Annotated in this window: 44 protein-coding genes (2 of these 44 running past the window's edge); 24 read left to right on the top strand and 20 right to left on the bottom strand. The window is 57.2% G+C overall.

Annotated elements, in window-relative coordinates:
* Positions 1-242: the 5' portion of a CcdC family protein gene (locus GSQ80_RS22135; RefSeq protein WP_254059858.1), read on the bottom strand. Its footprint begins 250 nt before the window's first position; 242 of the gene's 492 nt are visible here — the first part of the coding sequence; its start codon is at positions 240-242; its stop codon lies off the left edge, out of view.
* A 413-nt stretch (positions 243-655) separates the two neighbouring features.
* On the opposite strand from GSQ80_RS22135, the gene GSQ80_RS23565 reads away from it, so the two are divergent.
* Complete coding sequence (locus GSQ80_RS23565) at positions 656-1,126, top strand: DUF305 domain-containing protein (RefSeq protein WP_254059857.1); 471 nt, start codon at positions 656-658, stop codon at positions 1,124-1,126.
* Positions 1,123-3,099, top strand: a complete 1,977-nt coding sequence (locus GSQ80_RS22125; RefSeq protein ID WP_158789793.1) for an LVIVD repeat-containing protein — start codon at positions 1,123-1,125, stop codon at positions 3,097-3,099. Before GSQ80_RS23565 ends, GSQ80_RS22125 begins: the two co-directional genes overlap by 4 nt.
* 141 nt (positions 3,100-3,240) lie before the next feature.
* Here the strand turns inward: GSQ80_RS22125 and GSQ80_RS22120 are convergent, their stop codons facing one another.
* Together GSQ80_RS22120 and GSQ80_RS22115 are read right to left on the bottom strand one after the other, a co-directional pair.
* Positions 3,241-4,602, bottom strand: a complete 1,362-nt coding sequence (locus GSQ80_RS22120; protein WP_158789792.1) for a hypothetical protein — start codon at positions 4,600-4,602, stop codon at positions 3,241-3,243.
* A gap of 279 nt (positions 4,603-4,881) precedes the next feature.
* A complete protein-coding gene (locus GSQ80_RS22115; protein WP_158789791.1) occupies positions 4,882-6,474 on the bottom strand; it encodes a DHA2 family efflux MFS transporter permease subunit in 1,593 nt (530 codons plus the stop codon).
* 752 nt (positions 6,475-7,226) lie between these two features.
* Here GSQ80_RS22115 and GSQ80_RS22110 point away from each other — a divergent pair.
* Positions 7,227-7,850, top strand: a complete 624-nt coding sequence (locus tag GSQ80_RS22110; protein WP_158789790.1) for a TetR/AcrR family transcriptional regulator — start codon at positions 7,227-7,229, stop codon at positions 7,848-7,850.
* A 247-nt stretch (positions 7,851-8,097) separates the two neighbouring features.
* On the opposite strand, the gene GSQ80_RS22105 is transcribed toward GSQ80_RS22110, so the two are convergent.
* The 5 genes from GSQ80_RS22105 to GSQ80_RS22085 form a co-directional block, all read right to left on the bottom strand.
* Positions 8,098-10,248 carry an acetylxylan esterase gene (locus tag GSQ80_RS22105; RefSeq protein WP_158789789.1) on the bottom strand — a complete coding sequence of 717 codons (2,151 nt, stop codon included), beginning with the start codon at positions 10,246-10,248 and terminating at the stop codon, positions 8,098-8,100.
* Between the two features lie 74 nt (positions 10,249-10,322).
* A complete protein-coding gene (locus tag GSQ80_RS22100; protein ID WP_254059856.1) occupies positions 10,323-11,708 on the bottom strand; it encodes a glycoside hydrolase family 28 protein in 1,386 nt (461 codons plus the stop codon).
* A 108-nt stretch (positions 11,709-11,816) separates the two neighbouring features.
* Complete coding sequence (locus tag GSQ80_RS22095; RefSeq protein ID WP_158789787.1) at positions 11,817-13,760, bottom strand: glycoside hydrolase family 88 protein; 1,944 nt, start codon at positions 13,758-13,760, stop codon at positions 11,817-11,819.
* A 109-nt stretch (positions 13,761-13,869) separates the two neighbouring features.
* Positions 13,870-17,721: a TonB-dependent receptor gene (locus GSQ80_RS22090; RefSeq protein WP_158789786.1), complete on the bottom strand. Its 3,852-nt coding sequence runs from the start codon at positions 17,719-17,721 to the stop codon at positions 13,870-13,872.
* Between the two features lie 282 nt (positions 17,722-18,003).
* Positions 18,004-19,023, bottom strand: a complete 1,020-nt coding sequence (locus GSQ80_RS22085; RefSeq protein ID WP_158789785.1) for a LacI family DNA-binding transcriptional regulator — start codon at positions 19,021-19,023, stop codon at positions 18,004-18,006.
* 293 nt (positions 19,024-19,316) lie between these two features.
* Here GSQ80_RS22085 and GSQ80_RS22080 point away from each other — a divergent pair, with 293 nt between their 5' ends.
* From GSQ80_RS22080 to GSQ80_RS22065, 4 genes are all read left to right on the top strand, one after another.
* Entirely contained in the window at positions 19,317-20,558 is a 1,242-nt protein-coding gene (locus GSQ80_RS22080; RefSeq protein WP_254059855.1) for a glycoside hydrolase family 28 protein, read from the top strand.
* A gap of 135 nt (positions 20,559-20,693) precedes the next feature.
* Positions 20,694-21,962 (top strand): tagaturonate epimerase family protein, encoded by a 1,269-nt coding sequence (locus GSQ80_RS22075; protein WP_158789784.1) that lies wholly within the window; start codon positions 20,694-20,696, stop codon positions 21,960-21,962.
* Between the two features lie 61 nt (positions 21,963-22,023).
* Positions 22,024-23,154 (top strand): pectinesterase family protein, encoded by a 1,131-nt coding sequence (locus GSQ80_RS22070; RefSeq protein WP_158789783.1) that lies wholly within the window; start codon positions 22,024-22,026, stop codon positions 23,152-23,154.
* A gap of 95 nt (positions 23,155-23,249) precedes the next feature.
* Complete coding sequence (locus GSQ80_RS22065) at positions 23,250-24,668, top strand: glycoside hydrolase family 28 protein (RefSeq protein WP_158789782.1); 1,419 nt, start codon at positions 23,250-23,252, stop codon at positions 24,666-24,668.
* A 96-nt stretch (positions 24,669-24,764) separates the two neighbouring features.
* Here GSQ80_RS22065 and GSQ80_RS22060 read toward each other — a convergent pair whose 3' ends face one another.
* A complete protein-coding gene (locus tag GSQ80_RS22060) occupies positions 24,765-26,378 on the bottom strand; it encodes a TIGR03435 family protein (RefSeq protein WP_158789781.1) in 1,614 nt (537 codons plus the stop codon).
* Between the two features lie 282 nt (positions 26,379-26,660).
* On the opposite strand from GSQ80_RS22060, the gene GSQ80_RS22055 reads away from it, so the two are divergent.
* The 4 genes from GSQ80_RS22055 to GSQ80_RS22040 all read left to right on the top strand — a co-directional run bounded on the left by GSQ80_RS22055 (position 26,661) and on the right by GSQ80_RS22040 (position 33,932).
* Entirely contained in the window at positions 26,661-27,617 is a 957-nt protein-coding gene (locus tag GSQ80_RS22055) for a TIGR03435 family protein (protein ID WP_158789780.1), read from the top strand.
* A 245-nt stretch (positions 27,618-27,862) separates the two neighbouring features.
* Complete coding sequence (locus tag GSQ80_RS22050; protein ID WP_158789779.1) at positions 27,863-28,711, top strand: TIGR03435 family protein; 849 nt, start codon at positions 27,863-27,865, stop codon at positions 28,709-28,711.
* A 59-nt stretch (positions 28,712-28,770) separates the two neighbouring features.
* Positions 28,771-31,818 carry a carboxypeptidase regulatory-like domain-containing protein gene (locus tag GSQ80_RS22045; protein WP_254059854.1) on the top strand — a complete coding sequence of 1,016 codons (3,048 nt, stop codon included), beginning with the start codon at positions 28,771-28,773 and terminating at the stop codon, positions 31,816-31,818.
* Between the two features lie 2 nt (positions 31,819-31,820).
* Positions 31,821-33,932, top strand: a complete 2,112-nt coding sequence (locus tag GSQ80_RS22040) for a VWA domain-containing protein (protein ID WP_158789778.1) — start codon at positions 31,821-31,823, stop codon at positions 33,930-33,932.
* Positions 33,933-33,977: 45 nt separating this feature from the next.
* Here the strand turns inward: GSQ80_RS22040 and GSQ80_RS22035 are convergent, their stop codons facing one another.
* The 3 genes from GSQ80_RS22035 to GSQ80_RS22025 all read right to left on the bottom strand — a co-directional run bounded on the left by GSQ80_RS22035 (position 33,978) and on the right by GSQ80_RS22025 (position 37,812).
* Positions 33,978-35,105, bottom strand: a complete 1,128-nt coding sequence (locus GSQ80_RS22035; protein ID WP_158789777.1) for a TIGR03435 family protein — start codon at positions 35,103-35,105, stop codon at positions 33,978-33,980.
* Positions 35,106-35,946: 841 nt separating this feature from the next.
* A complete protein-coding gene (locus GSQ80_RS22030) occupies positions 35,947-36,417 on the bottom strand; it encodes a GNAT family N-acetyltransferase (RefSeq protein ID WP_158789776.1) in 471 nt (156 codons plus the stop codon).
* A gap of 120 nt (positions 36,418-36,537) precedes the next feature.
* Positions 36,538-37,812, bottom strand: a complete 1,275-nt coding sequence (locus tag GSQ80_RS22025) for a DUF418 domain-containing protein (protein WP_158789775.1) — start codon at positions 37,810-37,812, stop codon at positions 36,538-36,540.
* A 353-nt stretch (positions 37,813-38,165) separates the two neighbouring features.
* Between GSQ80_RS22025 and GSQ80_RS22020 the strand changes: the two genes are divergently transcribed.
* Entirely contained in the window at positions 38,166-39,029 is an 864-nt protein-coding gene (locus GSQ80_RS22020) for an alpha/beta fold hydrolase (RefSeq protein ID WP_158789774.1), read from the top strand.
* Positions 39,030-39,073: 44 nt separating this feature from the next.
* Here the strand turns inward: GSQ80_RS22020 and GSQ80_RS22015 are convergent, their stop codons facing one another.
* The 7 genes from GSQ80_RS22015 to GSQ80_RS21985 all read right to left on the bottom strand — a co-directional run bounded on the left by GSQ80_RS22015 (position 39,074) and on the right by GSQ80_RS21985 (position 45,192).
* Positions 39,074-39,820 carry a TlpA disulfide reductase family protein gene (locus GSQ80_RS22015; protein ID WP_305794655.1) on the bottom strand — a complete coding sequence of 249 codons (747 nt, stop codon included), beginning with the start codon at positions 39,818-39,820 and terminating at the stop codon, positions 39,074-39,076.
* A gap of 83 nt (positions 39,821-39,903) precedes the next feature.
* Complete coding sequence (locus GSQ80_RS22010; RefSeq protein ID WP_158789773.1) at positions 39,904-40,674, bottom strand: anti-sigma factor; 771 nt, start codon at positions 40,672-40,674, stop codon at positions 39,904-39,906.
* Complete coding sequence (locus tag GSQ80_RS22005) at positions 40,671-41,210, bottom strand: sigma-70 family RNA polymerase sigma factor (protein ID WP_158789772.1); 540 nt, start codon at positions 41,208-41,210, stop codon at positions 40,671-40,673. The genes GSQ80_RS22010 and GSQ80_RS22005 overlap by 4 nt, the downstream gene beginning before the upstream one ends.
* Before the next feature lie 331 nt (positions 41,211-41,541).
* A complete protein-coding gene (locus GSQ80_RS22000; RefSeq protein WP_158789771.1) occupies positions 41,542-41,916 on the bottom strand; it encodes a cupin domain-containing protein in 375 nt (124 codons plus the stop codon).
* Positions 41,917-42,075: 159 nt separating this feature from the next.
* Positions 42,076-43,212 (bottom strand): hypothetical protein, encoded by a 1,137-nt coding sequence (locus GSQ80_RS21995; RefSeq protein WP_254059853.1) that lies wholly within the window; start codon positions 43,210-43,212, stop codon positions 42,076-42,078.
* Positions 43,213-43,274: 62 nt separating this feature from the next.
* Complete coding sequence (locus GSQ80_RS21990) at positions 43,275-43,910, bottom strand: hypothetical protein (protein ID WP_216850523.1); 636 nt, start codon at positions 43,908-43,910, stop codon at positions 43,275-43,277.
* A gap of 139 nt (positions 43,911-44,049) precedes the next feature.
* Entirely contained in the window at positions 44,050-45,192 is a 1,143-nt protein-coding gene (locus GSQ80_RS21985; RefSeq protein ID WP_158789770.1) for a LysR family transcriptional regulator, read from the bottom strand.
* Between GSQ80_RS21985 and mdcA the strand changes: the two genes are divergently transcribed.
* From mdcA to mdcH, 9 genes are all read left to right on the top strand, one after another.
* Positions 45,191-46,780, top strand: coding sequence for a malonate decarboxylase subunit alpha (gene mdcA, locus GSQ80_RS21980; RefSeq protein WP_254059852.1), 1,590 nt, complete (start codon positions 45,191-45,193; stop codon positions 46,778-46,780). The two genes, GSQ80_RS21985 and mdcA, sit on opposite strands and share 2 nt — an antisense overlap.
* A 2-nt stretch (positions 46,781-46,782) precedes the next feature.
* A complete protein-coding gene (locus tag GSQ80_RS21975; protein WP_158789768.1) occupies positions 46,783-47,706 on the top strand; it encodes a triphosphoribosyl-dephospho-CoA synthase in 924 nt (307 codons plus the stop codon).
* The gene (locus GSQ80_RS21970; RefSeq protein ID WP_158789767.1) at positions 47,693-47,986 is read left to right on the top strand and encodes a malonate decarboxylase subunit delta; all 294 of its coding nucleotides are present in this window, start codon (positions 47,693-47,695) and stop codon (positions 47,984-47,986) included. Before GSQ80_RS21975 ends, GSQ80_RS21970 begins: the two co-directional genes overlap by 14 nt.
* Positions 47,983-48,858: a biotin-independent malonate decarboxylase subunit beta gene (locus GSQ80_RS21965; protein WP_158789766.1), complete on the top strand. Its 876-nt coding sequence runs from the start codon at positions 47,983-47,985 to the stop codon at positions 48,856-48,858. The genes GSQ80_RS21970 and GSQ80_RS21965 overlap by 4 nt, the downstream gene beginning before the upstream one ends.
* The gene (gene mdcE / locus GSQ80_RS21960) at positions 48,855-49,688 is read left to right on the top strand and encodes a biotin-independent malonate decarboxylase subunit gamma (protein WP_158789765.1); all 834 of its coding nucleotides are present in this window, start codon (positions 48,855-48,857) and stop codon (positions 49,686-49,688) included. Before GSQ80_RS21965 ends, mdcE begins: the two co-directional genes overlap by 4 nt.
* 1 nt (position 49,689) lies before the next feature.
* On the top strand, positions 49,690-50,637 hold the full coding sequence (locus GSQ80_RS21955) for an AEC family transporter (protein ID WP_158789764.1): 948 nt from the start codon (positions 49,690-49,692) through the stop codon (positions 50,635-50,637).
* Between the two features lie 98 nt (positions 50,638-50,735).
* On the top strand, positions 50,736-51,539 hold the full coding sequence (locus GSQ80_RS21950; protein WP_254059851.1) for an alpha/beta hydrolase: 804 nt from the start codon (positions 50,736-50,738) through the stop codon (positions 51,537-51,539).
* Positions 51,540-51,603: 64 nt separating this feature from the next.
* Complete coding sequence (locus GSQ80_RS24035; protein WP_371315757.1) at positions 51,604-52,257, top strand: malonate decarboxylase holo-ACP synthase; 654 nt, start codon at positions 51,604-51,606, stop codon at positions 52,255-52,257.
* A gap of 31 nt (positions 52,258-52,288) precedes the next feature.
* Positions 52,289-53,215: a malonate decarboxylase subunit epsilon gene (mdcH, locus tag GSQ80_RS21940; protein WP_158789762.1), complete on the top strand. Its 927-nt coding sequence runs from the start codon at positions 52,289-52,291 to the stop codon at positions 53,213-53,215.
* 43 nt (positions 53,216-53,258) lie between these two features.
* Here the strand turns inward: mdcH and GSQ80_RS21935 are convergent, their stop codons facing one another.
* A complete protein-coding gene (locus tag GSQ80_RS21935; RefSeq protein ID WP_158789761.1) occupies positions 53,259-56,180 on the bottom strand; it encodes an endo-1,4-beta-xylanase in 2,922 nt (973 codons plus the stop codon).
* A 346-nt stretch (positions 56,181-56,526) separates the two neighbouring features.
* On the opposite strand from GSQ80_RS21935, the gene GSQ80_RS21930 reads away from it, so the two are divergent.
* From GSQ80_RS21930 to GSQ80_RS21920, 3 genes are all read left to right on the top strand, one after another.
* Positions 56,527-56,682 (top strand): hypothetical protein, encoded by a 156-nt coding sequence (locus GSQ80_RS21930; RefSeq protein ID WP_158789760.1) that lies wholly within the window; start codon positions 56,527-56,529, stop codon positions 56,680-56,682.
* A gap of 86 nt (positions 56,683-56,768) precedes the next feature.
* Positions 56,769-57,071, top strand: coding sequence for a hypothetical protein (locus GSQ80_RS21925; RefSeq protein ID WP_158789759.1), 303 nt, complete (start codon positions 56,769-56,771; stop codon positions 57,069-57,071).
* 107 nt (positions 57,072-57,178) lie between these two features.
* Positions 57,179-57,671 carry the start of a GH1 family beta-glucosidase gene (locus tag GSQ80_RS21920; protein WP_158789758.1) on the top strand. The gene runs 956 nt beyond the window's last position, so the window shows 493 of its 1,449 coding nt (coding positions 1-493); its start codon is at positions 57,179-57,181; its stop codon lies off the right edge, out of view.

Below are 57,671 nucleotides of genomic sequence, written 5' to 3'. Positions count from 1 at the left end.
GAAGTCTTCAGCAGCGGATACGCGAGAAGGACTGCGCCGATCAGGAACGCTGCCAGGCCCCACGTCCAGGGAATACGAAACGCCGGGACGATGAACATCGAGAATCCGGTCGCCATACCCAGCGGCGGGATCACAATTTTCTTCAAGGAAACCGCGGTACGGCCCTCGCGAATCCGCCAGACGAGTACAGCAGCCAGTCCTACGAGAGATCCAATGATCGAGATCTTATTCGGATGAAACATCTTCCTCATGATAGCCGGTCGACGGCTGGCCTGATCTGAGAGGCCTAGGATCCACGGAACGCTCTGCACCCAAGCGTAATGACTTCAGCCTGAATCAGGCGCTTTCAGGATGCCTTGAGCAAGCTCACTGTGATACCGTGAAGCGATCGAAGATGCCTGAGTTAGCGCGCACGTTGAAGCGGACCCCTCCAGATTGCAAGCGCAAGCCGCACCCCTTCAGGGCGGCGCGGGTCATTTGCCGCGTATGGGTTGCCGCTGCCCTTGTTTGTTGCGGCTGGACGACGAATGCGCATGCTCAACAAACGAACACAGCTCCGGTCGTCGAGCCCGGCGCACCGGGAACACCAAGCAGGACGCTTCCGGCCTCCACCACAGGTGTTGTTCCACAGGAATCGCACGCCGACATCGAGTTCATGCAGGGCATGATCATGCATCATGCACAAGCCGTCGAGATGACCGCGCTCATCCCGACTCACACGCAGAATCCAGGGATTCGATCCCTCGGCGCGCGTATCAGCCTTTCCCAGTCAGACGAGATGAAGTTCATGAAGCGGTGGTTGGCTGCGCGTGGACAGCCCGAATCGATGGCCATGCCTGGCATGCCGGACATGGACATGAACGGCGATCCGATGCACGCCATGCCAGGCATGCTAACGCCAGAACAAATGGAAGCGTTGCGCCATGCCAGCGGCGCAAAATTCGATTACCTGTTTCTGACGGGTATGATTCAGCACCACAACGGTGCGCTCATCATGGTGAAGGATCTATTCGATCACCCAGGAGCGGGTCAGGACGCGGAGCTGTTTGACTTCGCCACCGATGCAGATAACACACAGCGAGCCGAGATCAAGATTATGCAGAACATGTTGAAGGAGAAACCATGAACCGTTTCCATGCTCCCATCATTCGTTTCGCCGGTGCGATATTTGCATTGGCCCTCCTGTCCGGTGTGCCAAGTGCGTTGCAAGCGCAGACGCCCGCAGCCGAGCCACCCAATCCGTTTGCACCGCCGCCAGCGACGCCGCTGCCCCCGGGAATGACGGGTTCAACCACGAATGATCCTCGCGTGGGATTGAAGCCCGGCTTGTACGACGCTGGCGAGACCGCCATGGGCATGGAGCATGTCGACTTCCTCAAGAAGCCGACCGCCTTTCAGATCAATTCAACCGATGCGAACGATCCCTCGGTGCAGAAGACACTTGGTCTGCTGGGGATTGGCAACAGCGCCAAGATCCCCAAGCCAATGCAACTCGTGATTGCGCAGCTCGCCTTTGCCAACTCGGATTTTGCCTTCCAGGGAAACCACCTGTTCCAGGGCAACTTCTATGGCGTGAATTTTTATGACATCTCGAACCCAGCCAAGGTCTCGCTGATTACCTCGCTGGTTTGCCCGGGCGGGCAGGGCGATGTCTCTGTCTACGGGCATCTCCTTTTTATGTCGGTGGAGATGCCGAACGGGCGGCTGGACTGCGGCACGCAAGGCTTCCCTCCCCCGCCACCACCGCCGCCCGGACATGAGAAGGAGCGTCCAACGCCGGCAGCAAGCCCTGATCGTTTCCGCGGCGTGAGAATTTTCGATATCTCCGACATCAAAAATCCCAAGCAGGTGGGAGCGGTGCAGACCTGCCGCGGCTCGCATACCCATACCCTGGTCGTCGATCCGAACGACAAGGACAACGTCTACATTTACGTTTCGGGAACATCGTTTGTGCGGCAGAAGGAAGAGTTGGAAGGCTGCTCAGGCGAAGCTCCGGATAAAGATCCGAACACATCGCTGTTCCGCATCGACGTGATCAAGGTTCCGCTGGCAGCGCCGCAGGATTCGAAAATCGTATCGAGCCCGCGCGTCTTTATGGATCCACGCAGCGGCGCGATGAATGGCCTGAATAACGGCGGCAGCCACGGCACAGAAAAAGTGGCGGACACCAACCAGTGCCACGACATCACGGTCGATTCTTCACTTGGCCTCGCGGCCGGCGCCTGCTCGGGCAATGGCATCCTTCTCGACATCAAGGATCCCATCCATCCGAAGCGCGTGGACGCGGTCAACGATCCCAACTATTCTTACTGGCACTCCGCGACGTTCTCCAACGACGGGACCAAGGTGGTCTTCACGGATGAGTGGGGCGGTGGTTTGCAGCCACGCTGCCGTCCGACCGATCCGATCAAGTGGGGCGCGGATGCAATCTTCACGCTGAAGGACGACCATCTGTCGCTGGCCAGCTACTATAAGATGCCTGCAGCACAGACGGCCACCGAAAACTGCGTGGCGCATAACGGTTCTCTCGTCCCGATTCCGGGTCGCGATGTCGAGGTGCAGGCCTGGTACCAGGGAGGCATCTCGGTGATGGACTTTACCGACCCGGCGCATCCCTACGAGATCGCGTACTTCGATCGCGGCCCCATCAGTCCGACGACGCTGATCCTCGGGGGCTATTGGTCGGCGTACTGGTATAACGGCTTCATCTATGGGTCGGAGATTGCGCGCGGGCTGGATGTCTTCAAGCTAGTGCCGAGCAAGTTCCTGACGCAGAATGAGATTGATGCGGCCAACCTCGTGCAGTTCAACGACCTCAATGTGCAGAACCAGCCGAAGATCACGTGGCCTGAACAGCTAACGGTTGCGCGCGCGTATCTTGATCAGCTACAGCGTTCCAAGGCCCTTCCTGCGGATAAGATCGAGGCGCTCGATAAGGCAATTCAACGCACGCAAAGCTCGCACAACAACAAGAAGGACTTGGCAAAGCTGCACACGATGTCTGCATCGGTAGAGGCGGACGCGGCCAGTGCAACGGACGCAGCGGATGCGAAACGCCTGCACGCACTCGCGCAGATCCTCGATCATCCCGCGGCATAGTGCCATCCCAAAAATGGCACGGCCGCGAACAGACAACTGGGATTGCGCTCGGCTAGGAGGAAGCTGGACTTCCTCCTAGCCGAGTGGATCGGATGGGTCTCGCTCGAAGCCCGTCGCCCTTCAGCGAGGCTATTGCACCTCTCAGATGAGAAACAAAGATGGGAATGAGGAACGAGAGTTAATGAGTGTTGGAGGTGGTGGGCGAAGGGTTTTTGGTGGTTGGAAACGGGAAGGGTGACGGGAGCAGAGGGGAAGGCCACAGGGCGCCAATGTGGGCAATTGCGGCTGGAGGACGCGGAGGATACCTTGTGTATCGGTGACGATGAGAAACGGGGGATCGTTGACGCCGAACTGATCGAGGAAGCAGGGATCAACGACTAGGGTAGGGGTGCCGCGGAGATAGTTAGCAGCGTCGGCTGCAGTGATGGCGGTGAGCGCCGCGGGGGTGGCAGGCGTGGGATTGGATGGCACAGTTTGCGCCAGGAGGCCGTAGAGATAGGCTTCGTGTCCGGCGACGGTAAAGACTGTGGGAGGGAGCTTGGTGGCCATGCGAATGCATTGCGCGCACCAGTCCGGGAAGAGGAGAAGCGCGGTGATGGCGTTGGGTGCTGGGAGTTCTGGCAACTTGCTGGGGACGTTGAGGGAGGCGAGGGCAACCGGCTTGTGAGAATCGGCGGGATGGGCGGGGCGGGCGAGATTTGGAAGCGGCTGGCCGAGGAGCGCGTAGCGGCGGCGAACGAGGTCGATGGGGATGGCGTCGTCGGGCGTGAGGATGGCGGGAAGGGCGGCGTTGAGGGCGGTGAGAGTTGCGGTGATCGACGCAGGCCGGGCTTTGTCGAGTTGCTGGAGGGCGGCGAGGGCGATGCCGTCGGCGTAGAGGTCGTGGAGAGACTGTGGAGGCTCAGCGCCAGGATAGCTGGCCGTGGTGGCGTTTGCGGTTGTGGCGAGGAGAGCGAGGAGGTGGGGTTGGCGGGCAAGAGCGAGCGTGAGGGCGTCGTTGGTATAGAGGAATTGCATGAAGTTGATGGCTTCGTTGAGGGTTTCGGCCGTGAGAGTGTCGTAGGGTACCGCGGCAAGCATAGCCTGGGCGGAGTTGAAGGCTGCGGTCTCGTCCTTGATGTGAAGTTGGGCATCGATGAGGCCGGCGTAAGCCTGTGTGAGCAGGGGTTTCGGTGCGTCGGCTCCGATATAGCGAGTGGTGGCTTCGATAACAGCGGGGAAGTTTTGGCCGAGGGCGCAGAGTTTGGCGAGGTCGATGAGGTCGGAGCCGGCGAAGGTCTGGGGATCGCGAGCGGCACAGCCGGCACTCGCATGAGCCATCGAAACGGTGAGTGCGGCGATTTCTGTGTCGGACCAGTTGGACATGGATCGCCGGGTGAGTTCGAGGGGATGGACGGCGTCGTCGTAGGCGGCTTTCGGTGAGAGCTGTGGTGGGGGTGTTGGTGTCTGACCGAAGGTGGCGGCGGGAAGAAGGAAGATTGCCAGGAGCGTCAACTTCAGCACGGCCAGGGACCTCGTAGGTGGGGTCAGGATAGCAAAACGTATGACTCTCCGTTTCGAAAGAAGGTTATCGTCCTCGAAATTGACTCGTGGTGGACCAGATGTAGGAAGGATTCCCTGCTCCGATCATTGCGTTTGAATGACCGTGATCTCCGACTGCGGCGCCATGGTGATTCCGTTGTTGAGTTTCAACACTGGAGCTCGTTTCTTTCGCGCACATGGGATTCTATCTCCTGACTGGAACGGCTTCCGGCAATGCCGGCTTCATAACAAGGTGTGTCTCTAGTGCATAGCTTCCCCTTTAGGAGCCCCTTCGCCGGGCTTGTTCTTACTCAGGATGAAGGCGCACGCTATCATGGCCAATGCCATCCACGAGAGCAGACGGTAGATATCCTGATAGGCCATCGCGTTCGCCTGTTGATTGAGCTGCTGATACATCTCAGCTCGTGCCATGAGGCCGGGACCCGGCCCTTTTCCGCTTCCTCCGAAGTAAGTAGTAAGCGCGTTTAGCCGGTTGACGAAGGCGGGATTGCCCGGCTGCATGTATTTCTGCAGATGCGCCTGGTGAAAAAGTGAGCGGTTGGTAACAATCGCACCGGTGACGGCAATAAAGATGCTGCCGCCGACGTTGCGGACGAAGTTGATGATCCCTGAGACCTGATTGCTCGCCTCTTTCGGGAGCCCAACATAGGCTGCGTTGGTGATGGCGATGAAGGCGAAAGGAATCGCAAACATCTGAAGAATTCGCAACCAGGATGCGAAGCCGAAAGTCATCGTCAGCGTAAAGTGCGTTGAGGTGTAATAGAACGCACCGGCAAAACAAGCGAACCCGAATGCAGCCATGTTCCTTGCCGGGAACTTGCCTGTAGCCACTCCCGCCAGAGGCATAACGACGAGCAGGGCAACGCCTCCGCCCGCGAGTGCTTCTCCGGCGCGGGTTGCCGTATAGCCCAGCAATTGCTGCAGGAACTGCGGCTCAAGCACAGTTGCAGCATTCAAGACGCCGCCGACCAGGATCATCAACAGGCAACAAATGGCGAAGTTCTTGTACTTGAAGAGCCGCAGATTCATGATGGGGTTTTTGGCCCGCCACTGCCACCAGATCAGACCGGCCATCCCAACAATAAAGAGGGCGCCGCAGGTGCGGATCAAGTCGGAGGCAAACCAGTCGTTCTCTTCACCCTTATCGAGCATGATCTGCATGCCGCCCATGGCGACGGTCAGGAGACTCAGGCCTATGTAGTCCAGCTTCTTAAGATTGGCGCGGTCGGCTTTGATCCACGGAGGATCCTGGACCAGCCGGCTGACCAGGAAGAAAGCGAAAATGCCAACCGGCAAATTGATATAGAAGATCCATCGCCACGAGTAATTGTCCGTGATCCAACCGCCGATCGTCGGGCCGAGGGAGGGCGCTAGTACGGCGACGAGGCCATAAAGCGCGAAGGCCTGGCCTCGTTTTCTCGGTTCGAATGAATCTGCCATGATGGCTTGCGCCATAGGCTGGAGGCCGCCGCCTCCGACTCCTTGAAGAACACGAGCCAAAAGCAAAATCGGAAGTGTCGGCGCGATACCGCAAAGAAAGCTGGCGGCGATGAAAATCGCGATGCAGAGCAGAAAGAAATTCTTACGGCCGATGACACTCGATGCCCATGCACCAACCGGAAGGATGATGGCGTTGGAGACAAGATAGCTGGTGAGGACCCAGGTTCCCTGGCTGGTGCTGGCACCGAGGTCGCCGGCAATATGCGGGAGGGCAACATTGGCAATGGAGGTATCGAGGACCTCCATGAAGGCTGCCAGGGCAACGGTCGCAGCGATGAGCCATGGGTTGACGTGAGGCTTCCACTGCCCGTCACTAGATACTTCTGCTGCCATTGCACTCCCTGTCCATAAAGAGGCCTTTCCATCTTTCTTCAAAGACATAATGTATCTGAAAGCGTATTGTATGTAAAGGTGGGTTGCAGGAGCGATCTATGAAGGCTCACACAGGCGCAGGCCGACTATCGACAACCCGGAGCATGTCTCAGATCCATGGCGATGCGGATAGTCGCTATCAACACATTGGCCGCCTCGACGATGAGGGACCATCAGGTGCGGAACAAGGGATGAAGAAGAGCAGGAAGGAGGCGCGAAAGGACTCTCGATTCGTGATGATTATTGCTATCGAGCAGTGGATCTGCGTGTTATTGGGCGTCGTCTGTATCGCGTCAGGGATCTGGGGAGTCCTTCTAAAACCCAGTCAGAATGCTCTTCCTGCATACCTTGCATGGCTAGCGACAGCGTTTGTCCCAACATTGCGAATCACCGCAGTCGCGTGTCTCGTTATGGGGTTAGTGCTCGTACGCCGCGGGTTGGCCTGGTTCTGACTCCACTCTGCGAACACCTTGTCTGCGCAAATGGCTAAGGAGGAAGCAATATGAAAAACGACGTTGAAGACATCCCGATGGTCTATCTGCTGTATGTGCTTCTCGCAATCGCAGTGATGGTGGGAATCGCAGCAATGTTGATCGTCAGCTTGATTCCCGCCTAAGGGCGGTCGCGGCTATTATCGTATCTGGATGCAGAGTGCTCCTCGAACTCCGCATCATCAATGGATCGCGACGGCAATCGCTGGAAGGAGATCGTTTGTGAGCACCGCAAGGCCGCGAAAGCGGCTCACCCGCGAGGAAAGCCAGGCGCAGACCCGCGCCACCCTGATCGCCGTGGGGCGCAAACACTTTTTGCGTTTCGGACTTGGCGGCGCCGTCGCGGAGAAGATTGCCGAAGATGCTGGATACTCCCGGGGCGCCCTTTACGCCAACTTCGACGGAAAGGAAGAACTGTTTGTCGCCGTAATTCGTGAGGAACAGGCGAGCCGCCTGGATTTCTTCCGTTCCCTGCTGAAGGACGAGCCGTCCCCTAAAAAGCGTGTGAAGAAATTTCGGGACGCCCTTGCCGACCTGGTGACGGACCATGATTGGATTGTGCTTCGCGCTGAATTCGAAGTCGGAGCCCTTCGAAGTGAATCCATCCGGAAAAGCTTCATTGAAACGCATCGGCTGCAGCGTAGCGATGGTGTAGAGCTTTTCAGGGACCTCTTGCGATCTCCTGATCTCTCTTCGAGATTGACGCCGGATGAGTTCATGACGGTAATGATCAATCTCTCTCATGGTCTCGCCGTCACACAGAGGATCCTTGGTACCGAACTCTCTCAGAAGAGCACGCGTAACCTGATCCAATCTCTGTTCGATGGTTTGATATCGTTTACGTGATTGGCTCCTCTCGGCCCACGGCCGACCTACTCCCAGACTCGGTTGCCTCCCCTGAGATATCGAAGATGGTAAACCCCTTCCGGGTGGTTTTGTGGCTTGCCGTTGACGAGGCCATGCATGGGCTTGAGCTTGTTGTTTGAGACGAAGACTGCATCAACGTAGGCGCCGCTCCCATTGGAAAGCTTGACCCTGATTTTGAGACGGACGGTTGGTGCTGGCATCGCAAATTCATTCTTGACGATTGTATTTAGGGTGCTTCTCCTGGTATGCCTAGTGATCGAACGAGGTCAGGGATGTCATAGTGAAGAAGGACACCGGGGATGATGTCCTCAGGCGCTCCGATGGGCATAGGGGCATCGATCAAGCTGCGATAGCTGGTGAGGACGTGGTCTACGGTGATGTGCTTCAGACGTGGGTCGAGGGCAGCGGCGTGCAGTAGCACCAGGCCCATGTGTCCGCTGCCGGTGGCGGTGATCCGAGCCGGATCGACATCCGGCCGACTCGCGAGGTAATCGGTAATGCGTGCGACGTCGTCGATGCGCATGCCCACGAGTGTGTGGCTAACCAGATCCGCGCGAAGGCTGAGTAAATAGAAAGGCCCAAGGATAGGAGACTTCATGTCGTCTGTGCCGGGAGGCGACGAACGCGGGGTGATGGCCAGCACGATATTGCCAGGAGCGGCTAGCGATTCGAACCGAACCTTATTCGAGCGATCAGTGGAGCTGTTCCCCTCGATCGAATCGGGAACGAGGAGGATGACCGCAGGGTGACGGCCGGCGGTCAAAGGAACGTAGAGCTCCCCGTGAAGATCGATTCCCGTGCGGGAAGGGAGGGTGAAGTCACCGGTCTTTGCGGCCAACAGGGTTGCGTCGAACGTTGACGTTCCGGGAACGACCGAGGTCTGGGTAGCATCACGAATGGCTTCAGCTAATTTCTGTCCACTCAGCCTTCGCGAACTGGGGGGAAGGATTTTAGCGGCACGCTTCCGATTGAGAGTGAAGACGGTTTCGGAATCTGGGTAGCTGGCGGCAACCTGTCCTGTTGCGGTGACCTGCAACGCCTCCTTTGGAAGACTGGCTGGCGGACCGATCGGACCGAGAACTCCATTAGCGGGCACAGGAAGGATGGGATGGGTCGCATCGGCTTCTGGCTTCAGGTTCCGGATGAAGAATCCCACGATCTCGCCCATGATTGCCCCAAGGGCACCGTGATGGCCAGGACCCGTGATGAATTGCAGAGGGGCCGTGAGAGGAATTTCATTTGTAGTGTCGGCGTTCAGCGCAGGTCCGGCAGGCGTTGGCGGAACCGCATGGGAGCTTGTGCCGGATGGAACACCGGCGCTGCTGGGATCGAAGAGTGAGTAGAAGCGCCGGGCCTCGATGACCGTTGAACGCGCGCCAGCAAATGGGAACATGTCAGAATATGTGGCGACGACGGCGTACGGCCGCGGTGCTGCAAGCTCAACCCAGTCTGGGAAGTCGAAGCCCGAGGCGATGAAGTGTGGGATCGATTGTTCGCCGTCCTGCGGGCCCAGAGCAGGCAGCAGTGTATCGAACGATGTGGTGTAGCAGGCGACGGCGATGGCAGCCACCCGCCTATCGAGTGCTCCGAGAAGAGCAGTGATCGCTCCGCCGCCGGAACAACCAAAGGCACCGATGCGTTTTGAATCGACCTGGGGAAGACTGCTTAGGTAATCGATACCGCGCATCGCGTCCCAGAGCATGTAGCGGTCCAGAGTATCTCCGATCAGCATGGGCTGCAGACTTGCTTCGCCGTGCTCCCCCGTAGGACGAGTTGCCAGCGACTGATTTGGATCCTTGGGATTTGGATACTGGAGGCGTTCCCCCTGACCGATGGGATCGTAGGAGAGAACGATAAAACCGTTGCGAGCGAAGATGGCTGCGGAGGTATAGTCGCTGACCTTTCCATTCGGTGCATGGCCAGGAGAGATCAGAATGGCAGGAAGCTTCTGATCAGCTGGATGTCCGTCTGGAAGGTAGAGCAAGGCCGGGATGTGAAAGCCGGGTTGACTATCCAGAATCAGCTTTTGGATGCGGAAACCGTCGGCCTGGGTAACTCCCATGAGCTTGACGTTCAGTGCGGTGCGCTGCGGGAGACTGCCAATGAGGGACATGATCTTTTTCCCGACCATGGCTTGGCGATCCTCTGCTTGAGCGCGCGTCTTGATGGCAGCGACCGTGGCATTGCGGCTCGCGATGTATTCGGCTGCGATACCGTCGAGGTAGCCGTTGAGCTTGACCCGGCCGGCATTAGCTGCATTGCCGTCGTCGTGGTGGACGGCCGCGGCTGGCTGCGGGGTGTTCTGTGCGACAGCGACCTGGAGAAGAATAGAGGCTGCAGCACAGATGCGGAGAACTGAACGGATAGATTTCAACATGGCGCTCGGGGATAAGACTCGTTTTACTAAGCAGACCGCTGATGCTTCGACTCGTTTTCCATCTGCCTGGTTTCTCAATGCAGCAAATAGGGTTGGGCTGGTGCTGGAATTGGAGCGGGGATCTTTGTGGGTTCCAGAGGAGCAGCTTTGGCGAGCCCGACTCCCGTTACGTTGTAGGTGTTGAGCAGCGCGCCGGTATACCCGGTCACTCCGATATTTCGCAGCACGGCGTGCTTAATATTCGCAAGGAAGATCCCCTTGCCGCAGGTACCGGTTATGTCGGTGAGGGATAAACCTTCAAGCGGCTTGTCAGGGTCAATTCCAACTCCATCGACCAGCACTGGCACATCCTTGACACGAATATTGTTGAAATTGAAGTTTCTTATGGTCGGAATTCCCTGTTCTCCTGGAACCGCTGCCTCATCCTGTTTCCCGCTGTTCAGGATGTTGAAGCGCAGAAACCCTTGTTCTGCTCCGGACACATCGAGATCGCTCACGTAGATGTTTTCGATGAATGCGCCTCGTCCGGGCCGGCTCTTAATATAGATAGCAAAGGTCCGTGCGGCTATGCATTTGCAATGATCGATATGGATGTTGCGAATGCCACCGGAGGTTTCGCTGCCGATGCCGACGCAGGCCCAGTGCGAATCGGCGAAGGTGCAGTTGCTGATGCGCACCTCTTCGGTGGGTCGATTGATTGCGTAGCCTTCCGCGCCGCGGCCCGACTTGAGCGAGATGCAATCGTCTCCGGTCGAGAAGGTGCAGCTTTCGATTACAACGTGCCTGCATGAGTCCACGTCGATCCCGTCGGCACCACCGCGCACGGTGACATTACGGAAGAGAGCGTCGTCGCAGTAGACAGGATGAATCGACCACATATCGTTCTGTTCCGTCACGCAGTCTTCCACGCGGAGGCGGCTGCAGTTGACGAATTCAAGCAGAGCCGGGTGGCGCAGTCCGTTCTGTGCGTCCACACGACCTTTGATGGCGGGGTTTCCAACGATTCTTCCCCTTCCCGTGAGGCCGATGTTGTTGGCATCCACGGCAGATATTAGGCCAATGTAGCCCTTCACCCAGTGGCCTTCCCAACGCACTTGTGTGAGCGGATAGTCGGCCAGGTTTGGTGATCCGAGCAAGGAAGCGTCTGCATCTAGGTGCAAGGTCGTATTGGAGTGCAGCATGATAGCGCCCGTCAGGTACTCGCCACTTGGTACGCAGACCTGACCACCGCCAAGGACGCTGCAGCGATCGAGCGCCTGCTGAATGGCAAGCGTGTCGTTGGTCTTGCCATCACCGACGGCTCCAAACTCTTTGATGTCGAGACTGACTGAGGGGGCGGCAGGGCTCGCTGGATCGCCGGATGCGCGCTGCGCTGAGATGCCGCGCGTTGCAGGCCAGAGTGGGAGCGCGGCCAACGTTTTGGCGGCGGCTCGAAGAAATCCTCGGCGGTTTGTTTGCATGCTCCGCATCCTGCTCAACAAAGGCTCCTGTTCGTTAATTTGATGACGATGTGATCGTTGTCGTTGAACGCTGCAAGCGTTTGCGCCGAGGAGCTGGGCGCACTCGGCTCATCGCGCTTCCTGTGTGTGGTCGGTGCGCTGCGCGATCACCCAGCGAACGAGTTCTTTGCCTGCCGCGAAGTTGTCCCCTGACGGATGGTCTTTGCGGCCGTCGGTGTACTCGTTGTAGAGCCAGGGGTCTACAACCGCGAGGACTGCGCCCTTGCCGTACTTTGCCGTGGCGATGACGATGACGTTGCGATCGGTGACTAGAGCTCGGGCTGGCGCGGAGATGGAGATAGTGCACGTGTCCTTCATGTAGAGCACGTGCGGTGAGTGAAAGAGATCGCCATCAGGCTTCACTGGAATTTGTGCGGCGGCGTAGTCGGTACCGACGACATGGTGGCTCAGGACCGCATTGAAGTGAATGCCGAAACGATCTGCGATGTTGTTGAAATGCTCGATATCTGCGTTGGCAGGGTCATTTTCGAGCAGAAGCAGAATGCCTCCCCTCTGTACCCATGCTGAAAGCTCCGCGCCGTCGCGCGAGGTTGCGTAGTGCGGATGAGGATTCTTCGCTGGATTGTCTGGTGAGGCGATGATATAGATCTGCGCGTGCTTCAGATTGGATGCCGTTGGCGCAGCGAAGAGCGTGCCGAGTGTCGCACCCTCACGCTCAAAGAGGTGGCCGAATAGGGAGTAGCCATCGTTGGAGAAGTCGTTCCACTTGTAGTGGAAGTACTCTGTCTGTCCAGCGGCGTTCTTGCGCTGTTGGCTGTTAAACCATGCATCGACGAGCACGGTGTCCCCGCGGAGGTTGGTGGCGGCTGGCGCGTTCTCCATCTCCGTCGCGGCCAGGAGGAACGCTCCAACGCCCTTTGGATCGTTGCTGCCGATCGGCGCGTGAATGTAGTAGTTGTAACTGCCGTCACGATACGGGGTGCCACCAAGACCAACAGCCTTCACTGTACTGGTGAGAGTGACGGAATCATTCGCACTGGTCTGCACAAATTTGTCGAGGATTCCCTGCCAGCCGTGTTGCGCGTTGGCTGCGTAGCGCTCGGGAAGATATCCGAGCCGCACGCCCTTCTGGAGCGCATAGACGAACATACACGCCGCGGAGGACTCGAAGTAGTTGCCGTCCTCACCGGGCTTGTCCAGCACCTGGGACCAGAGCCCCGTGCGCTGATCCTGCACTCGTGCAATCGCCTCAGCGGTGCGGTTAAGGATCGCGATGAGCTTCGCCCGGCCTGGATCATTCTCCGGGTAGTAAGGAAGCGTGTCGACGAGAGCCATCATGTACCAACCCATCCCCCGCGCCCAGACGACGTGCGATGCTCCCGTGTTGGGATCGGCCCAGCCCTGTTGCTTAGATTCATCCCACGCGTGATAGAGCAGGCCGGTCTTCGGATCACGCGCATGCGCTTCCATCAGGGTGAACTGCCGGGTGATATCAGCGAAGTCCTGCGGCTCGTGAAACACCGAGGCATATTCGGCGTAAAACGGTTCAGCCATGTAGAGGCCATCGAGCCACATCTGATTGGGGTAGATTTTCTTGTGCCAGAAGCCCCCGGAGGCGTTGCGCGGCTGCTCCGCAAGCTGGCTACGAAGTAATACTGCGGCCTTGTAGTAACGATCGTCCAACGTCACGCGATAGAGCCGGAGCAACTCTCGGCCCAGCGCAACATTGTCGAGTGTATTGGCGGAGGCGTTGTATGTGGGGATGGACCCGCCGGGCAAGACGAGCGTATCCAGGGAGTGCTTGATGAAGCGAAAGTACGCATCGTCGGCAGTGTTGTACCAGACGGCGTCCATCCCATTCAGAAACGTTGCAAGCTCGTAGTTCCACTTCAGCGGAGCGCTCGGCTCATCGCCATGGCCGACATTGAGCGTGATGGCTGAGTCAGCCATGCGCTGAGACCACGGCTGCTGTTGTGCGAGAGCCGCGCGACAAAGCGTGAGGCAGAGAAACAAGACGATCGCGCGGGAGAAGGTGATACGGAAGAAACGCATTTGGGTTCGCTTGCATGAGGGTACATGGTGACTGGACGCTCATGATCGGGTGGGAAAAAAGCGGCGCGAAACTCATGGAGCTTCGCGCCGCTTTCATGTTGAGGTTGAGTTAGAAGTTGATGTGGCCCGCGAACTGAAACTGCCGCGGGTTATTTGCCTGACCCGCTACCGTACCCAGACTTGCCGACCCGACCGAACTGCCGATCGAGCCGTCAGCCGTGCTGGCCGGGCTTCCAAACCAAACATGGTTGACCGCGTTGAATACCGAGGCATCAAAGACGAACTTGACGCGCCCACCCTTCCAGATACTGAAAGTCCTGCGTATGCTGGCATCGATGTCGTAGTTGCCAGGTCCGCGAAGTCCATCTGGAGCCGTGCGTGCTACGTTACCGATGTAGGGTGCGGGAACCTCCACAAAGGCGGCTGGGTTGATGTATTGAATCGACGCCAAAGTCGTACGAGTGGCGCCCTGTCCCCACTTGCCGTGCTGACGCGCCGAGCCGGTGAAGCCTGGAGCGTAGCCTGGCATGCAGGTTCCCTGTCCGGTTAGGCCTGTGCAGGCAGCACCGGTCAGCGCGATCGGATTGCCCGAGACAACCGTGAGGATGCCGGAGAAACGCCAGTCACTTCCGATGGCGCGTACGAAGGCGTTGCCCGAGCCGATGCCGTTCTTGCCGAACGGCAGATCGTAGTTGGCGGTAAGAACCAGGTTCTGCGGTTGATCCTGGGTGCTGAGCGAACGCTCGATGCGGTCGATCGCCCAGGCTTTGCCGTTGTTGAACAGCACGCCGGCCGGAATAGCGTACCCGGTGCGGAAGGTACCCACATCGTCGATCGACTTGCTCCAGGTGTAGCTAAGCATGAAGCTGAAGCCATGGCTAAAGCGCTGCTGAACGAAGACTTGCAATGCGTTGTAGTTGGAGTTGCCGACCGCGGGGAGCTGATCCACCAGGCCGGAGTACTGCGGGAAGGCAGTAAGTGCGCGGCCTACCGTGTATCCCTGGGCGGCCGTACCGTTGAAGCTCGCATAAGGCAGTGAGGTTCCCGCAGGCATATTCGTCGCGGCAGCGGAGCCGAGCACCGTTGTGCCGAGCGAGAGCCATTTCGGATCGAGTTGATCGCTCCAGTAGCCACGCGGGCTGCCCGTCGGCACCAGGAAGTGGCCCTGGTTGCCTACGTAGCTGATCGTCGCCGTCATATCCTTCGTAACAAGAATCTGGTAGCCAAGCGACCATCCCTCGAACGTCGGCGTGCGTCCACCGTAGAACGGATCAAGATAGGCAGGGCTCGAGGAGACTTTGTAGGGCGAGACAGCGTTGGTGGAGTAGTAGGTTGCGTAGGAGGGGTTGAAGACCGGCGGCGCAGCAATCGTGCTGGTTCCAAATGCCGTGTTGGCTAGGCCCGCGCCGGTGAAGTACGGGCTGTTGTTGAGATAGAAGGCCGGAAGCGATAGTCCCTCGCTGGTCGGATTAGGCGATGCAGCATAGCCCAGCTCCATGTTGCTTGAAGGCAGTGTTGTCTGGCCGCCGGAGGTACCGCCACCGTGGCCATAGTAGATGCCATACGAGCCACGCAGCACGACGCCCGGGTTAATCTGCCAGGCAAAACCCAGACGCGGACCGTAGTCTTTGTAATAGGTCTGCAGCGGTGTGGTGCAATGGCAACTGTCTGTTCCACTGCCGGCGAACTGGAGTATGCCCGGCGAGCCGGTGACGGGGTTGGAGGCCGTCGGGTTCAGGAACGAGAAGCGGTCTTCAGATTCGCGGAAGGGTGGCATGACATCCCAGCGCAGACCGATGTTCACGGTTAGCTTGGGAGTTACCTGCCAGTCGTCATTGGCATACAAGGCAAAGGGACGGTAGCGCGATCCGGTTTCCTGCGCAATCGGCGCGTACTCCGTGTAGGTACCAGAGTCCACTGCGCCGAGCAGGTAGCTTGCGTAGGGAAGGCCAGTGTTGGACTTCGCCGTTGCCGAAGAGCCGCTCACCTGCGCCGTCTCGTTCAGACCGAAGTTCAGTGTGGCTAAGGTACTGCCGGTGTCGGCATAGAGGTAGTTGTACTCCATCCACTCAACCTGGCCGCCGAAGGTGAAGGCGTGACGTCCCTTGATCCACTGCATGTTGTCGAGCACCGTAAAGGCATTGGTATTGCCCACGTAGCCGGTCTGCGGTCCCCATGGAGCAAACGCCTGTGGGCCGCCGGAGAACTTCTCGTAAGGAAAGCTGCCCGAAGCCTGGCCGGCGGGAAGGTTGGTGATGCCAGCTGCCGTGGCGGCGAACTCGGGGATTCCAAACGTCGGGTTGTTGTCCGGCGAGTGATACTGTGCCGCGCCGTACTTGAACTGGTTGACGAGGTTGTTCTTGAGAACGTACGTATCCTCCAGGATCACAACCTTCGAGATCGGCGAATAATTCTTGGCATACAGATACGGCAGCGGCGCTACGTTTGTTGTCTGGCTGCCCGCAGGACCGATGAGACCCTGGCGGCCCATGGCAAAGATCACGTTCACCTTATGCTTGTCATTGATGTCAAAGTCAAGGCGATCCGCCGTGGACCAGTTGTTGAGACCCCAGGCGTACGAGCCATAATAGTTGTTGGTGAGGTTCGAGTTGCTTGGCGCCGGCATGAACTTCTGCAGATACTCCGCAATGGGCGAAAGCTCGTTCTGAGGAATGACGTTGGCGATTACAGGGCCTGTACCGCAACCGGCGCTCGTATAGCTTGCACCCATGAACTGTTTGCGCGAGTAGTTAGTACCGGTCTCGGTCTGCGTGGTGGGATCATATATGGGTTGTCCGACGGCGGAGAAGTCGCCGCACAGCTCTGCGGGCGTCGGGATGGTCTGCACCTGGGATTTGGTCAGTGTTGAGTAGCGGAATCCTGCGTAACTGCCAAAGAAGAAGATCTTGTTCTTCCAGATCGGTAGGCCCAGGGTCATGCCATACTCGTTCATGTGTTCTGGGGGTTTGTAATACGCGCCGGCAAGCTTCGGATCGGGATAGTTCGCCGGGTACTGTGCGGGGATGAAGCCTGCAGAGTCGAGTGCCGTGTTGCGGAAGATGTCGTAGACGCTGCCATGAATCTGGTTGGTGCCGACCTTCATGGTAAAGTTTTCAACGCCGACGCCCTGGTACTCGGGAGAGTAGCCGGTTGTCTTGAGCTGGAACTGATTGATCGTCTCCACAGAGAAGGCCGGCCAGATGAAGCGCGGATCGCCAGCCGTCGAAGCCGACTCCAGCGGAACGCCTTCGACGTACATGGTCGTGCCACTCGAATAGCCGTTCACCACCATCGGCTCATCCGATTCGTTGTTCTTGATCTCGTTGTTTGTCGCGCCCGGCATCATGATGGCGTAGTCGGTCACGCGCCGCTGATCGGTGCTGACCCCATTCGCGCCGCCCATCTCGAGCGGGAGGGACGTGTAGGCCTCGTGCTCCATGGTGGCTCCGAGGGTCGCGTTTTCCGTCTCCAGCGGGGGAGGTGACGTGGTCACAGTCACCGTTACGTCGGCCGCGCCCGTTTGCAGCCCAGCGTCGAGCGGCAGCACCTGCATGCCGTTCAGCTCAAGCTTTTCGCGCAACAACGTCTTAAATCCTTTGGCGCTGATCTTCACCGTGTACTCGCCCACGTCGAGCGGCGAGATGTTGTAACGGCCGTCGGAGTTGCTGGTGCGAACCATCTCTGCACCCGTGGCGACATTCCGTGCCGTAATGTTAGCGCCCGCAATCACAGCTCCGGTGGAATCAGTAACCGTTCCCTCGATCGTCCCCGAGCCACCGATCTGCGCTCGCGCTACCGCAGGCAGCAGGAGCATCAACACCGCACAAACGGAATAGGCTCGGCGCAGCCCGGTTGGCCAGGATCGGAGGCTTCTTTCTCCGCACTCTGGACTGACTAGCGTCTCTTGCCGCTCTTGTATTAGTCCTACCACGTCATCTTCAAGCTTATCGATCTTTGGCATTGCGCTGGCTTCCACTTTCGTTCGGAGTTCACCATGTTTCGGCGACGTTATAAGTTCCTGGGATTCTCTATCTGTTCAGTAGCGGCTGTTAATGATGACGTTTCGGACGCCACGAGTCTGCATTTCGGATAATCTGGCAACGTGGCCAAATGATCAGCCGAATAGTAGACGCAACAATCAGCGATCGTCAACAGCTAAATTTTAATGGGGGAAGATTAGCTCGCAGGCGTCGACGCTAAGCCCAATAACCTCTCGCCATGCGAGTGGAGACGGGGGGAAGGACTACAGACTTCTGGAAGAAGCCGATTTACATCCGCAGGAAGATCGAATCATCATATTGCCGGCGACTACTACGTGAACCGGCTTCTCCTTAGAGCCTGATGTACGCCCTAGCAGCTGCTGAAATGCAAGCCGCGCAAACTGCTCCGAAGGCTGCGCCAGCGTCGTCAGCGGGGGATGGATGAAGTTTGCGAACTCCATATCGTCTATTCCAATAAACCCGATTTTGCTCAGCGCGATGTGGCATTCGCGCAAAGTCGAAAGGACCGCAAGCGTGACCGAATAGCTCATCGAGAGGATGGCTGTCGCCGGTTCACGTTTTCTCTGCAAGGCTGCGCACAGCTCCTTCCGGAGCTGCTCCGATTCATGCCAGACGATCGTCTCCGCGTGCTTCCCCGCCGTTTCCATCGCCTCTTTGTATCCATTGAAGCGGCTCTGCAGCGGCTGCAACTTGTACGGTGCGTTCACGGCGACGATGTGAGAATGCCGATGGCCCAGTAGGTGCTCGGTTGCCTCACGTGCCGCTCTGTAGTTGTCCAGGAGCACCGAATCGACCGCACTGCCGAGGGAGCGGTCAAATGCTACGACCGGTGTATTGCCAAGCAGAGCGCGCACCTGTGCAACGTTGGTCTCTGCGGCCGGGACCATGATGATTCCATCCACCTGCGAGCGCTTGAGCGACGCCAGTTGCTCCTGCTGCAGCTTCGCTTCCTCTTGGTGAGTAAGCAGCATCACCGTAAAGCCGTTGATTCTAGCTTCGGTCTGAATCGTACGAAGGGCGTTGCCGAAGAACACATTATTGACATGCGGAAACAACACACCGAGTGTCTGGGTTCTGCCAACTCTAAGGCTGCGAGCCAGGGTATTTGGCTCATATCCCAGCTGTGCAATCGCAATCTCGATCCGTCTTGCAACTTCCGGGCTAACCGACTTGCCCCCTCGCACATGCCGTGAGACAGTCGATGCCCCGACGTTCGCCGCGTGCGCCACGTCGATGATGGTAGGACGTTTCGTCTCTTTCATGCTGAACGATACTAACAGCCTGCGGGGATTCGGGTACACTTACAAACCTTCCCATGCATCCGCCATTGCCTTGACGTGGATTATTTCGATTGCTAATATCGGCTGGGTCCGGCAACGTTGCCAGACTCGTGACCCGACATCGATACCCGAGCGTTCTTTCGATACCTGCTCGGCATGATGAAGCGACGCGCGATCTGACAAGCACCCTGGTTCGCCGTGCGTACAAGCTTTGAGTTGAGTCGCGTTTGATTGGAGAAATGCGGAATCGTTGCAGCGACTTTTGTTGAGGAGAGATGATGATGAAACCGATGCTGAGAAATGCGTTGCTGATAGCCGCTGGTGTGGGATTCGCGGGCAATGCGTGCGCTGCAAAGGTTTGCGCTGTGCGACAGTATGGAGCGAAGGGGGATGGCGCTACCAACGATTCAATCGCAATCCAGAAGGCGATTGATGATTGCAGCGGAACGCATCAAGGGATTGTGTCGCTGGACGGTAGGGTCGTGTACGTATCGTCACCGCTGATTTTGAAGAGCCATATGACGCTGCGGATTGCGGAAGGCACGACGTTGGCGGGCAGCGCAGATCATGCTGATTATCCTGACAAGGAGGAGTTCAAGGACAAGGGTAAGCAGGCGCTGTTGACGGCAACAAACGCTGAGGACGTGACGATCGACGGCATGGGCGTGATCGATGGAAGAGGCGAGTCGTGGTGGGATAAGCCGCATGATCCGCGGCCTCGACTAATCGTGTTCGATCACTGCAAGCATGTTCACATGAGTGGGGTGACGGTGGAGAACTCGCCGATGTGGCAGATTGTCCCGTACTACTCGGACGACATGACCTTTACGAATATGAAGGTACTGGCGCCGCAGAGTTCGCATAATACGGATGGCATCGATCCGTTTTCGTCCTCGAATATTGTTATCGACCACCTAACGATTGATACGGGTGACGATAACGTAGCGATCAAGAGTGGGCAGCCGGATTCTCCTGGGCCTGATGCGCCGTCGCGTCATATCGTGATCACGGACTGCACGTTTCTGCATGGACATGGGCTTTCGATTGGGAGCGAGATTGCGGGCGGCGTGCAGGATGTTCGGGCAGAACGAATACATTTCAAGGGTACGGACCAAGGTGTGCGGGTGAAGTCGAATCGTGATCGCGGGAATGCCGCGATCGGTCACTTTGTCTTTCGAGATATCACCATGGAAGACGTTCGGACGCCCATCCTTATCAGCGAGTTTTATCCCAAGGTGCCGGACACGATCAGCGAGGAGAAGGTTACTCGACTAACTCCAATGTTTGACGACATCACGATTGAAAACGTGACGGCAACAGGTGCTCGTCAGGCGGCACTGATTGTGGGACTGCCGGAATCGCGAATTCGCAATCTGAAGTTAATCCACGTTCATCTTTATGGAGAAATGGGCGCGATTGTGCAGTACGCGGATGTAAGCGCAACCGATTTTACGGTGACAGCGGCGCACGGTGCGAATGTACAGATTGGTGCCGGCGTACGCGGAAACCTGAAGTAAGGACGAAACGATGATGAACTCGGAACAGCGGTCGTGACGGGTAGTGTGATGCGGTTTCGTTCCATTTGACGCGCAAGCATCGTTGAAAGGCAGTACAGAGCAATCGCCGCACGTGGCGCGGCGGAGGAGAACGACATGAACCAAAACCTGACACTTCCGCTATTTTCGATCGGAGTGGGAGACCGTTTTGGAATGCAGGCGAAGGCGCAGTTGCAAGCATGCGTTCTAGCGCTGGATGCCGGAGTGGAAGTGGTGCCGGTTTGGAACAAGTCCAATCGCGAGCACGTGATTATCGGCTCGGAGCCACGCGCGGCGCGGGTTGCTGCGGATATAGCGGTGAAGGATTTGAAGTGGACCAGGCCTTACTTTGTGGATGGAGACCATATTCAGTTGAAGACGGTTGGGCGATTTATTGAACCCTGCGATTTCTTCACATTGGACGTCGCAGACATGATTGGTCAGCCGGCCCACGCGATGGACGTCGACGCGTTTATTGCACGCCATGGTGAATTGACCGGCAGGGTGTTGATCCCGAATGTGGATGCGCCGTTCGAGGTGGATCGGGAGTATCTGCGGAGCGTGGCAAATAACTTTCTGGCGGCGGTGAAGGAGGCTGGCAGGATCTATCGCGCAATTGAGGAGAGCAAAGGCGAGGGACGATTTGTTGCCGAGATTTCGATGGACGAGACCAATGCTGCACAGACGCCGGTTGAGTTGCTGGCAGTGCTCGCAATGATTGCGGATGAAGGGATTCCGATTCAGACGATTGCGCCGAAGTTTACCGGTCGATTCAACAAGGGCGTGGATTACGTTGGCGACGTGCCTACGTTTGCACGCGAATTCAGGGAAGATATAGCGGCAATTGCCTATGCGGTAGAGAGATATCATCTGCCCACGAACTTGAAGCTGAGCGTGCATTCGGGTTCGGACAAATTCTCGATTTATAAGGTGATCCATGAGGCTGTGCAGAGTTCGGGTGCGGGTGTGCATTTGAAGACGGCTGGAACGACCTGGTTGGAAGAGCTGATTGGATTGGCGGAGTCAGGGGGCGATGGCCTCGCGGCGGCGAAGGAGATTTATGCGGAAGCCTTTGCGCACGCCGATGAGTTGACCGCACCGTATGCAACGGTCATCGACATCGATCGTTCGGCATTACCGTGGCCGGACGAAGTGAACGGCTGGAGTAGCGACGAGTTTACCGGTGCGCTGCGACATGACGGAACGAATCCGGCGTATAACCCTAGTTTTCGGCAACTATTACACGTTGGTTTCAAGGTGGCGGCAAAGATGGGGCCGCGATACCTTGACGCACTCAGGGAAAACGAAGCGATTGTGGCGCGGAATGTGACGACGAACTTATTTGAGCGACACATAAGGCCTGTTTTTCTGGGGGAAGCGCGGTGATCGCAGCGCCGATGGGGTTAGCAGACCGGGGAAGGCGACGATTGAGACGACAGGAGAAGCCATGCTCATCTGCACGATGGTTCGCCGCTATGGCGCACTAGGCCTTCTTACGAGTGGGTTATTCCTTGCAATCGGGTTGCACTGCAAGGCTCAAGCACCGATGCCATCCGTTTTTCGCGTTGCCGCCGACGGCTCGGCGCAGTACAAAACGGTCCAGGCGGCGGTCGATGCCGTTCCTCCTACAGGTGGGACAGTTCTCATTGCCCCCGGTATCTATCGCGAGCAGGTGATCATCAATCAGTCCCACGTGACGCTGCGCGGAACGGGGGCAAACCCAGCGGAGACGATCCTGGTCGACGACACCAGCCAAGGGACGCGGGGCACCAAGCCGAGCTACGCAACCGTTCATGTGCTCGGCAGCGACTTCCATGCCTTCAACCTCACATTTCAGAACGACTTCAACCGCACGCACGAACAGGCGTTCGCTGGATCCCAGGCGCAGGCGCTTAACCTGGAAGGCGACCGAAACATTCTCGGCCACGTCAGCATCCTTGCGAACCAGGACACGCTCTACATCGGCGCTCGCGGTTGTGGTCAGACAGGAAGCCGGAGGACACCGGCTCCCAACTCAACATCTTCCCCGTCGATTGCGCAACCCGCCCCACTCGCTACCGAGACACCCTGTACGCCGGTGCCCACACGCAGTTACTTTACGCACTGTGTCATTGCCGGGAACGTCGACTTCATCTATGGTGACGGCAACGCTGTCTTCAATAAATGCGAGATCCGCAGTACGCTACATGTCGCAGGCGGCTACCTCACGGCGCAGGGCAAGTATCTACCCAATCAACAGTCCACATTCGTCTTCAACCATTGCCGCCTGACCGCCGAACCTGGGGAGGCCCATGTCTATCTTGGTCGACCCTGGCGCCCATACGCGTCCGTGGTCTTCCTCCACACCGAGATGGGAGCCCACATCGAACCAGCGGGCTGGCGCGAGTGGCATCCCGGCGAGACTCATAATCTCGACACGGTCTTCTACGCCGAATACAAGTCAAGTGGCCCCGGTGCCAACCCGACTGCTCGCGATCCGCATTCTCATCAGCTAACGGCCGCGCAGGCCAAGCGGTTCGAGACGAAAATTTTCCTGGCTGGCACAGACGGCTGGGATCCAATCAAGGAAGCGAAGTGACCGCCTACTGCTGCAGTGGCAACCAGCGGCGTTGGCTGGACCCGTTCTCACGCTCTTCAACTCCGCTTAGCACCACAAAGCACGAAGGAGCAGGCATGCAACGATACTCATCGACCCTGGTGGTACTGGCGTTCTGTTTGTCACCAGCCGCAGCGGCGCAGGATACACGCACGGTTACGGAACCAGTGATTCCAACCTTCTGCACCAAACTTGACGCTCACCTCACCTCGATCAGCGACAGCACCTACAACACGCTGTCAGCGGCCGACGAAAGCAAGCTCGATACAGATCGGATTCAGAAAGCCATCGACAGCTGCGGAAAAGGAAAAGCCGTTGTCCTCCAGGCTCAGGGTAGGTTCAACGCATTTGTAAGTGGCCCGCTTGAGCTTCGCGAAGGAGTGACCCTTGTAGTGGATAAGGGCGCCACTCTCTTCGAGACGCTCGACCCCAAGGTATTGGAGATCTCTCCAGGCAGCTGCGGGATTGTCAGCAAAGATCCCGGGCGAGGATGTAAGCCTTTGATCACGGTGAGCCATGTGTCGCGTGCCGGCATCATGGGCGATGGAGTTATTGATGGAAGAGGTGGCCAGCATATTCTCGGCACAACCACGTCTGCGTGGGACCTTGGCGAACAGGCTCTCAAAGACAATGCCGGCCAGAAGGTCAGCCGCCTGATCGTTACCGACCATGCCGACAACTTTACCCTTTACCGCATTACACTGAGAAACTCGCCTAACTTTCACGTTTCCTACAACGCAGGCGATGGTTTCACCGTGTGGGGCGTCAAGATCGACACCGTGCAACGTATCGCGAATACTCTTCATCCTCTCTCACGAAATACCGACGGCATCGATCCGGGGAATGGCTCGAAAAATATCACCATCACCCGCTCCTTCTTTAGAGAAGGAGACGACAACGTGGCCATCAAGGGGGGCCCCGGCGGCGTCACCAACATGACCGTGATTCACAACCACTTTTACTGGGGACACGGTATGTCTATCGGCTCCGAGACGATGGAAGGAGTCAGTAAGATTCGCGTCACGGACCTCACCTTGGACGGCACCGACTCGGGCATCCGCATCAAGTCCATGGGTACAAAAGGCGGCCTGGTGCACGACGTCGTCTACGACGGCATCTGCATTCGGAACTCAGGCCGCCCGCTCGATATCACCGCTGCCTACGCGGCAAATGGTCCAGTCAAGGGAAACTCCCCCCCCACCTTCCGCGACATCACGCTGCGTAACGTGAGCATCTCTGGAGGCGGCAAGATCCTCTTCGATGGCTACGATCATGACCATCGCGCGCAGGTTAACCTCGACGGAGTCTTCCTTACGGACAGTATGGCCCCGGATACGCCGTACACCTACACCTTCGACAATGCGGACGTCGTCTTCGGCCCGGGTGGAAGCAATCTCCAGCTTCCCGCTGGCACCGACGCAACCATCTCCGGTTCGCCAACCAAAGGAACTCCCTACTCCTGCGTCGATCGATTCGTTCCCTTCCCCACGGATTAGCATGTGGAGAAACGTCGGAGTTTCAGTTGCTCATGCATCGGCGGGAGTTGTGCTATTCCCGACCGATTGGACCGTTTGAAATCCCTGAAGAGTGCTCTAGTTTGCCGTAGGAGTTTCCTCGATATGGTCGATCACAAGGACCGGGTAGGGGCGCTTGCTCTTTTCTAATTTGAGGCCTAGCTGCCTGCTGATCGCGTCGAAGACGGAGAGGGCGCCATTGGGATCGGCGCTGTTGGGATCGGACTTGTTAGCAGGGCCGCCGGTATCGGGAAGGATTCTATCGGCGGAGCTGAAGCTAAGAGTGAAGTCATAGGATCCGTTGATGCCAGTGCCGTCGACGACGGGATTGTAGATATAGCCGTTGGCTACGTGTTGGAGCTCGTCGCCAATCTGGGCGATGGTCATATTCTGGCAGGTGAGGAGCCGGTTGAGGATGGGACTCGCAATCCGAGGGTCTTTGCCATCAGGGCCTGGGCCCTCCTTGCATCGGGTGCGCTCGGTCGGGTCGAGAGTGGGCGTGAGTTTGGGCTTGACTGCGATCAGCGTGTAGGCGGTGACTGGGCGATCCTCCATGTGCCACTTCATCTGAAACCGTTCGGTGATCATGGCCCGAAGCATACTGCGGAGTGCTTCGTAGTTGATCATGCTACCGGAGGAGAATTTATCAACGGGAACATTGGATCCAGCCTTGGCAAGGATGTCGAACTTAGTGGTGTCGAGCCATTTGGGCGCGTTGACGATGCTCTCTTTGTTGTTCGGATTGAGGTCCCAGCCGAAGGTGATGAGAAACATGAGGGGGATCGCGCGGGTCTCGATGCGGTCACCGGTGATGCGGCCATACCCCTGCTCATCGGGGGCACTGGGTTTGATGACGGTGACCTCGAAGGGAACAGGGGCCCACTCGGGAAGTGCCTCGGCGATATTGGGCGCGTTCGGGGTGGGAGTTTCGTCAACGCTCGCAACCTGGAAGACGGGGCGAGGCGCGGTTTTGAGTTCCAGCTTGAGACCTAACTGCTTGTCTACAGCGGCGAAGATGGGGATGCCGTCGGCACCCTGCTTTTCAAGCTGGCCGCGGCCGGTCCACTTGATGGTGAAGTTCCAGGTTCCGGCGAGATTGGTTTCATCAACAACAGGTTGATCGAGATATCCGCCAGCGAAATCATGGAGAGTTTCGGCAAGAGCAGCCATGGTGAGGTTCTTGCAGTTGATGGTGATATAGGAAGGAGCGCCAGGGGAAGGGTTCGGCGGTGGAGGCAGAGGGACGCAGGAGCCTTCGCCGGGGTCATCCGACTGGGTCATCTTGGGCTTTCCCGGGCCGGCGGAAAGGATGTAGGTCGGCATAGGAGCCGTGCCGGTTTTGACGACGAGGTGAAAACGGTTGACGAGCAGTGTACGAAGCATGAGCTTGACGTCGTCCGATGTGGTGTTGGGAGGGACTTTGGCGCGGATGTCGTAGCGATCGCGCTCGAGCCAGGTGGGACCTCCGTGCACGTTGGCTGCATCGACCCCGTAGGCGGTGGCGATGAGATCGATCATGGTGGCCTGGGTGAGGAAGTAGCGGTCGCCCTGGATGGAGTTGCCATGCATGAACGGGTTGGACGTGAATGGGCTGGTATGGACGTCGGCGATGACGAAGGACTTGGAGACGACCGCGGTCTGGGCCATCGACGAGACTGAAAGAAGCGCGAAGAAGACAAAGGCTGCTCGCATGGAAACCTCAGCGGTGAAGCAAAATAGAGACTGAATGCTACAGGGCCGAACGCGTGAGTGGAGCTGGCTAACATTGCCTCGGGTAAAAGTGGTGTTAAGTATAAGCGGGGTTTTCGGCGACTTGGGGATAGACGCTGTGGGACTGGATTCGTCTTGAGAAATGTCCTTCTGTTAAGTGATTGGCCTAAATCGCCGAAGCTCCGACCAGGTTGTCCCCGCGGCAAGTTCGTAGCCTCCGGCGGCGCAAACGCTGAAACCCCAGGGTCTGTGCGGCGGGGATTTATGGAACTGCTGCGTGCCGTCCGGCGTATCGGTGGCATGCACGCTTCGTGGAGCAAGAGTCTGGTGTTGATTGCCGCGGTATGGGTGGCCGTTGCTATGCCTTCGGAGGTGTTGGCGCAGAATCCTGCTGTGTCGGGTTCGGTGGTTGCGCCAATGGTCGGTGCGGATGGGAAGCCGCTGGCGTTTGCGGCGGCTTCGGTGCGGAGAAATGTGTCAGGGACCGAATCCTGCGATGCAGACCATCTTTACCTGACGGGCGATGCGTTTCGGATGACGCGCTGTCCACTGATCGTTGCGTTGTTTATGGCGTATGTCCCCGCGGACGGTGCATTCATGGGATTTTCGACCGACGGACGGGTGGTGGGCGTGCCGGACTGGATGAAGTCGGAACTATATGACATCGACGCGCGGGTCGATGAGGCGGATATGGCCGTTTGGAAGGATCCGGCGAAGCAAAAAGAGATGATGCATGCGATGCTGCAATTGCTGCTGAAGGATCGGTGCAAGTTGGCCGTGCATCGCGAGATGCCGGAGAGGCCGGTGTATGTGCTGGTGGTGGGGAAGAATGGGCCGAAGTTCCAGGAAGCGAAGTCGGTTGAGTCGGCGACGATTTTGAAGGAGCATCCCAACGCTGGTGCGGTGCCTGGGGGCGGGGGCATGTTTTCTATGGGGGCGAATGGGAGCGTGGATTTTTATGCGACTCCGATAAGTTCGCTGGCTGTGGTGCTGTCGAACAAAACGGGGCGAGTGGTGGTGGACAAAACCGGATTGACCGGCAGATACGATATCAAGCTGGAGATGCAGCAGCCGGGAGCGGCCGCTGCAGACGGCACACAGAATCCGGAGGCTTCGATTTTTACGATCGTGCAGGAGCAGCTTGGGTTGAGGTTGGAGTCGGCGAAGGAGCCGGTGGAGACACTGGTGATCGATCATGTCGAGCGGCCTGCAGAAAATTAGGAATGCGGGGTTTATGAACTTGAAAAGCGGGTTCAAAATCAAGGGGGTAAGCCTGTTTGCGCGAGGCTATTCGGCTTGCTCCCGCTGTCCCCTGCGGCTGGTAGAGAGGGCGGCAAAGCTAATTCGCATCGGGATTCAAGATAGTCAACTGGAACACCGATTTTGGTTTCTTTTAGTGCTCCAGTAGAAACTTCGCCACTTCCGCTTCGTCTGACAGGTATCGCAACAGGAGGCAGCTCGGTTTTATGCGCAGGCGACTGATTTGGCATGGGCATGTCATCTCACTTGGCAGTGCCGCGATCTGGATGGGGCTGCTCGCGATTCCGCGTCTGCAGGCGCAGGGGCCTGCATTGGCGCCGACAGCGGGTGTCAAGGTGCCCAGCTACGATGTGGTCTCGATCAAGCCCGACCACACGGACAACGGGCGCGTCAGCATTGACATCGATGATGGCAACTTCGATGCCTTGAACGTCTCGCTTAAGACAATGATCCTTAGCGCGTACAGCCTGAAGGAGGCCCAACTATTCGGCCTACCGAAATGGGGCGACACCGCGCACTTCGATATCAAGGCAAAGATTATCGATCCCGACAAAAAACAACTCGAGGCGTTGACACCGGAAGAGTTCACGTCGATGCAGCAACCGATCCTCGCCGACAGGTTCCAGCTGAAGTTCCATCGTGAGAGGAAGGTTCTGCCCGTCTACGAGCTCGTAACGATCAAGGGGGGACCGAAGTTCAAGGAGATTACCCCTATCGAACAAAAAAGCGATGCAGGGGTGAATGGGGTTCGGGCCGGCGGCATGAGCGTTCATAACCGCAATCTGGTTGCCACCGGTGTACCGGTAACGCGGCTGGCTGACCAGCTTTCGGCTCAGTTGAAACGGGTCGTCGTCGATAAGACGAGCCTCGCCGGCAACTATAACTTTCAATTGAGCTGGTCTCCGGACGATGCAGGACCGCCCTCACCTGACGTTGCGGCGCCTCCCGACATCTTTACCGCTCTCGAAGAACAGCTTGGTCTGAAACTGCAACCAGGCAAGGAAGAGATGGATACGTTTGTGATTGATTCCGTTGAATACCCTTCGGAGAACTGAGAGAAGAAAGATACGAAGACGATTCAACGAATCCTTGAAGTTTGGAGAACGATCAGCACATGATGGAATCGATGTCACGGCGGTGGGCTAAGGGCTATCGTTCCATCCTTTTCGCGCTTGCCATCCTCTCACTCTCGAGCATCGCCCAAGCGTCAGAAAATCACGGACAAGTTACGTTCAACGGCTCACCAGTGCCGGGCGCTACGATCACTGCCACACAAGGCTCCAGCGTGTTCATTGCGATCTCCAATGAAGACGGTAGTTACGAATTTCCAGACCTCCCTGACGGCACATGGAAGATCACGATCTCGATGACCGACTTCGCAACCGTCGAACAAGTCATCTCCGTCTCACCAAGTACGCCCGCGATCAAATGGGAGTTGAAACTACTTCCGCTTGCCGAAATCCTCGCCCACGCCACGCCGTTGAAGGCAGGAGCAACCACCTCAGTCACAGCAAGTCTCCCCGAAGCGCCGGCAAAGACTTCGGCGAACAAACCCGCCGAGCCCGCTGAGGTGCCCAAGCCATCCGAAGCAACCTCGCAGCAAGCCGCCGACGGTTTTCTAGTCAACGGCAGCGTCAATAATGCAGCGACTTCACAATTCAGCCTGGCATCCGCCTTCGGCAATACCCGCAAGGGCTATGGTGCTCTTTATACTGGCGGCATCTCCTTAATCTTCGGCAACTCGGCGCTGGATGCCAGACCGTTCTCGGTAAGTGGCCTGGTTGAACCCAAGCAGGGCTACAGCACGATCACCGGTGTCGTGACCTTCGGGGGGCCACTTAATATTCCGCATCTGATGCCACGCGGCCCCAATTTCTTTGTCGTCTACGAGTGGATCCGGAACAGCACCGCGACCAGCGTTCCGGGGCTGGTACCCACCGAGGCTCAACGCAACGGCGATCTGTCCACCGGCGTCATCGATCCGGTCGATCCAGTCGCGCAAAATCTGCTGCAGCTCTATCCGCTGCCCAATGTCGCTGGAAACTCCCAGTACAATTACCAGATTCCCGTCCTCAATAACTCCCATCAGGACGCCATGCAGATCCACCTTGATAAGTCCATTGGCCACAAAGACCAGGTCTATGGAGTCTTCGCATTCCAAAGCATCCGCGCTGATAACACCAACCTTTTCGGCTTTCTCGATACCACCGACACGCTGGGCTTCAACACCACCATCAATTGGCAGCACCGCCTGAACCACGAGATCTATCTCAACACTGGCTTCCAATTCAGCCGATTGAGGACCCAGGTCGTTCCCTTCTTCGCCAATCGCATCAATGTATCCCTGGAGGCTGGCGTAACAGGCAATCTTCAGGACCCATCCGACTGGGGACCTCCCACACTCACCTTCTCCAGCGGCATCGCCAGTCTCACCGACGCGAACAGCTCCTTTGATCGCAATCGCACAGACGGAGTCTCCGAATCCGCACAGTATTACCGTGGGCGCCACAACATCACAGTGGGTGGCGATTTCCGGAGGCAGGAATTCAACTACCTCTCCCAGCAGAACCCTAGAGGCAACTTCACGTTTACGGGCGCAGCGACCGGTGTCTCCGACTTGGCCGATTTCCTCGAGGGCATCCCCGATACCAGCCAGATCGCCTACGGCAATGCCAGTAAATACTTCCGGCAATCGGTGTACGACCTCTACGCGACCGACGACTGGAGAGTTCGACCGGAACTTACCATCAACGCCGGCGTTCGTTGGGAGTACGGTGCGCCCATCACAGAACTATATGGGCGCATTGTGAACCTCGATATCGCTCCAGGCTTTACCGCCGTCGCACCGGTCCTCGGCAGCGACCCCAAGAGTCCGATCACCAACGAGCAGTATCCAACTTCGCTCATACGTCCCGACAAGCTGGGGATCGAGCCAAGAATAGGACTCTCCTGGCGCCCAATTCCCGGATCATCCGTAGTGGTTCGCGCCGGATACGGTATCTATGACGACACCTCGGTCTACCAGAACACAGCCCTGCAGATGGCCCAGCAGGAACCGCTCTCTACCAGCGTGAGTGTGCAAACAGGCCCTGACTGTCCCCAGACACTCGCCAGCGGATTCAATCCCTGTTCTTCGATCACCCCATACTTGTTCGCAGTCAATCCGAACTTTCGCGTCGGCTATGCGCAGACGTGGCAGCTCTCGGTGCAGCGTGATCTACCCGCATCCCTGCAGATGACCGTGACCTACCTCGGCATCAAGGGAACACGCGGAGTCCAGCAGTTTCTACCCCAAACCTATCCAATCGGCGCAACCGATCTCTGCCCCCTCTGTCCCACAGGCTACGTGTATCAAACCTCGGGCGGCGACTCGACCCGTGAATCTGGAAGCATCCAACTGCGCCGCAGACTGCGTGCTGGCTTCACTGCAAACCTGCAATACACTTACTCGAAGTCGATTGACGACGATGCCACGCTCGGAGGCCAGGGACCAGTGCCGGCCGGCGGGGTCGCGCCCACCGTACCGGCGGCAACCATCGCGCAGAACTGGCTGGACCTGCGAGCCGAACGCGGTCTCTCCACTTTCGACCAGCGTAATCTCTTGAACGCCCAGATCCAATACACCACCGGCATGGGAATCGGTGGCGGAACACTTCTTGGAGGTTGGCGAGGGAAATTCTTTAAGGAGTGGACCGCCGCTGCTACCATCGTGGCCGGCAGCGGTTTGCCACAGACGCCCATCTATCTGGCAGCGGTGAACGGCACCGGCGTCACGGGCAGCATTCGTCCTGACCGAGCGAGCGGCTCCATCTACGCCGGCTCCAATGGGCACTTCCTGAACCCGTCAGCCTTCGCCGCGCCCCTGCCCGGCCAGTGGGGAACCGCAGGTCGAGACTCCATCACTGGGCCAGGACAATTCACCTTCAACGCCTCGCTGTCGCGTACCTTCCGCGTCGGAAAACGCTACAACCTCGATATACGAGTTGACTCCCTCAATCTGCTCAATCACGTCGTCTATTCCAGCTGGAACACGACGCTCAATCCCATCACCAATCCGGGACCAGACTCGGTCTTCACGCCTGAGCTGAATCCACTTTTTGGTCTGCCGGCAGCAGCCAACGCGATGCGCAGCCTGCAAGTCACTGCGCGACTGAGGTTCTAACCATGCGATTGATAGCGACCCTATGTCTCTTCGCAACACTCAGTGCTGGAGCCCAGACTATTGGGCAGAATAAAACTCCCGATGCTGCCCAAACCTACACCATGTCGATGCGGTCGCAGCTGGTTGTCGAAGCAGTTGTAGTCAAAGACAAGCAGGGCAAGCCCATCGAAGGATTGACAGCCAAGGACTTCACGCTCACCGAAGACGGGGTCCCTCAGAAGATTCGTTACTGCGAGCTACAAACCCTGCCGTCCGAGCCTCTTCCCATCGCGCCCATGCCCTCCACGGAAGAGAACATCAAGATCTACAAGCGCCTTGCCCGCACCCAGATTGCGCCAGAGCAGTTGGAGTCCGCAAACTACAAGAATCGGAGACTGCTTGCGCTCTACTTTGACATGAGCGCCATGCCGCCGGGCGATCAGCTGCGTGCACTCCGCGCCGCTGAGAAGTTTATCCGGACACAGATCACCGCGGTGGACCTCGTTTCAATCCTTAGATATTCAGGTGGTTCCGTCGATGTGCTCCAGGACTTCACAGCCGACCGCAATCGCCTGCTCAGCATTCTCGAGACGATGGTCGTCGGCGAGGGTCAGGGCTCGGTCGAATCCGCCGACGATGCCAGCACCTCCGACACAGGCGCCTCGTTTGGGCAGGACGATAGTGAGTTCAATATCTTCAATACGGATCGCCAGCTTTCCGCGCTGCAAACTGCGTCGAAGATGCTCGGCAACATCAACGAGAAGAAGGCTCTGATCTACTTCGCCAGCGGCCTGCGGCTGAATGGCGTCGACAATCAAGCGCAGCTTCATGCGACTATCGACGCCGCCGTCCGCGCCGGCGTTTCTTTTTGGCCAATCGATTCGCGCGGCCTCGTTGCCGAGGCTCCGCTCGGAGATGCTACGCAAGGATCCCCGGGCAACGTCGGCATGTATTCAGGAACCGCAGAGCAGGCCGATACAACGCGCTTTCAACAGTCGCAGGACACACTCTTCGCACTCGCAGGCGACACTGGCGGCAAGGCTTTATTCGACAACAACGATCTCACACGGGGCATCGTTCAGGCGCAGAAGGCCATCTCCGAGTACTACCTCATCGAGTACTACACCACCAACGCCGCGTTGGACGGAAAGTTCAGACGCGTCAAAATCTCCGTCAACAGCGACACTTCGGCCAAGCTGGATTATCGCCAGGGCTACTACGCTGGGAAAGAGTTCGGCAAGTTCACCGTCGCAGATAAAGAGCGACAGCTTGAAGACGCACTGATGCTTGAGGATCCGATCACCGAACTCACCATTGCCATGGAGATCAACTACTTTCAGTTGAATCGAGCCGAGTATTTCGTTCCCATCATGGTCAAGATTCCAGGGCGCGAATTGGCGCTTGCTAAGCGCGGCGGTGCCGAGCATACATTGATCGATTTCGTCATTGAGGTCAAGGATGTGTACGGCGGCGTTACGGTGAGCAATGTCCGCGACAACGTAAATATCAAATTGAGCGATGCGACAGCGGCCGAACTGGCCAAACGGCCGATCCAGTATGACAGTGGCTTCACCCTGCTTCCCGGCAAGTACTCGATCAAATTTCTCGCGCGCGACGATGAGACGGGCCGCATCGGAACGTATCAGACCAACTTTGTCATTCCCAACCTAACGAAGGAGGTGAAGAAAGTCCCGATTAGTTCGGTGGTTTTGAGCGGTCAGCGTATCGATCTCAAAGACTCTCTGTACAACGCCGCTAAGGGCAAAGAAGAGATCAAGGATACCGCCGCGAACCCGTTGGTAGAGGACAACAAGAAGCTGATTCCCAGCGTAACCAGGGTCTTCAGCCAGGGAAAGCAAATCTACGTCTACCTTCAGGCATATCAGGAGAGCTCGACCATCACGACGCCGCTGGTCGCCTTTGTCACCCTGTACCAGGCGCAGAAGAAGGTCTTCGAAACCCAACCGGTCGCGGTGACGCCTGCGGCACTGAGCCGCCTGGGAACGGTGCCATTGAACTTCACTATCGGCCTCAGTGAGATACCGCCGGGCCAATACGATTGCCAGGTGACCATCCTTGATCCCACCGGCCAGAAGGGAACATTTTGGCAAGCGCCAATCCTGATCGTGCCATGATGGCAAATTGCTTCGTTAGATAGATGCCAATCACAATGCGCGGCGTCAGTTCGCGGAAGGCTTGTCGATGTGGTCGATGACCATCACATCAACGTTTGCTTTGGTGACGTCCATCTTCAATCCCAACTGCTCCTGCAGCGCGGTAAACAGGCTGGGCGGCGCATTCGGGTCGTCGGGATTGGGCGGAGGAATGTGTGCTCCAAAGGATGCAAACTGCGATTGGTCAGGAGTCCAGTTGAGGGCGAAGTCATATCGCTCCGTCAACCCAGTCTGATCGACGACCGGTTTGTCCATCACTGCCTCCTGCATGCCGTGGCAGAAGTCTTTCATTGTGAAGTTGCTAACGTGGAGGTCACCTAAGCCGCGGAAGCCGAAGCCCCCTGGCGAATTCTTCGGGGCAGTGGAGACGGTCAGCTTGGGTCCGCCCTTGGCGACGGTCAGCGCGTAGGCTGTCAATTCGCGCTGCTCGGTATGGAACTTCAAGCCAAACCGCTGCACCAAGGCATCCGCAATCAGCATACGCATTTGCGGAAGGCTCGGCTGGCCTTCTACGTCGGGGACGCCATCGACGTCGTACTTCTCATCCATCCACGTGGGCGCGTTCACGATCTCTTTCGTCTGCAGCGAATAGGCGAAGGTGATGAGGTCGTTGAGCGTGGTGTTGATCGTTAACACCTGGCGACCGCGAATGGTGAACAGCTTCCCAGGCCGGTTCGGATCGCTGGGCTTCACCGTCACCACATCAAACTTGGGCTTCGCGTCTGCCGGCATCGACTTCGGCGGCTCGGGAATTGCCCACGTGTTCTCTGGAGTAACGTGGGCGAAGTTCAGCACATTCGTCTGGCCGTGTTGGGTGGCGTTCCCCTCGATCGCGGTGTGATCAGCATTCAGCGTTCCGGAGTAGGTCAAATCCAGCGGCTTGATCGTGAAACCGAAGCTAAGCTTATCCAACGTTACAGAGGTAACGCCGATTGGATCGCTGCCCTGGTCGATGCTGTACAGCAGAGCCTTCCATCCGCCGCTGTCGGTCTTCGAAATCTTCAGGATGGTCCGCAGCCCTTTTCCCGCCTGCAGCGTTCCTTGCCAGTTTCCCGAGATATCCGGCGTCTGCGCGTGTAGCACCCCAATCGCAATCAACAGAACTGCGGCGAATCGAATCGCAATCTTCCTCATCCCCGAATCTCCTCTTAGCCTTTGGCTCACACAAGTGTTACCGCACTTCAGCAATACGGCAAGCGCAAATCTGCGGTTATGCCCGAGCAAAGCACGGTCGCGCCACGGCGAAGCCGGTAGGCGGCTTGGCTACCCGAATTTACGGCCATTCTTTGAACTTCGAGACCACGAGCTCATAGACCTGGGTTTTTCATCTGGCCGTGTGCGGACAAGTTGTCCGGCACTCTGGGCCGTCGGCGATTGGGTTGAGTGGGACGTCGGGTATCGGGGGTACCCCCCACCCCCGTCCGGTCATACTTTTGCTCTAAGGTAGGGCGATGAAACAGGTTAGAGGAGAAAGTATCCCCCCACCTGAGCTCCGTTTTGGCTGTAAAGTCGTCTAGCTAGACACTTTATCGGTAAAGTCTGGCAAGCATTGGGGTTGGGTCTGCAAGGGCGATGGAGGCTCGGCGTGGGGTTTAGGTTTTGGGGGCTACCTCTATTGTAGCGGGTCGGTGGGGTAACTATGCCAAGTTGTTGGGAGAGAAATCGGCAATGGGGACGCGGGTTTTGTGGGTTTTGGGCGTTGCGAGGGGGTTGACATGGTGGATTTGGGTGGTTTTGAGAGTTTAATTCTTTGATGGGATGGGCTCCCTATACCCCAAAACGCATATGAATGGGGCACCCGGCAACCGATCCAAGTTATTCTTTGCGGGTCTGGCTGGTCGGATTTTACTTACGGTGCACGATCAGTCCAGGTAGGTTGAATTGAAATGTCGCGCCCTGCCCGGGCGGACAGAGATCCATGGGCGGTGCCCAAGGGTTTCGTCCATCAACTCTTCCGGCGTTCCACTGAGAGTCGTTACAGCGCCATCTCCATAAAGACGTTTGCGCGCACATAGGGATTCGGTGGCAGACGCTCCGGAGGTACATGTTGGAATCCAACAGCCTCGTACAGGTGCACTGCATTAGGCAGCTTGCTGCTGCTGCCTAAGAACAGCGACTTCGCTCCGAGTTCCCGAGCCTGCGTAATGGCGTACTCGATCAGTTTCCGACCGATTCCCATTCCGCGCAGCTGGGGCGACACCGCCATCTTCGAAAGCTCATAGACGCCGCCTTCCATCGGGATCAACGCGACGCATCCCACGGCCTCACCATTAGCCGACACCATGAGAATCCGTCCGCCCTTGTCGATGATTGTCTGTTGTGGGTTGCCGAGTATCTCGACGTCTTTCGCCTCGAGCGAGAATGTCTTCGTGATCCACTCCTCGTTCAGCATCCGGAACGCTGTCGCGTCATCAACCGTCGTCATTTCCCGAAACTCGATCTTCATCGCTACTTCCGAACTATGCATAGTTCAAGTTTCCATCTCTAAGCGCGAGACTTCCAATATCTTGTTGAGGAGATGCACCATTACCTTGGCGATCATGGGAGGGCCGTGGATCTCAAAGGTCTAGGACACGATCTCACGCAGAAGCAGCGGCTGACGCCTCCAGTATGTCAAGGAGCGCCATACCCATTCCAGCGGTCCGAAGGCGAACACACGCAGCCAGAGTGAGCTCAGAACGAGATTCAGCCCCCATATACCAAGCACGACCAGATACCACTGGTAGAACTCGAGTTGGCCAAAGAGCTTCCATGGTCCCCAGGAGAAGATTGTCCTGCACAGCAAACTGGTCAGGATGTAGTTGCTGAAGGCAGTGCGTCCCACGGCGGCCAGGGGCCGGAGGGCCCAGCGCAGGCGTCCGCTCCTGACAAGCAATAGGATCACCGATGCATTTGCCAGTGTGGCGGCTGCAATCTCAGTCGCATAGGGGATCGTCATCCAGCGCGCGTCTGCTGCCGCGGAGAAGCCAGCCCGGTGCATATGCCAGAGTCCGGTCAACACCAGCGAAGACGACACGGCGTAGCCGCAGACGGCGATGAGAACATAGCAACCTCGTGAGAGTTTATTGCTGAAGAATCCGACTTTATACAGGCCCATGCCGGTGACCATGGCGCCAAGAATCTCGAGGATCAGCAAAGACCCGAAGACGCGCTTAAGGAAGTCCACCTCAGAGGCCACATTGTGGCGGAATCCGCCGACATAGCCAAGCCGTTCCTGCCGAACGAAGTCTGCTGCATCGGCCGCATCGATTCTCTGCTGCTTCGTGTCGGCGGCAATCAGTGCGCGCTGCTGCGGGGTGGCCGAGGGACCGGCGGCTTTGGCCACGTTCAGTTGCGTGTCGCTGGCCAGAGTCTGGCGTACATCGAACATCCGCGTCCAGCCGAAGGTGCCGCCGGCGATCCAGAGCACGAGCCCCAGGACGATCAGCTTGCGCGCGGCGATACGGCGTAGCGGATAGAGAAAGAGCAACGCCAGGAGACCGTAATAGAGCAGGATGTCACCGGACCAGATCAGGAAGCCGTGACAGACTCCGAAAAGCAGCAACCACGCGTTGCGCCGGTAGAAGACGGCTGCGGCGTGGGAGCCGTTTCCGCGACTCTCGATACGCTCGATCAGCAGCACGGCTCCGGCACCGAAGAGCATAGAGAAGAGCCCGCGCATCTTGCCTTCGGCGAAGAGCCACTTGAGGGTCACGAGGGCGTAATCGAGGTGCGCATGCCAGCCGACGAAGGCCGGCTTCAAGAGGCCGACAGGAAAGTTCCAGAGAGCTTCGTGGCCGGCAAAGTCCTCAATGTTCAACATCAAGATGCCCAGCAAAGCAAAGCCGCGCAATACGTCCATACCGGGTATGCGTTGTGCCTGCCGGACTGGAGCTTCGGCAGGGCCAGCAAGCTCCTCTGGAGTGCCCGCGGGTAGTAGGTCCAATTGGTTAACTGATTGCATCGTGTCTTGATTTTAACTAGGGGCCATGCGGGAGATGTCACGTTCTTGTCACACAGCCGCCCCTCGTCTTCTCTAATGGCCGAAGTCTTCTTCCTTCCCGACGTGCTTCTTAGCCGTAGCCATGAATTCGGTGCACCGATTGACCTGTAAGCTTCATCAGAATGCTTTAGTGATCACTAAAGAAATCGGTAGAGGGATGATCTGCTGCCTGGGAGAAATTTGTGACAGACGTAAGTGAGTTTCAGCACGGAATGGCCGAAGTAGAACCGGGTGTGCAGTTGCACTATGTCGAAGTGGGATCGGGACCGGAGACCATGGTTCTGGTCCACGGATATCCCGAAACCTGGTGGGAATGGCGTCACGTTATGCCGATCTTCGCTTCAGCCGGATACCGGGTGATTGCAGTTGACTATCGCGGAGCGGGTAACTCGTCGAAACCGGCGAGCGGCTATGACAAACGTACGATGGCGAAGGATATTCATAGACTTCTGATAGATCATCTGGCGATGGCCGATCCGGTCATTATGGTGGGCCACGATATTGGGATGACGGTGGCCTTTGCGTTTGCCACTCTTTATCCAGAGAGCGTGAAGAAACTCGTGCTGGTCGATGCGATCGTGCCGGGAACCCCGACGTTCAAGGCCTTTCTCACCACGGGTAAACTGCGAAACTCCAATCTGGCACACTTCTTCTGGCATAACGCCAGAAACAATATGGCGGAAGCACTCACCGCCGGACGCGAGCGCATGTACATCCAGGATTTCTTCGACAGGATCGCCTTCAACCTCGGCGCCTTTGGACCGGAAGTGATCGACCACTATACGGCGCACTATGCCGGTCCCGGTGGCATGAAAGCGGGCTTCGAGGTTTATCGCGCCTTCGATCACGACGGGGAGGATAACGAGGCGTTCCTGAGGGACTCGGGGCGGCTCAAAATGCGGATATTGTTTGTAGCCGGAGCAGAGAGCTTTCTAGGTACCATGCCGGAGGTTGTGCTGAATGAGTTCGCTGAGGATGGCAGCGTCGCGCTCATCCCGCGAAGCGGACACTATCCACCGGAGGAAAACCCGGAGGCGTTTGCGTCGGCTGTACTCGCCTTTTTAGAAGCTGATTGATCTGGCCTGTTGTGACCTTGAGTTCAAGATCACGACGGGCCGTATTAATTTAAGGGGATTAGGGCAGCGGTCGCGGCTCCGGAGCTCGGAAGGGCGGTGGCACCACCGGCGATAAGGCGCTTGATGTTGGCTTCGATCTCATCCTTCGCGCCTAAGCCGTCGGAAGCGAGTCCGGCGGTCTGAATCTGGATGATCCCGTCGCGGCCAACGTAGAAGGACTCAGGGAGGTACTCAACGCCACCGTATGCGGGGGCAACCTTGGCGTCTGGGAAGAGGATGGGATAGCTGACATTGATACGCTTGGCGACCTTGTCGATCTCATCCTTTGCAGCGTCATCCTGAGCGATGCCGAGGATCTCAAAGCCCTGCGAACCGTACTTCTGCTGGAACTCCTCGAACCAGGGCATCTCGAGCTTGCAGGCTCCGCACCACGTAGCCCAGAAGTTGACCAGGACGGGACGGCCCTTGTAGTCGCTGAGAGAAACTTTTTTGCCGTCGATGGTTGTGAGTGTGAAGGCAGGAGCTTTTTTGCCGCGCATGAGGACTTCAGCGGGATCAGTGTCGGATGGAGAGGCCTGCGCTGTGCCGGAACTTGCAGGGGCGGGAGTCAGGACGATCCTGTTCGCTTCGGCTTGTTGCATCGCGAGCCTGCGCGCGCGGAGATTATGCCAGCCAACCCAAAACATAAGGGAGATACCTGCGATCATCAGTCCTACAACTAACCCGCTTCTCTTCACGTGAATATCTTTCTGCGACGCCTCAAGATAGAGCGCCGCTCTGTTCGCTTGCATTGTTTAAGGCCCATTCAGCTCTCGATCACATTGTGTTTAGGTGCTCACTGGCATCCGCACCGTGATTCGGTCTACGTGAAGGTTCAACTCATCGCTTGCAACACATGTTTCACAATGACTTGTGCTTCGCTCTGCGAGAGCTTACTCACGAGCAAAACGCGCCTGCCGGCCGTATCACCCTCTGTCACGTTGTAGCCTGATTCGGTGCGGCTCCGAACAAGCGGCTGCACGCTGGTCAAGACGCGGCGGAGGAATCCATGTTCATCGCCTTCAAGTATGTACATGGAAATCTGCTGTGCACCGTTGCCGTAGACCAGGTGGATGTAGGGTCTCTTCGCGATGCCACACTCCTTACCGCGCAATAGTTGATAGCCGGGTATCGCTAACTGCTGCAACTGCGGCGGTGTTTTCATGCACTGAGATACAAGCTGTCCAATGCTGCTACTTTGCGTACGCCATTCCACGTGCTCTGCCCTCACGACTTCCCCGACGTGGTCCAGGCTCGCTTGTTCATACCGCGTATTGTCACCATATGTCGCGCCAATTGTGAGTATGATGAGCAACCCTGCGGCAATGGCGAATGCGATCCGAAAGGGATGACGCGCGGTCGCGACGATCGAAGCAGTCCGCTCCCCCTTAATGTCGGCGAGCACTCGTCTGCGCACAGCGGTCGTGTCCACGGACTCAGAGAGCAGGGCGGCGCGCATCCCTTTGTTCAATTCCTGGTGCTCTTCTATTTCCTTCCGGCATGCCAGGCACTCGTCCACATGACGTTCGAACTGCACCATGGATGCGCTATCCAGCTCGCCTGACAGGTGAAGAGGCATGAGGTACTGCACGTCAGAACAATTCATGATCTTGCTCCTACCGAAAACTCGTTTGTTGAGTTCCTGGGCTGCAATGCCCTACGGACCTCAGCACGTCCCCTGCTTAACCGAGACATCACCGTACCAATCGGAACACCAAGCATCACGCCAATCTCCTTGCAGGTGAAGCCCTCGAGTGCAGCAAGTAACAGCACAATGCGCTGTTCTTCCTGCAAAGACTCAATCGCGGCTATGACATCGGACCGCGCCAGATCCTCATAGTTGTTGCGAATGGGTGTGACGTTCTCCAGCACAACAGTTCCTGGTAGATCAACAATCACAAGCACTGGGCGACTACGGCTCTTATTCAGCAAATTGATCAAGATTTTGAAGAGCCATGCTTTGCAGTTGGTACCGGTTTCAAACTGATGAAAGGAACGCCACGCAGAAAGGAGCGTCTCCTGCACAGCATCTTCGGCAGCATGATGATTGCGAGTCACTCGCTGCGCGACGCGCAACAACGATTCTGCATGCACCAACGCAACCTGCTCGAATTCCTTGCTCCGATCAGACGGTACTGTCACGCTGTGCCTGAACCCCTCCGACGAACGGAATCAACATACACCCTCTATAAGGCTGGGTAAGTACATTTTCATCCCAGACCTGGAATTGTCCTGCTGATGGCACCCGGCAACTTTAGATCACGACGATCGTCGAGAAGAGAAGCGGTCAGGCCTATAAGTCCCTCTCGGCAACAAAGACCTGGCCGAAGTCGTGATCTGGATCGAGATTGCTGAGAAAGGCCTCGCTCTGAGGGCGCGAATTCGCTCGTATGGAGCCTTTGCCGACCATCGTCGATCTGCATGGCCCGCTTTGCGCACGATTTCCTAATCGGCAGTCTTCCTGATCTAGGAACTAAGCCGCGCCAAGCTGCTCGTCTGTGGAACGCGTTTGAGCGGTTATCACATCTCCCGTGTGTTTCGTCGTGACGGTTTCGATCAAAACAATCCAACATTCCTCTTCAGCGATGGGATTGTGGAGAGTGCCACGCGGGACGATGCAGAAGTCATTCGCGGAGAGGTTCACGTCAGCTTGGCCCTCAATCTGGATGCGCAGATTGCCTTTGATCACTTGGAACAGTTCGTCTTCGTCCTGATGCTTGTGCCATGTGAGTTCGCCTAAAAGCTTAGCGACCTTGACAAACTGGTTGTTGACCTTGCCGATGACCCGTGGTGACCAATAATCGTTTAATTCACCGCAACATTGAGGAAGATTGAGTGAAGCAACCATGAGAATCTCCGTTAATAATTTGTTGATAAGAAGGACGACGGGCCCGCACGCCGCGCTTACATATCGACTATACCCAGGTCGAGGCTCTTGGGCTTCGTGCGTCGCTTCGGCCGAGGCAGCAGAGCCTCGATCAACTCCCACTGCGCCCTACTCAATAACTCAAGCCGATTCTTGCTCATGCGAGACGTTCATCCACCGCCCGTCCGATGCAGAAGTCGCCTGCTTGGCTATGCGCTCATATTGCGACAGTGCCCACAGAGAGAAGGACAGGGTACAGACACTGAGATAGGAAAAGTTGTACCGCAGCCTTTCCGAGTGGAGAGCGAAGGTAACAACGAACGGCGCGAGCATCACGAAGCTGGTGACGCTGAAGGTAAGGAAGAGACGCGGGAGATCCATGCGCACAAAAAAGGTGGTGCAGGCAACAATCACCGCAAGCAGTGGAAGTGTCCATCGAGGATGAAGTGCGGTCGGAATATAACGAAGCTTCCGTGCATTTTGATCCAGTTGTTGTAAGAGATTCGTGAAGGCGTGGGGCGCGAAGACTGGGAGAGTGACGGCGGTGGCCGCAATAAGAACGATGACAAACAATGCGATGGTGCGAGAACGCGAAGTACGTTGCAGTGTGAGCGCCAGCAATGGAATAAGAATAATCGCATAGATGATGCGTGAAGAGAGTGTGACTCCGAGAAAGAGCGCCGCAGGAATGCAGGCATAGAATGCGCGGTTCAGTGATCGAATGAAGAGTGCGACAGCGATTGCGAGATAGAAAAAGTTGGCGAGGTAGTCGCCGCCCGACGTGAAGTCGCTGAGATTTGCGGGTGCCAGCAGAAGAAAAACCGCGAGGAAGAAGAGAGCGGTTGCGCGGTGGCGGAAAAAGCGAATCGTGAAGACGAAAAAGAGGGCAAGCCAAAGGAAGTTTTGCCACGCAATGTGCCCGAGCGCGAAGAAGGGTGCAGTTAGCAACATGGCTCCGGGCAGTGGGGTGGGCGGATTGCCCAGGAACGTGCGGGCATCGTAGGGGTACTGGTGATGGTGCACGGCGTTGAGTTCTATGCGGAGAGCATCTTCCCGGTCAGAACCAGTGTTGAGGGTGTGTTTCAGAGAGATGGGATAGAGTGCTGCAAATGCTGCCGTGAGAATGAGAAACAGAAACAGGAGCCAGCCGGCGCTGATCTGACGTTGTTGCCGATTGAGTCGATCGAGCCAGTGCATTCCGAGAGAGATGAACAGGATACCGAGTAACACGGCCGCGGTAGCTTTGCCATGAGTCAGATACTTATAGATGGGGGCCAAGGAAATAAGCGTCCAGGCAGCGCAGACGCTGAAGATAAGCAGAAACCGACGACCGGATGGATTCATCTTTGGGTACTATAGGGCGATCCGGCCGTTACCGTGTCTCGGGTATGTCTAAGAGCTGTCATTTTTTGCGAGAACGCCTCTGTGACTCTGCCTTGTACCTGTTCGGGTAGACCGACCATTTGAGCACTTTCTACCCACAGTCCCCTCATTGCCGTATCGCTTTGTGCCAACTCCGAAGGATCGGGCCACGTCAGCTTGCCCTTCACCAGTGAGGCGTATATGCGACCATACGGCGGCACAATCGTGCCGAGCCCCAGGTCAGCAATCGCATTCCCTGCCTGCTCGATCGTGTTCGTGGACCGAAGTCTAGAAGCCACCGCCATCATCAGCTTTGCCCACCAAGGCCATTCGCGAAAGAGCGACGTGCCGCGAGTCAGTCCAGGATTGTAGGCGATGACTCGCACGCCATTGCTCTGCGCATTGAGGGAGGCTTCAAAAGCACGCGCAGTGAGTAGGTTGCAGAGCTTCGAGCTTGCGTAAGCCCTCATTCCCGGCATGAAGCCGCCCTTGTCTTTGGGATGAGCCAGTGCCTCGGGATTGAGTTCCTTCGGTCCAATGGGAACCTGCTTGCGATCATGGACATCGCTCGTGGTGATAACAATGGTGGCGTTCTTCGCGAGGCCAGGAGCCACAAGCCTGAGCAGAAGATAGTGCGCGAGATGGTTGATTGCGAATGTGGATTCGAATCCGTCACTTGCCCGATGCTTAGTGGTTCCGAACTGCGCCCCGGCATTCAAGATGAGGACTAGTTCGCGAAGGCCGCTTTGAATTCTATGAGTGATCTATAAAACTGCTGTTGTTCACAACGGAGCCACCTGAAAGTTTCCGCTTCGGGGAGACGCGTCTCCCAGTCCGTCCTGGCCTTCCGAGCGCGTAAGACCTGAAATTTTCTACGGTGGCTGTGTGATTTCCACGATTAACGGCAAGACCGATTTCAGACATTGGTATCGCGTCTGCAATCTCACAGGCGACTACTGATGCAACACTATGTCTCACCGCTGAGGCTGGGAGAATCGAAATTCCCATCCCCGCGTCCACCAGCGAGATGAGTGTAGGCATTTGTCCTGCGGTCTGGGAGATGTTGGGAACAACTCCGGCATCGCGCAGCATGCCGAAGAGCAAATCATAAAAGCCAGGGGCGTAGGCGCGCTCGTACATTACGAAGTCCTGTCCTGACAGTTCGCGCAGGCGCACCTTCCTCCTCTTTGCGAGTTTGTGAGACCGCGGAACCACGACTGCAAACGGCTCCCGATGTATTCCGACAACTTCAAGCTCGGGATGTTCTCCAATCGGTAGCCGAAGAAAGCCAATATCGAGCGACCCTGTGTCCAGCATCTGGATTTGGTCGATGGTAAGGATATTTCGCAGCGAGAACTCAACCTGGGGGTTTGATTCCCTGAATCCGCGAACGATGTCGGGCACGATCTCATTGCCGGCAGTTGAGATAAAGCCAATCCTAAGCAGCCCTAGTTTGCCGTCTGCAGCCATCCGCGCGCTGCGAACCGCCTGCTCGATGCGCAGGAGAGCGGCCGTAGCGTCGTCGCGAAAGGCCGCGCCTGCAGCGGTCAGAGTTGTTTTCCGGCGATCCCTCTCCAGAAGTCTTACGCCCACTTCTTCCTCAAGCGCTCGAATTTGCAGGCTTAGCGCTGGTTGGCTGAGATGAATTAAATCGGCTGTCCGGCCAAAGTGCAGCGTCTGTGCAATAGAGAGGAATGATCGAATCTGACGGAGCTCCATCTCATGAGTATATTTGTAATTCTTATCACAGAGTAGTAAACAAACAATTTCACAAATAGAAAGGGCCGGTGTGTAATCAGCATGTGAACAAGAGGAGAGTGATCCGATGGCACAGCAAACGTTAGGACAGGTATCACGTTCCTGGACGACGCGGCGCGATGAGAAACGACGGCGCATGCAACAAGTTCAGCCCTGGATGAAAGGTCCTATCCTGCCCCGGAAGAAGATGATCGAGGCGCTCGAAACTCTCATTGTCAGCGGTGACAAGGTCGTGCTCGAGGGCGACAACCAAAAACAGGCTGACTTCCTTTCGCGCTCCCTGGTGAAAGTCGATGCGAAGAAGCTGCATGATCTACATCTGATCATTTCGAGCATCAGCCGTCCTGAGCATCTCACCCTATTTGAACTCGGGATTGCAAAGAAGGTGGATTTCGCCTTCGCTGGCCCGCAGAGCCTGCGCGTGTCGCAACTGCTGGAAGACGGCAAGCTCGACATCGGCGCGATTCATACCTACGTCGAACTCTATGCGCGATTGCTGGTCGATCTAGTTCCCAATGTCGTTCTTGTTTGCGCCGAACAGGCGGATGCAGAGGGCAACCTTTACACCGGGCCTAATACGGAAGATACGCCGGTGATTGTTGAAGCGGCTGCCTTCCACGATGGAATCGTTATCGTGCAGGTGAACGAGATCGTCGAGAAACTGCCGCGCGTCGATATCCCTGCTTCGTGGGTCGATGTGGTGGTTGAGGCGGATCGGCCATTCGCAGTCGAGCCGCTCTTTACACGCGACCCGCGACACATCAGTGAACTGCAGATTCTCGTCGGCATGATGGTGATCCGTGGAGTGTATGAACGGCACCAGGTCCACTCGCTGAATCATGGGATCGGCTTCGATACCGCGGCGATCGAACTCCTTTTGCCGACCTACGGAGAATCGCTTGGGCTCCGAGGGAAGATTTGCGAACACTGGGCACTGAATCCGCATCCGACCCTGATCCCCGCAATCGAACGCGGATGGGTCAAGAGCATTCATTCGTTCGGCAGCGAAGTAGGCATGGATCAATATATAGCGGCGCGCCCGGATATCTTTTTTACCGGAAGAGACGGCAGCCTTCGCTCAAACCGGGTTCTGTGCCAGCTTGCAGGACAGTACGCGGTCGATGGATTTATCGGCTCGACGCTGCAGATGGATGCCGATGCCAACTCGTCGACTGTCACAATTGGACGACTGGCAGGGTTCGGAGGCGCGCCCAACATGGGACACGATCCTCATGGACGACGGCACAGTTCTCCCGCATGGCTTGATCTGATTACGGAGAACAAGCCGATTGTTCGCGGTCGCAAGCTCGTGGTTCAGACCGTGGAGACCTTCCAAAGTGGAGGCGTCCCCGCGTTCGTAGAAACTCTCGATGCGGTGCAGGTCGGCAAGCAGGCAGGGATGCCAATTGCTCCCATCATGATCTATGGAGACGACGTCAGCCATGTGGTCACTGAGGAAGGGATTGCGTATCTATACAAGGCCGACGGGCTGGAGGAGCGCCGTCGCGCCCTCGCAGCGGTGGCTGGAGTGAGCCCGGTCGGTCTGAAGGCTAAGGCATCTGAGACTGCGGCACTTCGAAGTAAGGGAATCGTCGCCTACCCGGAAGATCTCGGAATACAGCGGCTACAGGCGAAGCGTTCTCTGCTCGCAGCACGAAGCATGGAAGACCTGGTCGCCTGGTCCGGCGGACTCTATAACCCACCTGCGCGCTTTCGGAGCTGGTAATCATGGCACACTTCTCATCCAATTCAGCTCTTAGATCTCCGTCGAATGATCCAGAGCCTTCAGCGTGGCTGTCGAGTCTAGCCCGGCAGGCGTTGATCGCGGAGGCGGAGTTGACACCGAAACCGGGCTTGGTAGACCGTCGCGGCGCTGGGGCGCACAGCGATTTATCTCTCGCCATCATGCGAGTCTCCGCTGTAGCGATTGAGCCGTACTTACGCGAGATGGCATTTGTATGCGCTGGTGCTCGCCCTAGCCAGAGAATCCGCGAGCAGATCGCAGCGATTGGCCGCAACGCGGAGCGCGCCATGTTCAGAGCAACGGGCGGCACCAACTCTCACAAAGGGGCCATATGGGTTTTGGGTCTTCTCATATCGGCCGCGGCCATGCAGGACGATGAACATCAAACAGCACCTGAGATTGCTGCAACCGCTCGGGCCATTGCTTCCTTTGAGGATCGGGCAGCACCTCGGCTCGTCTCCCATGGGGACGTCGTTTCGAAGCGATATGGCGCTTCGGGAGCGCGCGGCGAAGCGCTTCAGGGATTTCCTCATGTGATCGATGTAGGTTTGCCGACTCTTCGTTTGAGACGCACAAGCGGTGCAAAGGAGCACGTAGCCCGTCTCGACGCGTTGTTGAGCATCATCGCCCGTCTGGACGACACGTGCCTGCTGTACAGGGGAGGAACAGATGCCCTTATTACCGCGAAGAAAAATGCATTGGCGGTGGAGAAGGCTGGAGGCGTAGGAACGCAAATCGGAAAGCAGCAATTGACGCTCCTCGATCGCCAGTTGCTGAGCTTGAAGGTGTCGCCAGGCGGCAGTGCAGATCTTCTCGCTGCAACCATATTTTTCGATGCCATCGAACTGAAACAAGCCGAGGTTGAAGCTGACAAAAGTTGGCCGGAGGATTCCCATGGAGCAAATTGAGTTCGACTATCCATCCAAGCGAAAGGTGTCCAGGAAAGCCCATGTCGGTGTCGTGGGTTCTGGAGATCTTGAAGTTCTTCTTGAACCCGTCGAAGGCGAAAGCTCGCACGTTTTCGTGCGAACAAGCGTAGACGGCTTTCGCGACACGTGGAAGGCGGTGCTGGATCGCTTTTTTGCGAAGTACGACGGGGTTGTTCGGATCCAGATCAACGACGCAGGGGCAACACCTGGCAGTGTCCTATTGCGCCTGGAGCAGGCAGTGGAGGTGAGTGAGCAATGAGCTACGAAAGAGACGATGCAAACTCCATCAATCGGCAGAGCTTTATTGAACTAGACGCTCGCGAACGGGCAAAGGCACTCTTCGACGTGGGAACATCGCGCGAGTTGCTCGGCCCCTTCGATCGCGTGGAGTCGCCATGGCTTTCGATGCAGGGAGTTACGCCCCAGGCAGATGACGGATGCGTCGTGATGAAAGGGAAAATCTCGGGACAGGCTGCAGTAGTCGTTGCCCTCGAAGGCGCCTTTCAGGGCGGAAGCATGGGAGAGGTCTCCGGTGCGAAGCTAACAGCCGCTCTTGATCTGGCGTGTGCCGACAACGAGAAGGGTGTCCCAACCAGCGCGGTCATGCTGCTCGAAACGGGTGGTGTGCGTCTTCAGGAGGCCAACCTTGGACTGGCGGCAATCGCCGAGATCATGGCTTCGATTCTTGCCCTCAGGAAACACGCCCCAGTGATTTCTGTTACTGCCGGCACCGTCGGCTGCTTTGGGGGCATGTCGCTCGCGGCAGGACTTTCAAGCTATATCGTTCTGACGCGCGAAGCCCGTCTGGGCTTAAACGGCCCTGAGGTAATCGAGCAGGAATCCGGGGTCGACGAATTCGATTCAAGCGACCGCGCGCTGATCTGGGCGATCCACGGTGGGGAGCAGCGATACGCGACGGGCCTAGCTGACGCTCTCGTTGAAGACGATACGCAACAGCTTGCTGACGTTGTCAGGCAGTTGATCGCCAAGGGCGTTCCGCCTGTCCATCGGAGTTCCCAGGTGGCGCTCTATCGCGGTCGAATCGCCGCGCTCGATACGTCGCGTCAGTGGGAGCCCAGGGAGTTGCGCGCCACCTGGGGAACAAGTAGTTCTGTGGAGGAGAAGCCATGAGTGAACATACTGGCATTCGCGGGACCGTATGGTTCCGCGCACTGACTGGTCAGGCATACCCGATGTCAGGCGATCCTGATTCGGTATTGACGGCAGATGCGTTGCTGGGAGAAGATATCTCGCGATTTCTCTGTGTCGTTCGAAACCCGCATGCGCGTTTTCCCTGTGCGCGGGACGGGCAAGTGGGGCTCGAAGAGGCTTACACGCTTGCTACTCGGGTACGGGAAATTATCGAGCAGGATAAGAACGCCATCAAGCGGCCGATCATCGCAATCGTCGATGTAAAGAGCCAGGCCTATGGGCGCAGAGAAGAGACGGCAGCCATCTTTCTCGCGGCTGCGGCAGCAGCAGATGCTTATGGCACTGCGCGACTCGCGGGTCACCCGGTCATTACATTGGTGGTTGGTCATGCACTCTCCGGCGGTTTCCTCACGCACGGCTACCAGGCCAATCGGATTCTCGCATTTGACGACGATGGGGTCATGATTCACGCGATGCACAAGGAAGCTGCGGCAAGGATCACACGCCGATCCGTCGAGAGTCTTGAAAAGCTCGGAGAGACTATCTCTCCACTGTCCTACGATATTCGAGACTATGCGAAGCTAGGTCTTCTCCACAAACTGCTTCATGTTGACAGCCCTGATAATCCGTCCCAGCAAGAAATCCAACATGTTCGAGATGAACTAATCGCGGCCATCGAAGATGCCCGCAATAGTCCTGTAGATCTCAGCAATCGATTGCAGTCGAAGGAGGCGCGTGAAACAAGGAAAGCTTCGATTTTGACTCGCTCCATGCTCGAAGCACAGTGGGCGGATGAGCAGGCCAATTGAAATGGCCACAATCCTGGCCAACGCGCTCGTGCCCATCTTCGCAGGCCTGCTGTTTGGGTACATTGCAGGTCTGCGGAATGTTGTCGACAACAGGAATGTGAAGAGTCTCATCACCTTTGTGATGAGTTTTGCGCTCCCTTGCTCCCTGTTCGTGACGATTGCTCGAACATCGCGCCATCTCCTGTGGAACCAGGGTAGGGTTGCAGTCGCGCTTGCAATCGTCTACTTCGTCATTTTTGGCCTGACTTACATCGCAGCGCAGCGCCTCGGAAAGAACACCGCTGCAGACAGCACAGTTCTCGCTCTGACGCTTGGATTTCCGAATGCTACCGCAGTGGGCCTCCCGCTCCTTTTGGCCGTGTATGGCAATGATGCCGTTGTAAGCGTCGCCGTTGCCATTGCGATGGGATCTATCACAATCTCGCCGATCACTCTCGCGATCCTCGAAAGCAGCACGGTGGAAGGCAAAGCATTGTCTCCAATGACTCGCATTCGGACTTCAGCGTGGAAAGCAATTAAGAAACCCGTTGTCTGGGCTCCGGTACTGGGGGTTCTTGCTGTCGCAATGGACTTCCATATGCCAACGTATGTGGAGAGGAGCCTCACGGTTCTTGGAAGCGCAACCGCGGGGACGGCATTGTTTCTCACGGGATTGATTGTATCTGCGCAACGCTTCGAATTTACCTGGGGTGTGGGCTGGTCGGTCTTCGCAAAGAACCTGCTTCAACCTGCCCTCGGCCTCCTCATCGCACGATTTCTCAGCCTGCCGCTCGAAGCGACTCGTTCTGTCGTCCTGATTTGCGCGATTCCCTGCGGGTTCTTCGGAATTGTATTCGGAAAAGGTTTCGATGCAACTCCGGAGGTTGCGAGCTCGAGTCTGATTGCGAGTTATGTCATCGGGATCTTCACGTTAGCCGGATGGATTATCTTCCTCAGCCACTTGTCCTGATCTGGCGCCCTGCAAGGACAAACGCTCATTGAAAACGCCTTGGCTTCGTTCGATCTTCCAGGACACGATACAAAACATTCTCAAAAAGGAGCAACAACATGAATACGTCAATGAAAGTTAAGTCTGTCTCGCAATGGTTGCGATTTCTCTCCGTCGCGTTAGTGATGTCCACCTGCTACACCCTCTCAGCACAGACCGATACCCACCGCGTTCGGAATGTAGTGCTGGTGCATGGGGCCTGGGCAGACGGCTCGGGCTGGAAGGGCGTCTACGACATCCTCGTCAAAGACGGCTTCAATGTCAGTATCGTTCAAGAGCCGGAGACATCATTCCAGGACGATGTCTCTGCCACCAAACGCATCCTGACTCTTCAGGATGGGCCGAGCATTCTCGTAGCCCACAGCTATGGAGGAGCGGTCATTACCGAAGCTGGGACAGATTCCTCAGTCGCCGGATTGGTCTACGTCGCTGCACACATGCCTGACGCTGGAGAAAACGAAGCTGCTGACGGAAAGCGCTTCCCAAGCGACATCAGCAAGTCAACGGCAATAAAACGGACAGCGGACGGTTTCGATTACCTCGATCCTGCACAATATCGCGAGTATTTTGCGGCCGATCTACCCGCCGATGAAGCCGCTTTCGGAGCGCACTCCCAAGTACTGATCGCGGACGCGAATTTCCACGCAACCATCACCGCCGCAGCGTGGAGGACTAAGCCAAGCTGGGTGGCCGTAGCGACAAAGGACAGAACCATCAACCCTGATCTCGAACGCTGGTACGCCGCACGCGCCAAGAGCCATGTGATTGAAGTCCAGGGTGCCAGCCACTCGATCTACAAGTCGCGTCCAAAAGAAGTGGCGGCACTGATTGAGGAAGCCGCACGACACGCACAAGATCAGTAGAGAGTCCGAGCGCACTCGGAAGCACATCGACAATCGCGCGCAATCAACATAGATAGGGCATTCCATGTTTCTACTTGAAGCCGCTTACGTTCGGACGCACGACTTGTTGGAAGTCGACTCTGAGAGGTTTCTCTCCCTCCATGCGTCTGTGCCCGAATGGGCCGCAGAGGGGCTACGGCGAGTGCCGTTTCTGGTCGTTCGCCGTGGCCTCGCTTTGGAGCGGAGCATTCCTGTAGGTGTTCGTGGGCCCGAACGGAATCAGCGTTGGGCTGCTTTCTGTGAGCCGGGGTTAGTGAAGAGTATTACAACGCCCCCTCAACTCCTGAAACGCAGCTTGCCAGCGTTTCGTGCTGATTCCCTGCCTGCCTTTGGTGCCTTATCACTTCTCAAAGACCGTTGGACAGATTTTGATCGTCCCTGGGGACCAGGAGGGAGCGTCGGCTTCGAGCTTGCGACAGGCAATCACGTGGCAAAACCGGAAAGCGATCTCGACATTGTTATTTATGCCGACGAGCCCATCGCCACAGACGAGGCAAAGTCACTCTGCGCGTTGGCGAGCGGTCTACCTGCGGCCGTGGACATTCGTGTGGAGACGCGGACATGCGGTTTCTCCTTGAAGGAATATGCCAGTCGAGGTGTTGCACCAATCCTTTTACGCACACCAGGCGGCGTTAGACTCGGAAGCGTCTCCTGGATGGAAGGCGGAGAGTCGGAATGATTAGCGCGAATGGACTACGACCGAGGCAGAAATGAGCATTGCGTTTCTCTTTCCGGGACAGGGTTCGCAAATGCCGGGAATGTTGCACGCCCTGCCGGACCATCCTGCGGTCACACGAACGCTCGATGAAGTGAGCGAGTATCTCAATATGGATATCCGAGAACTTGACTCGGAGGAAGCTCTGCGATCGTCGGTTTCAGTCCAGTTAGCGCTGCTGGCCTGTGGTGTCTCGATGGCTCGGGCGCTGATCGAAGAAGGTGTTAAGCCGGAAGCAGTTGCAGGGCTATCAGTCGGGGCGTTTGCCGCCGCAACTCTGTGCGGAGTGATCAGTCTGTCCGATGCAGTTCGCCTCGTACGACAACGGGCGGAGATGATGGTGCGGCTTTATCCCAGTGGGTATGGTCTTGCGGCCATCGTTGGATTGAGCGAGATACAGGTATCGAGGCTGGTCGAAGAAGCTTATTCGGCGCAGGCACCGGTATACGTCGGCAATATCAATGCCCCGCGCCAGATTGTCGTTGCGGGCTCCGATGAAGGCATTAGAAAGGTGCTGGAGGCCGCTCGAAAGAACGGTGCGCGAAAATCGGAAGCACTGCATGTTTCAGTGCCCTCCCATTGTCCACTCCTGGAGCCTGTGGCGGTCGCCTTGAGAGAGAGCCTAGAGAAGATGCAATTGCAATCGCCCAACTATGTTTATGTCGGTAACGTGAACGCAAGGACACTAAGAACTCCGGATGCGATCGCGGAGGATTTAGCGAGCAACGTTGCGCATGGCGTCCGCTGGTACGACTCAGTAACGGTCTTGGAAGAGTTGGGCTGCCATCTTTTTCTTGAGATGCCCCCTGGCCACGTTCTGACCCAGCTTGCGAAGGAGTCTGTTCCGAGCGTGCCCGCCCTGGCTTTAGGCGAATCCTCGCTTGAGCATGCACTTCGGATCGTCGCACGATACTCGAATTGACAGCTACCCTGGATATTCATCCGATCCGGTCTGTGCCGATCTACTATGGCCTCGCACTTCTTCGGTTGTCTTCCACAAAGTCCACCTGTGACCTGACCGTGCCGGTGTGGTACGTCGAGGAACTCCACGGCGCGGTCAGCAGGAACGATGCGAAGGAGTTGCAGCCAGTGAAGTCGACGGTGAACGAGATAGTGGCTGAACCGTTAGCCGGAATGTCCCCAAGCAGCAGGCTGCCGGAGGTCGTGACCGAAGGTTTGCACGGTCTTCCATAGATCTGTTGCAGCGTGAAGCCCGTGATCTGTGTTGCGTAGGCTGGGCCCACATCGCCATTGGTTGCGATAAGGGTCAGCTGGCTTGTGTTTTTCTCCCCCGGCTTCTGGGAAAGACTGAATTTCAGACCGTACCCGGGTAGTCCTTTCGGATTCACAATTCCCCAATATGCCGGCTTGGCCTGAAGTTGCATGTCGAAGGGGAGTGGATAGTCGGTACGCGTGACAGGGAAGCTGTCGAGCCACGTGTCATCGTCGGCCATGCCCCAGATGGTAATGGCGCTGAGTTTGTGCTTGAGTTCGCGGAACTCGTCGAAGTACTCCTTGTAAAGCCAGCCCTGTTCAGCGAGAACCGACGGCGGAATGGTATTGCCGTAGTTTGAGGTGTCGTCGCCTGCGTTGTAGACGCTGACATCAAGCTCGGTCACCTGCTGATCGATGCCGGGGAAATTTTCTGCCACGGTGTCGATGGCCTTCGTCATTGCACCGGGTGCGGGGTAGTTTATGACGTTGTGCATCTCGTGCCCAATGCCGTCCACGGGAACGCCACGATCACGCAACTCGCGCACTACGCGAACGAGGCATGCGAGGCGGTCTGCATCCGTGGTGCTGTAGTCGTTGACGAACAACTTCGTTCCGGGGGGAGCATATTGTTTCGCTGCCTTGAACGCTACATCCATATAGCTTGCTCCGAGCACGTCGTAGAACGGCCCGTGGGCGAGGCAGTCGGACTGAGTAGGATCGATTGGTTCGTTCACCACATCCCACGCATAGACCTTGGTGCCGAAGTGCTGCACCTCGCTCTTAATATGCTCTTGGATATTCGCCGTGACGATGGCCTGGTTGGCCGCTGAATTTGTTCCATCCCCGGCGGCATAAGAAGGCGTCTGTTCACCGGTTGCCCAGACCAGGTTTTGTCCCCGTACGCGCATGTTGTGGCACACTGCCTCGCCGACCAGGGCGTCTCCGTTGGTGAAGTTATAGGTCCCCAGGCTGGACTCAACGGAGCTCCACTTCAAGTCGTTACCGGGGGTCATGCTGTCGAAGTGTTTGAACAGAAGCTGTGAGTGGGGGCCCGAAAGGTCCGTGGTATCGACCGCTGCTCCGATTGGGAAGTGATCCGCAAGAGACTTGTAGATAGAGGGAATATTCGTTTGGATCGCGGGCGGCGCGACGTACGTGAGCTGGAAGTCATCGACGTAGAATGAGACAAGATCGTTGCCGGATGGCGGCACAGTCTGGAAGTATAGGGTCGCAGCACCCGTATCGTATGCGCTCGACATGTTGTAGCCGCTGACACTGACTTGGTGCCAGTTGCCATCCGCGAGCACCGTCACTCCGGGGTAAGCAGTGACACTCGGGTAACTCGTAGTTCCACTGAGCGTTGTCTGCAAGCTGATGTTGATGACATGGCTCGAGCCATCGGTAGGTACCAGTCTTACCCAGCCGCTGATGTTGTATTCGGAGCCGTTGTACATTTTGTTGCTGACGTTGATCTGCGGGCCATCATAGTTGGCAACGCGGCCGGTGGTCAGCAGACTATGCGTGCCGCTGTGGGCCTCGGCTGTGGAGTTCGTGACCGATGAGCTGCCGGTGCGCGAGCTCCATCCATCGAGCCCGCCATCTTCGAATGTGCTGGTAATGCCTGTGTTGTCCTGCTGGCTGGCGCTCAATGGAGCTGGTGATAGCTCGCCGATCACTACATCGCTGACGTAGAACGAATCCGTCGCGCTGCTCGACTGGAGGTAGAGGGACAGGCTCGTAGGAGGTCCGGGCAGGTCGCTGTAGCTAAACGTGCCTTGAACCTTCGTCCAGACCGTACTCGAGAGGGCGCCGGACGTTGCGATATTTCCGTAGGTCCCGGTACTGGCACAGTCCGCCGTTGCAGTCGATAAGGTCACCGTGGGATTCGTGCTGTCCGGGCCGGCCAACAGCACATAAGCCGTCACCTCGTACGTCGCGCCCGGTACGACATTGTTCACGGTGAGCAGATTTAAACTTGGTCCCATATACGTGGCTGTACGGTTGGCTACCAGCAGGCTGCGCGCGTCCCCGTTCGGGTCGAGCAGCGGCGGCGCGGCGTTGGTCAGAGTCGCGGAACCGAAAGGCGTCCAACCATCCACGCCGCCGTCAGCAAAGTTGTACGTTGCAATCGGCGATCCACCCGGCGGCGGTGCAGTCTCGGTGATAACCACGTCGTCCAGATAAAAAGATTGCGCGCTCGTCGCGCCCACCAGTTGCGCATAGAGGGTCAAGCCCGTTTCCGTAGCGCTGACCGTATAGCTTCCGCCAATCTGCGCAAATCCAGAGGCTACTACCGGCACCTGATAAGCACCGATGGTGTCGTAGCAAGTACCGCCAGAGCAGCTGGGATCGGTGCGTGCGATCGTGAAGTTCGCATTGGAGGCGCTCTCGCCGGTGGCCAGCTTAACGTAGCCCGTAATCGTATAGGTTGCTCCAGCTTGAAGGACGGCGTTCAAGTTGATCGACGGACCACCGGCTCCCGTCGCCCCCGTCGTCGTAAGGAGACTGTACGAGCCGGCATACGCTGCAGCGTTGCTCGCAACCGGCGTGCTCGCCCCATTGAAGGAGCTCCATCCGTCCGCCGTTCCGTCTTCGAAGCCGTAGGTCGCAACCGTCTGCGCTTTTAGTCCGCCAGCGCCGAAACATAAAAACGCCAGGAAGCAGGAAATCACAAGCCAATTCCAGGACAAACCGTTGCTTGACTTTCTCGATGGCTGCAGCATAACGACATCTCCCTTTGCGATTGGCCCGTTGAACAATGGCCCCACACAGCGAATTAATGCGCTTTATCTAAAGCGCAGGGAGTGTAGCCAGCGGTCCGATGGAATGTCAAGCGGGTAATTTTCTCTCGATCGAGAGAAGCAAGTCTGACTGTTCGGCCGAACGTTTGTCTTGAGCCGTTTATCAGATTCTGCTGGCTGTCGCGGATGCCTATGGCTATGGGCAAGGAAACACAGGCCCGACCCGCATGGCTACGACCATTTCGCGACGTATGGCTTTGATGGTGGCGATGCGGGCATGTTTCTTGCGAAGGCGTGTAACGGCTACGACCTTATCTACGGCGCGTCCTCACTCTCCGCCAAGGATCGAGCGGGTATCGAGCACGGTCTGATCCGGCCGATGGCGGAGCGGACCTGGCGCTCTACGGACAGGGTGGGACCAAAGAAAGGCTGACCGGCGGCTTCATAGATTGCTTCAAGCCAGATGTCCTGCGTGGGGGTACGGTTTGGGGAGTTGGTTCGCCGAAGATCGACGATCAGATGCCCGCATTGAGCGTGTTGACGACGGCCGTTGCTGAGGTGTTGTGGCACCACGGCGTTGACTTATACAGCAACCACGACACGGCGATGAAACGATCGTATGATGCCGCGCTGAAGCCAGTTGGAGCTCTCGATGCCTCGGCGCTGGGCTCTCTGCCTGGTATCACCACGTATCAGTATGCCTTCCGTCGCTATCAGGATGAGCGCTACCTGTCGGTCATCCGTCAGCTCACGCCGTCATTCACGCTGGCGATTGGCGAACGGCTGCCCTCCCTGCCGACATCAGGACCAGGCACGAAATAAGGGTCAAGCCGTTGTCGGTAAAATAACGAAAACGCTCAGGGCGCGCGGCGGACTATTTACCTCCGCGCGCCCTTGGCTTCTCATCACAGGAAGGCTTGAGGCTTGATATGAAGAATTTGTGGACACGTCGCGATGTCGCACGCATGCTTGGGATTGCAGCGGTACCCACGTTATTGCCCGCGGTCTCGTTCGCCGCACAGGCAGATTCCCGCGGCGAGGATGGCTTTCCCGCTAACTTTCTCTGGGGTTCGGCGACGGCTTCTTACCAGGTGGAAGGCGCGGTGCACGAAGGTGGCCGCGGTCCGTCCATATGGGACACGTTCTCGCATACGCCCGGCAAGACAGCAAATGGTGATACCGGCGACGTGGCGGATGACTTCTTCCATCACTATCGCGACGATGTGCAGCTGATGAAGACGCTTGGCTTGCAGGCGTTCCGCTTTTCCGTCGCTTGGCCGCGTGTGTTTCCTACGGGATCTGGCGAACCGCTCGCGCATGGACTGGATTTCTATAAGCGGCTTGTCGCTGAGCTGCACGCCAATCATATCGAGCCGTTTTGCACGCTCTATCACTGGGACCTACCTCAAGCATTACAGGATA

Source organism: Granulicella sp. L46 (assembly GCF_009765785.1).
Lineage (GTDB): Bacteria > Acidobacteriota > Terriglobia > Terriglobales > Acidobacteriaceae > Granulicella.
Note: the sequence above shows the minus strand (reverse complement) of the source record. Positions and strands in the feature narration are given on the sequence as shown.

What these genes read in the sequence shown, in the direction of transcription:
- GSQ80_RS23565 (WP_254059857.1), top strand. Translation starts at nt 656, where the DNA reads ATGCAGGGCATGATCATGCATCATGCACAAGCCGTCGAGATGACCGCG.
- GSQ80_RS22125 (WP_158789793.1), top strand. Translation starts at nt 1,123, where the DNA reads ATGAACCGTTTCCATGCTCCCATCATTCGTTTCGCCGGTGCGATATTT.
- GSQ80_RS22115 (WP_158789791.1), bottom strand. Translation starts at nt 6,474, where the DNA reads ATGGCAGCAGAAGTATCTAGTGACGGGCAGTGGAAGCCTCACGTCAAC.
- GSQ80_RS22105 (WP_158789789.1), bottom strand. Translation starts at nt 10,248, where the DNA reads ATGTTGAAATCTATCCGTTCAGTTCTCCGCATCTGTGCTGCAGCCTCT.
- GSQ80_RS22100 (WP_254059856.1), bottom strand. Translation starts at nt 11,708, where the DNA reads ATGCAAACAAACCGCCGAGGATTTCTTCGAGCCGCCGCCAAAACGTTG.
- GSQ80_RS22095 (WP_158789787.1), bottom strand. Translation starts at nt 13,760, where the DNA reads ATGCGTTTCTTCCGTATCACCTTCTCCCGCGCGATCGTCTTGTTTCTC.
- GSQ80_RS22090 (WP_158789786.1), bottom strand. Translation starts at nt 17,721, where the DNA reads ATGCCAAAGATCGATAAGCTTGAAGATGACGTGGTAGGACTAATACAA.
- GSQ80_RS22085 (WP_158789785.1), bottom strand. Translation starts at nt 19,023, where the DNA reads ATGAAAGAGACGAAACGTCCTACCATCATCGACGTGGCGCACGCGGCG.
- GSQ80_RS22080 (WP_254059855.1), top strand. Translation starts at nt 19,317, where the DNA reads ATGATGATGAAACCGATGCTGAGAAATGCGTTGCTGATAGCCGCTGGT.
- GSQ80_RS22075 (WP_158789784.1), top strand. Translation starts at nt 20,694, where the DNA reads ATGAACCAAAACCTGACACTTCCGCTATTTTCGATCGGAGTGGGAGAC.
- GSQ80_RS22070 (WP_158789783.1), top strand. Translation starts at nt 22,024, where the DNA reads ATGCTCATCTGCACGATGGTTCGCCGCTATGGCGCACTAGGCCTTCTT.
- GSQ80_RS22065 (WP_158789782.1), top strand. Translation starts at nt 23,250, where the DNA reads ATGCAACGATACTCATCGACCCTGGTGGTACTGGCGTTCTGTTTGTCA.
- GSQ80_RS22060 (WP_158789781.1), bottom strand. Translation starts at nt 26,378, where the DNA reads ATGCGAGCAGCCTTTGTCTTCTTCGCGCTTCTTTCAGTCTCGTCGATG.
- GSQ80_RS22055 (WP_158789780.1), top strand. Translation starts at nt 26,661, where the DNA reads ATGGAACTGCTGCGTGCCGTCCGGCGTATCGGTGGCATGCACGCTTCG.
- GSQ80_RS22050 (WP_158789779.1), top strand. Translation starts at nt 27,863, where the DNA reads ATGCGCAGGCGACTGATTTGGCATGGGCATGTCATCTCACTTGGCAGT.
- GSQ80_RS22045 (WP_254059854.1), top strand. Translation starts at nt 28,771, where the DNA reads ATGATGGAATCGATGTCACGGCGGTGGGCTAAGGGCTATCGTTCCATC.
- GSQ80_RS22040 (WP_158789778.1), top strand. Translation starts at nt 31,821, where the DNA reads ATGCGATTGATAGCGACCCTATGTCTCTTCGCAACACTCAGTGCTGGA.
- GSQ80_RS22035 (WP_158789777.1), bottom strand. Translation starts at nt 35,105, where the DNA reads ATGAGGAAGATTGCGATTCGATTCGCCGCAGTTCTGTTGATTGCGATT.
- GSQ80_RS22030 (WP_158789776.1), bottom strand. Translation starts at nt 36,417, where the DNA reads ATGAAGATCGAGTTTCGGGAAATGACGACGGTTGATGACGCGACAGCG.
- GSQ80_RS22025 (WP_158789775.1), bottom strand. Translation starts at nt 37,812, where the DNA reads ATGGACGTATTGCGCGGCTTTGCTTTGCTGGGCATCTTGATGTTGAAC.
- GSQ80_RS22020 (WP_158789774.1), top strand. Translation starts at nt 38,166, where the DNA reads ATGGCCGAAGTAGAACCGGGTGTGCAGTTGCACTATGTCGAAGTGGGA.
- GSQ80_RS22015 (WP_305794655.1), bottom strand. Translation starts at nt 39,820, where the DNA reads ATGCAAGCGAACAGAGCGGCGCTCTATCTTGAGGCGTCGCAGAAAGAT.
- GSQ80_RS22010 (WP_158789773.1), bottom strand. Translation starts at nt 40,674, where the DNA reads ATGAATTGTTCTGACGTGCAGTACCTCATGCCTCTTCACCTGTCAGGC.
- GSQ80_RS22000 (WP_158789771.1), bottom strand. Translation starts at nt 41,916, where the DNA reads ATGGTTGCTTCACTCAATCTTCCTCAATGTTGCGGTGAATTAAACGAT.
- mdcA (WP_254059852.1), top strand. Translation starts at nt 45,191, where the DNA reads ATGCAACAAGTTCAGCCCTGGATGAAAGGTCCTATCCTGCCCCGGAAG.
- GSQ80_RS21985 (WP_158789770.1), bottom strand. Translation starts at nt 45,192, where the DNA reads ATGCGCCGTCGTTTCTCATCGCGCCGCGTCGTCCAGGAACGTGATACC.
- GSQ80_RS21975 (WP_158789768.1), top strand. Translation starts at nt 46,783, where the DNA reads ATGGCACACTTCTCATCCAATTCAGCTCTTAGATCTCCGTCGAATGAT.
- GSQ80_RS21970 (WP_158789767.1), top strand. Translation starts at nt 47,693, where the DNA reads ATGGAGCAAATTGAGTTCGACTATCCATCCAAGCGAAAGGTGTCCAGG.
- GSQ80_RS21965 (WP_158789766.1), top strand. Translation starts at nt 47,983, where the DNA reads ATGAGCTACGAAAGAGACGATGCAAACTCCATCAATCGGCAGAGCTTT.
- mdcE (WP_158789765.1), top strand. Translation starts at nt 48,855, where the DNA reads ATGAGTGAACATACTGGCATTCGCGGGACCGTATGGTTCCGCGCACTG.
- GSQ80_RS21955 (WP_158789764.1), top strand. Translation starts at nt 49,690, where the DNA reads ATGGCCACAATCCTGGCCAACGCGCTCGTGCCCATCTTCGCAGGCCTG.
- GSQ80_RS21950 (WP_254059851.1), top strand. Translation starts at nt 50,736, where the DNA reads ATGAATACGTCAATGAAAGTTAAGTCTGTCTCGCAATGGTTGCGATTT.
- GSQ80_RS24035 (WP_371315757.1), top strand. Translation starts at nt 51,604, where the DNA reads ATGTTTCTACTTGAAGCCGCTTACGTTCGGACGCACGACTTGTTGGAA.
- mdcH (WP_158789762.1), top strand. Translation starts at nt 52,289, where the DNA reads ATGAGCATTGCGTTTCTCTTTCCGGGACAGGGTTCGCAAATGCCGGGA.
- GSQ80_RS21930 (WP_158789760.1), top strand. Translation starts at nt 56,527, where the DNA reads ATGTTTCTTGCGAAGGCGTGTAACGGCTACGACCTTATCTACGGCGCG.
- GSQ80_RS21925 (WP_158789759.1), top strand. Translation starts at nt 56,769, where the DNA reads ATGCCCGCATTGAGCGTGTTGACGACGGCCGTTGCTGAGGTGTTGTGG.